Here is a 57,671-nt window from a genome sequence, read left to right as displayed (position 1 = left end):
ACGGCATCGTATTTATCGCTTTTCAAAGTCGGATGAAGATGACCATTACATCCTTGAAATATCCTCAATTTTGGAAACCTAATGACAGCATGGATGCAATAAACGAGTTCTATGAAAATGGTGTGTTTAATCATACTGATAAAGGCCGATTTACAGGAGCCTATTATTTTAACATTGATGAAATAAAACCTTTTATAGAGAGCTGTGGATTTGAAACCATTGATTTAATTGGTTCTTCCAGCATTGCATCCATGTTGACAGACGAGCAAAAGCAGCATTGGGCAGATCAGGGAGAGTACGATAACTTAATTAAATTTTTTATTGCCTTGGCTAACGATCCCTCCGTTCTGGGAATCTCCTCTCATCTGTTATATATAGGGAGAAGGACGTAATTAGTATGAACTTTGCATTTCATGAGATTCATCGGTAGTCGTTCTAAATGAGGTGCACTTGTGTACCTCATTTCGGAACAATTACGGCATTTCGGGATTATCGTCCACACTCTCCATTCCCCCTCCTCCTCCTCTAGACCGACCCACAAACCTGCTCAAGACGGTACTCTCATCGGATGGCTTTGTTATAAAATATGGATAGTCTCAAGAACGGCTGAAGTCCAAGTGAATGCTTCAGAAATATGTTTTGCATCACAAAATTTGTGCATATGCTTTCGAAGTGAGCTTTGCTTTACAAAACATTAGGAGGTTTATCCTATGCCCGTATTGGAAGTACGTCATCTGCAGAAATCGTATGGATCAGTTAGCGCTGTATCCGATATTAGCTTTTCAGTGGAAGCCGGGGAAGTGTTCACCATCATCGGACCAAATGGAGCAGGCAAGACGACTACGTTAGAAATGATCGAAGGACTTCAAACGCCGGATTCGGGTCAAATCATGTTTGGTCCTTTATCGTGGGCGAGGAATAGCGAGCAAATTAAAGTCTCGATCGGAGTACAGCCTCAATCAGGGGCTTTATTCGATTTATTGACAGTTGAGGAGAATCTCGACTTGTTCGCCACCTTCTACCCAACATCAAGATCTACTGCTGAAGTGCTGGAAATGATTAGCTTAACCGACCAACGAAATAAACATGTGAAAAAGCTGTCTGGTGGACAGCGGCAGCGGCTCGCGATTGGACTTGCGATGATTAATGACCCTACGCTGATTTTTCTCGATGAGCCGACTACGGGTCTTGACCCACAAGCTAGGCGGAACATTTGGGATATTATTTTGAAGCTGAAGGAGCTTGGCAAAACAACAATTCTGACAACGCATTACATGGAGGAAGCCGAGAAGCTCAGCGATCGCGTGTGTATTGTCGATCAAGGCAAGGTCGTTACGATAGATACACCTGCTGTTCTAATCGAACGTTTGACGAAGGAAAGAGAGGTTCGCCTTTCCTTGATTGATGGAGAAGCAGCGGCCATTGAAACGGAGAAGTTTGCAGGCCTCCACCCCGCCGTTGTCCGAACCAATCGAGAAGGCTCATCGCTTCAGCTGTGGACAACGCAGCCTGAGGATACATTATATGAGCTATTCGGATTTACGAAAGATCGCGGTTTTCGAGTCGAGCAAATCTCAATTCGTGAGATGAGCCTCGAAGATGTGTTCATTGCCTTCACCGGCAAAGAATGGAGGGACTAGATGAATAGCAGCAAGCAATTTTCGAAAATGTTCACTGCCCAAATCAAAATGATGTTTCGCGAAAAGCAGGTATGGTTTTGGAACATCTTTTTCCCTGTCATTTTGATGGTGATATTTATGGTTATTTTCGGAGGCGGCTCCAGCAGCAGCTTTAAGGCGACGATAGCCGTTGTTGATCCACACCCAAACGCTACATCTAGCATGCTGATGGAGCAGCTTCGACAAATATCGGTATTTGAATTTAAGGAAGAGCAGCCGGTTAGTAAGGAGAAGGGTACAGAGTGGGTTGAAAATCAAGATATCGATGCGCTTATCGTACTCCCAGAATCGGACAGTGCTACGAAGCTTCAGTTAATCTTGAATAAGGAAGCAGAAAAAGGGGCCTCCGCACAAGCGATTTCCGGTATTTTGGACAAATTTATTCAACAAGCTAACTTCGCTATAGTCGGCGCCTCACCCACCTTCAGCATGACGATGGACTCCGTTTCTTCCGGCGCTGACGATCTTAACTACGAGGATTTTCTTCTTACCGGAATGATTGGCTTATCGGTTGCTCAAGGCGGATTGTTCGGTATGGTTGATCTCGTAGAAATGCGGCGGCGCGGTCTGATGAAGCGGCTACGAATGACACCGGCGAAAATGGGACTATATGGATTAGCAGGTATGCTTGTCCGACTCGTGCTTGGCGTTATTCAAATCATCATTTTATCATTGATTGGCGTGTTTGGCTTTGGCGCTAACCTGCATATTAATGTATTCAGCTTAGTTATTGCCTTTATTGCGGGCGGACTGGTCTTTAATGCGATGGGGTATTTATTCTCTTCGTTCAGCAAATCGATTGAAGCTTATATGGGAATGGCCAATATTGCGAGCATGCTTATGATGTTTCTCAGTGGCGTATTTTTCCCGCTCGAATCGTTACCCGCATGGCTTCAGCCGGTTACGCAAATGCTGCCACTTACCTATTTCGTCGACGGTATGCGAGACGGTCTTATCTACGCCGCTGGCATAACCTCCAGCTCTTTCTGGATCGGAATGGGAATCATGGCATTATGGGGCATCGTATCCTTCTTAGTAGGCTCGCAAGTGTACAAGGCTAAGTCAATTGCAGCTGCAAGATAAGGACGAATGCTGCTATCCCAAGATATAAAAACGATTTGGAGAGGGAGCTACTTTCAGTCCTCTTACTTGCGCTCAACCTAGCATATAGTTAACTGTAAGCTCAAAAACTGTACTTACAGCTGTCAAACTAACCAAATATGAGGCTGTAAGCCCGGAATCGGGCCTTACAGCCTCAACTAATTAAAACAAAAGGGAATGGTATTTCGTCATGCTCCTACACAACCAGCTAATCTATTGTCTGAACTTATAACATTACACCGGTTGCATATAGCCTTGCAGCATTTGGTCCATGACCCAGCTCGTTCGAGCGGCGCTTTCCCCATGACTGGGACTTGCGGCTCCACCATTAAGCTCGTCCACGATTGTTTGGATTAAATGCTGCTGAATGTGCTGCGGTCTCTTCGCCTCAAACTCCATAAGGCCCTCTTCCGTCATAAGTACAATCGGCTCGTCACCAAAGGTCGAGAAAATAAGCTTACCTTTACTTCCCACTATCTCATTGATGTCAGCATTCTCGAACGCAGTAAAACACCATACTCCTGCCCCTTGAACGCCTGATTCGAACAAGAAGCTTGCCGAAACAATATCCTCTACGGCGTATAACCCTGCCTGATTGCCTGCGTTTCCAGTTGCCGCTTGAATAGGACCCAATAAAAAATCCATGATATCAAGCGTGTGACTAGCCAAATCAACAAATAAACCGCCGCCCGCAATGGCCTTGTCCAGACGCCACGGCAAAACCGCATCCTCTGATTGCACATAAGCTTGCTTGCTTTGCTTCATCGTAACGAATCTAACGTCGCCAATAGCGCCGTTCTCAATCAGTTCTTTTATTCGGATAAAGCGAGGCAACGCCCTTCTATAAAAAGCGACAAACAGTGGAACAGCTGCTTCCTTGCAGCATTCTATCATCTGCTGACATTCCTTGAAATCAAGTGCCATCGGCTTCTCGACATAAACAGGCTTCCCTGCTTTCGCGCATTTCAACACATATTCCTTATGCTGTGCTGGCGGCGTTGCAACATAAATAGCATCTACTTCTGAATCTTGAATGAGCTGATCAGCATCATCATACCATTTGGATACTCCATGCCGCTTAGCATAGTCTTCGGCCAGCGCACTGTTACGACGCATAACAGCAACTAGTTCACTATTGTCTGCTTTCTGAAAGCCGGGTCCACTCTTCACCTCGGTCACATTACCGCAGCCAATTATTCCCCACCGAATGGTTTTCATTGTATAATCGCTCCTTATCTACTGACTAATCCTTAACATGACATTCGATAAGGGGCTTCATATTCCTGCTTGTTTAATTCCTATGAAAACAGAAGGAAAAGCCATATTCCTAATCTATCTATCTCACATGCTTTCCTCTATGCCACGCCTCAATTTACACCTTAAGCTTTGGATGCCGCAGCTGTGGTTTCTCAATTTGTATCGTCGTATGTTCTATTTGAAATTGCGTTGCAATTTGTTCTATCGCCTCTTGCAGCACGACTTGGCAGTCCGCGGATTCTTCAACGGTAAGGTGACAGCTTAAAGAATCTAGACCCGACGTTATCGTCCAAATATGCAAATCATGTACTTCTTTGACCCCTTTTATTCGCAGCAGAGCGGCTGTTACTTGCTCGGTGTCAATGGATATCGGCGTCCCCTCCATTAAAATATGAACCGTTGATTTAATGATACCCCATGCGCTTTTCAAAATAAGTAAAGCTACTATGACACTAATAATCGGATCAGCAATATACCAGGAGAACAGTGACATTAGAATAGCTGCAATAATTGCGCCTACTGAGCCTAACGCATCGCCCATAATGTGAAGGTACGCGCTGCGAACGTTCAAATTGTCTTTCACGTCAGCCTTCCGCATCAAAAACCACGCACTTACCAAATTAGCAAAAAGTCCAATTATTGCGATAATCATCATCGTGCCGCTTGCTACGGTCGGCGGTTCACCTATCCGTTTTATCGCTTCTACTATAATAAAGGTGGCAACAACAAACAAAGTTACTCCATTTAACAATGCAGCTAATATTTCAAAACGATGAAAACCGAAGGTTCGGCTAGTTGAAGCCGGCCTGACAGCAAACCACATAGCAACCAAGCTTAATGCTAGCGCTGTAGCATCGCTAAGCATATGACCCGAATCGGACAGTAGAGCTAATGAGTTGGTAACCAGCCCCCCGACGAACTCCAGCAGCATAATGACGGAAGTAATAACAAGCGCGATTAGCAATCCCTTTTTATTATTCGGGGCATGAGAATGCCCATGATGACCGTGGCTGTGACTGTGGCTCTGGCTCTGGCTATGCCCGTGACCGTGACCGTGACTTTGGCTGTGCCTGTGGCTTTGGCTTTGGCTATGTCCGTGAACGTGGCTTTGGCTGTGCCTGTGGCTTTGGCTCTGGCTCTGGCTATTTCCGTGACCGTGACCTTGGCTGTGGCTTTGGCTCTGGCTATGCCCGTGACCTTGGCTGTGCCTGTGACTTTGGCTGTGCCTGTGGCTCTGGCTCTGGCTGTGTCCGTGACCGTGATGATCGCCATCCGCGTGCGAATGAGAATGCGTACGTGCTTGATCGTGCCCCTGCTTATCATGCCGCTCATCGCTGCAAGTTTGTCGTTCTATATCTTTATGGTCATGCTGCTTATCACCATTCGTATGCCGCCCTAAAGCAATGTGATCTTGATTTTTATCTGCCATGCGAATCTCCCCCAGTACGGTTAGTCTCTCAATTATTCGTGAACAGTTAGTGGGTTATAAAACATATGAATATATGCTCATATGTATTATAACTAGTATTTTCCTCGCATGCAACACACTAACACAATTCACATACAAAAGTGCTAACCCATGCAAACTCAGTTTTAATCTGCTCTATTTTAGCGGCTCAAAACCAGCAGTTTACAGGAAATGAGAAACTTATAATTTTCATGCATCGTATTTGACTGTATTTCATATAATCAGTGCTACATCAAAACGACGTATATTGCACACAGACTGTATTTCATACAGGCTAATCGTATGTTCCGTAGATAAAGTGTTACTATCTGCCTATTAGATTGTATATTTTCCATTCAAACGCATAAAAAATGAAAATAACAGCGGTTTGAATGGACAATATACATTCAAATCCCCATTCATTTGTGTCTATTAAAATTGCATACTGGTAACCGGATGATCACTCCGTTCGAATAGGATTCCATGTAATTTCATGTAATCAAGCACTGATAAAGGTCTTAAGACCGTTCAACAAAAAAAGAACATCGCTACCCGATAAGAATCGGATACCAATGCTCTTTATCATTACATTTACTCTAGTGGGTCGACCACTATTACGACAACGGGTTGACCGCTTCATTCATGGCCTGCTCAAGCCCCATGGTATATTGGCTCCGTTGCTCCTCGCTCCAACCTAATTTCTCTGCCATAGCTGCTATGACTGGCCCTTTCCATTTACGAACGTTCTCAATCCGGAAGAAAAGATCACCAGTACGACGGATGAAGAAGTCGATTGGCTTCACAACCATCTCAGCTTCTATCGAATAACGGAGCTCTACCGCTAAGCCAATCGGCAATTTGAAGGAGTCCGCCCATTGGCGTGTACTTTTTGCTAGCGAGAATAGAATATCCACATTTGATCCATAGCGCCTAGCAAGAAAAGCTGCCTCATCCTCGCTAAAACCAAATTTCTGACCCTCTTTTGTTTTCTTTATTACAAAGGGTTCAAAGTTGGCCGACCCGCCTAAGTCGCCGCCTGACATTGGTAAATTTTTTGTTTGACTCTTCTCGTAATGGACAGTCTGATCATCCTGCTTAAGCAGCTCAACTGCTTTATCGACAACACTCTCCGCCATTTTACGATATCCGGTAAGCTTGCCTCCTGCTATTGAGATCAATCCAGAATTCGATATGAAAATTTCATCTCGTCGAGATATTTCGGAAGGTGACTTCCCTTCTTGCTGAATGAGCGGTCTGAGACCAGCCCAGCTCGATTCCACATCCTTTGCAACAAGCTTCAATCCTGGAAACATTAGATTAACAGCCTCTAGCAAATAAGTACGATCATCCAAAGTAACCGTAGGATTGACCGTGTCTCCGGTATAATTCGTATCAGTCGTTCCGAAGTACGCCTTGCCCTCCCGAGGTATAGCGAAAACCATCCGTCCATCTGGTGTATCAAAATAAACGGCCTGCTTCAGCGGAAAACGGCTTTGATCAAACACAAGATGAACGCCTTTCGTTAAGCGCAGCGTCTTTCCTTGCTTTGAACCATCCATGTCGCGCAGCTCATCTACCCATGGTCCCGTCGCATTAACAATTTTCGAAGCCGTGATGTTATGCTCAGAGCCGCTTATTTGATCTCGAACCAACGCTCCGATAATTTTACCGCTTTTATCATAACGCAGGTTTTCCACCTTCGTATAGTTAACGGCGATCGCACCAGACTCCACCGCCTTCTTCATCACTTCTATCGTAAGCCGGGCATCGTCTGTACGGTATTCAACATAATATCCCCCGCCCTTCAAGCCATCCTGCTTCAGCAGCGGCTCTTTGAACCTAGTCTCGATTGGTCCCAACATTTTGCGTCTTTCATGCTTCCTTACCCCAGCCAAAAAATCGTATACTCGCAATCCGATCGAGGTAGAGAATTTACCGAAGGTTCCACCTTTATACAGCGGGAGCAGCATCCATTCCGGCGTCGTGACATGCGGTCCGTTCTCATATACAATCGCCCGCTCCTTGCCAACCTCAGCTACTACACCAATTTCAAGCTGCTTCAAATATCGCAACCCTCCGTGAACCAGCTTCGTAGAACGGCTTGAGGTGCCTGCTGCAAAATCCTGCATTTCCACCACTGCAACCTTCAATCCGCGTACCGCCGCATCAAGCGCAATACCTGCGCCAGTAATACCTCCGCCAATAACTAGCAGATCGATAGGTGACCGATCCAATTCAGCAAGCATACGTGCACGACTTTCCGCTCCGAACATTTGCTTTTTATTTTGTGTAGTCATTATTATATCCCCCTATATGATCCGTTCTTTAGTGTTCTGTACCATGCTCTTTCTTACTCCTATTTACCCCAATCGGTATAAAAAAAACCACGCAAACCGCTTCCTTCCCATTTAGGGAATTAGAAGCGGTCTTCGTGGTTTCTCCAAGTCTCCGACCGTTATTAACTTATTTTCAGTATAACATATATATTATGAAAAAGCCATCGCCGCTTTGACTGCACGATGCCAACCGGAATAAAGCTCCTGTCGTTTCTCATCGTCCATTGTCGGCTGAAACATATGATCTACTTTTCTAATCTTAGACAGCTCATCTCTACTTTCCCAGTAACCAACCGCGAGCCCTGCAAGGAAAGCAGCACCAAGCGCAGTCGACTCATTGATAACCGGCCTCTCGACAGGCACACCGAGCAAATCACTTTGAAATTGCATCAGAAAATTGTTAATGACCGCGCCGCCGTCTACCGACAATGAACGCAGCGGCAGCCCTGATTCCTCTATCATGACGGATAATACATCCTTCGTTTGATAAGCTAATGATTCCAATACAGCACGAACAAAATGAGCCTTGGTCGTTCCCCTCGTGAGCCCGAACACCGCACCTCGTACATCGCTGTTCCAATAGGGCGTCCCGAGTCCGACGAAAGCGGGCACAACATAGACACCCTCCGACGACTCCACTTGGGAAGCTAATGCTTCCGTTTCAGATGCGGATTCTATGAGCTCAATACCGTCACGCAACCATTGAATGGCGGCCCCTGCTACGAACACGCTGCCTTCAAGCGCGTATTCCATTTTCCCATCAACTTCCCAAGCTATAGTCGTAAGCAGTCCGCGGGTAGAATCAATCGCCTTCGTGCCCGTATTCATAAGCATGAAGCAGCCTGTACCGTACGTATTTTTGGTGCTGCCTTCCTGAAAAGCATTTTGTCCGAAGAGCGCTGCCTGCTGGTCACCCGCTGCTCCAGCAACCGGAATCGGGCATCCAAGCAACGAAGCATCGATCTGTCCGTACACCTCGGAGGATGAGCGAACCTCTGGCAGCATGGCCTTTGGTATATTCAATATACGCAGCAGCCCATCGTCCCATTGACGCTCATGGATATTAAACATAAGCGTTCTTGACGCATTAGTAACGTCAGTCACATGTACTTGGCCGGATGTCAGCTTCCATATCAGCCACGTATCAATCGTTCCGAACAGCAGCTCGCCCCGCTCCGCCCGTTCTCTTGCACCATCCACATGTTCAAGCAGCCAGTTCACCTTTGTTCCGGAAAAGTAAGCATCGATGAGCAGTCCTGTGCGAGAATGAAATAGCGGCCCATGTCCATCCGCTTTGAGCTGTTCACAAATATCAGCTGTCTGTCTAGACTGCCAGACGATAGCCGGATGAATCGGCTCTCCCGTTATTTTATCCCATACTACCGTTGTTTCCCGTTGATTGGTTATGCCTATACCAGCAATTTGCTCTGCCGTTACTCCGGCTTTCTTCAAAACCTCAGTCATAACCTGTTTGGTTGACTCCCATATAAAAAGGGCATCCGCTTCCACCCACCCTACATGCGGGTAATGCAGCGGCAGCTCCTCGATCGCCATACTAATAATCGTGCCGGCTCTGTTAAAAAGTAACGCCCGTGTACTTGTAGTTCCTTGATCTATCGATAGTATATATGTGTCCATCGCTTTCAGTTCCTCCTTAAGCGTTTACAAAATTGACTGCCATAATTCCTTCCTTGAGGTCGTTATAGCTGATGCGCCTGCATCAAGTGCTTGTCTGACATGTTCCTGAGTGCGAATAAGCCCACCCGCAATAATAGGGATACCGCTTCGTTCCTTCACTTCCCGAATAATGTCTGGCATGACGCCGGGCAGTACCTCGATATAGTCTGGTCTCATTTTCTCCAACATCGTATAGCTTCGTTCAAGAGCATCTGAATCGATAAGAAACAACCGCTGTATCGCAATTAGTCCATTTTTCTTCGTTCTGCCTATAACACTGCCGCGAGTAGAAATGATCCCAGCAGGGCGGATAGTTTGACATAAAAATTCAGTGGCATACTCATCATTTTTCAAACCATCGATCAGGTCAGCATGCAGAAGAACCTTCTTCCCATGCTGGCTCGCTAAATCGACAATGCTTTTTAATTGTCCTAAATGTCCACCTAGCAATACCATATAGGTAAACGGGGAAACAAGAACCTTCTCCACGTCCTTAAGCTTGTGCACAGCAGGCAAAACATTTTGACCATCAAGCGACAACGGCAATTTAGCCACCTCCTAGCATATTGTGACACTTATCCTGCCGAACAGCTGGACGAATGAGCTAATCATCCGATGCTGTTTCCTCAAACTCAACCAAAGTATACGTTTTTTTTATTAAAAATCAAGAAAAAACTTCTTTACAAGTTGATCTCACAACTAACATGCAAATCATTTTGAGTAGCTCAGTTGCACAAAAAAAATGACTGTCCCTGGTTATTTACCAATCGGGACAGCCTCTTATTTGTTTCTCACTCATGCTTTAAATGCTGAAGAGTGAGCATAAAAATTTGCTCTACATGGTCATCATCAAGCGAATAAAATACCGTTTTGCCGACCTTCCGGCGCTTCACTATTCGCATATTCCGCAGCAATCGCAGCTGATGGGAAACGGCCGATTGCCCCATACTAAGCACCTGTGTCAAATCGTGAACACAAAGCTCTGATAGCTGCAGCGCTTGAATTATTTTCACACGCGTCGGATCTCCAAGCGCCTTGAACAAATCTGCCAGCTGGGATGCGGTTGAATCACCGATCATCTTGCTTTTTACACTTGCTATATCAGCTTCCGTGCCTAAGCATGTATCATCACAAGCAGCTGTAACTTGATTATCCATATCCATCTCACCAACCCTATACGTCCTGAAGCACATTATATCATGTTTCAAGTGAGGTGGTGTAATAGAGCAGACTATCATCCCTTAATACGTAAAGTGGTAGCTTCCTGATCCGACGGTAAGTGTAATATTTCCGTTTACTTTTGTTGCTAGGCTAGTAAGACCTTCGATCTCACTCAATGCTACTCCGTCCTCGGTAACTTCAGAAGAAGCTGTTGCTCCTGGCAGATGGATTTCCGCTGTCGTATTTGGGGGAATTGTCACTGCTAGCGACATCGTCCCATCCTCTAACTTCATCCATTTGGAGCTGACCAATCCGTATAATGTTTCAAGCTTGCCTTCCGCCCAAGTGAGTCCTTCTCCAAGCTGCGGAGCAATCAATATATGCTTATAGCCTGGCGCCTCTTCAACCGTTTGAATACCCGCTACTGTCCGATACATCCAATCTCCGATAGCTCCATAGGCGTAATGATTAAACGAATTCATATTTACAGCCCAGAAGCTGCCATCCTCCTTAATACCGTCCCAATGCTCCCAAATCGTCGTCGCGCCTTTCGTCACTGGATACAGCCATGATGGATATGTTTGCTGCAAAAGGAGCTTATAAGCATCATCGTTAAGGCCATTTTGAGAGAGCACATGATTCAAATAAGGCGTACCGACAAAGCCGGTCGTTAAGTGGAACTGGCTTTGCTCTAGCAACTCATGTAGCTTTAGAACAGCCCGCTTCTCGGCTGTGCTGTCAAGTAAACCAAACATTAACGCCAGAACATGACTAGTCTGCGTAGGCACTGAAAGCCTGCCCGAAGCCGTTACAAATTCCTCTTGAAACGCAGAACGGACCTTTTCATAGAGCTCACCATACGCTTCCGCGTCCTCTTGCTTATTCAGTACAGCAGCTGTTTTCTCCATTATTGATACGGAATAGGCATAGAAAGCAGTAGCGATAAAATCCCGATCCGTCGCCCCGACGTAATCACCAGACTTAGCGTCCAGTCCTAACCAATCTCCGAAATGAAAGCCTGTATTCCACAGAAATTCATTGTCACCTTGACCTCTAATATACGATACCCAAGCCTTCATACTTTCATATTGCTCTTCCAAGATACGTATGTCGCCATAGCAGACGTAGAGCGTCCAAGGACAAATAACTGCGGCATCGCCCCACGCTGCAGAAGAATGATCCTTCTCACCTAATACATGTGGAACAACGAACGGAACCCCGCCGTCATCTCGTTGCTCCGACTCAACATCACGCAGCCATTTTGTGAAAAAGGGAGCCACGTTCGATAAGTACGATGCCGTCTGGATGAACATTTGTGCATCACCCGTCCAGCCTAGCCGCTCATCCCGCTGCGGACAATCCGTAGGCACATCTAGAAAATTCCCCTTCAGTCCCCATTTAATATTATGTTGCAGCTGATTAACAAGTGGATCGGAACACTCAAAAGTACCCGTGTCCGCCATGTCAGAGTGCAATACGATACCTGTAAAATCAGTCAGCGTTAACGGCTCTTGAATGCCGATGACTCGCACATAGCGAAAGCCTTGGAATGTGAATCGCGGTTCGAACGTTTCCTTTTCCCCGCCCTTTAGAACATACTTAATCGTCTGCTTCGCATTCCGAAGATTATCGATATAAAAATTACCTTCTTGGTCCAGCACCTCCGCGTGAAGAAGTGACACTTCTGTCCCTGCGTCTCCTTGTACGGAAAATCGAACCCAGCCGACCATATTTTGCCCAAAATCAATGACCGTTTCACCTTTCGGCGTTGTTAGCAGCGCAACTGGCTCTAAGTGTTCTTGCTTACGAACAGGCTCATTGATTTGAGGCTTTAAAATCTGCTTATCCTGATCGATAGTTTCAACGTGAGCCCACTCTTTGTCATCATAGGCAGATGTGCTCCAGCCCTGCTGCTCCAAACGTGCATCATACGTTTCTCCATGATAGATTTCCGACATGAGAATCGGACTTAAGGCAGCTTTCCAGGTATCATCCGATACAATTGTCTCGACCTCACCATCTTCATATTCGATCTGCATTTGTACAAGCAAAGCGAGTCGATCTCCATAAATACATTTCTGATGATTCCAAGCTAAATTGCCTTTATACCAACCATTACCGAGCAATGCGCCAACCACATTTTCACCGGCTAGCAAGGATTCCGTAATATCATAGGTTTGTGTCTGAAGTGTATGGCTATAGCTGGTCCAGCCTGGTGTAAAGTAGCAGTCACCTACTCGTTTCCCATTCAGCTCCAGCTCATACAGTCCCAAAGCTGTCGCGTATAGGCGAGCCTCTTTTACCGCACCTTTGAGAACAAACGGTTTCCGCAGCATTGGGCTAGTTTCCGATATTACAGGCACCAACTGCAATGGAGCACTAATCCATTCTCCTTTCCATTCACTTGAAGTCAGTATTCCCATTTCCCAGAAGGCCGCTTCGGACCATTCAGAGCACTCTTTACGCTGATTCCAAGCACGTACCCGGTAATAATAACGTCTGCATGATTCCGCGACGAATGAATTCAGCTCAGCATGTACTGACTGACCCGAAGTCACCTTGCCAGAATCCCATATAATATTTGCAAAAGACAGCTCATTCGCCACCTCAATTTGATAGCTTGACTGGCTGATACCCCTCTCATCCGATTGCAGCTGCCAGCTGATTCGCGGCCTGTTTACACCAATTCCTATCGGGTTATGCTGATACTCGCATCGTAATTCAACAACTTTAAACATCAATAATTCCTCCTATAAGAAGCATAATTTCCAACTGTTCGCTTTCCATGTCGTTATGTTTTCCTCTATAATTATAAGAAAGTGTATAAATAATCCTGTAGGTAAAGCGGACATCATCATTTGGTAATACAGACATTTGTACAGGAATACAAATCCCGTCAGGAGCGTGTGGGATGAATCGTCCAATTAGAACGTTGCGCGGAGAGTACTTTTTCCAAAAGGATTTGCTGCTATATGTCAATCGCGCCACAGAGAACTTTTCGAGCCCTTTTCACAATCATGATTTCTTTGAGCTCGCCTATATTGCTGAAGGCTCAGGCTTCCATCATATCGGAGACGATGTTCGCAAGGTACAAAAAGGCCAGCTGTTCTTTATTCCGATCGGCCTTTCGCATGTATTTCGACCAACTTCTACAAACAAAGCCGAGCACCCTTTGCATGTATATAATTGCGTCTTTTCTCCGCTGCTGCTGCATAAAATGACAACGTTCGCTTCTGATTTCAGCTTCATACAGTTTATGAATGAGATGGAGAGCGGCAGGCTCACTTATTTCTCTTGTCAGGATTCGAATGATCAGTTCGATAAGCTCCTTCGAGCGATGCATCTCGAATTTAATCTTCGGCAAGCTGGCTCTACCGATTATTTGTACGCCTTGCTCCTGCAGCTATTGATCGCTCTTCAACGCTTCGCGGATCAAGCAAATCCATTGTCTGCGACTAAGCAGGCTGCCTTTATCGATCTATTGCATTATATGGACAATCATTATAATCAGGAGCTTACACTTACACTGCTTGCACAGGTCAGCCGGTGGAGTGAGCGTCATCTTCAACGTTTATTTCATCAGCATACCGGTCAGAGCTTCAATCGTTACCTGCAAAATATGCGTATTCACAAAAGCCAGGAGCTGCTGCGGAGCTCGCAGTCCAAAATCAGTACCATTGCTGAAATGGTCGGCTACAAGGATATTCACTCTTTTAACTCCGTATTCAAGAGATGTACAGGTATGACGCCCAGCTTCTACCGCAAGGAGGCGGTGACAGCGCCTATCCCCAAATAGAATGGAGGCCATGATAACCCATGCTGACATTGAAAGAAAAGCTCTACTTGCTTCAACTGCTCAAGAAGCAGAACCGGAAACGGTTATTTCGTTTCGGCCAGAAAGATCCATCACATGACCGTTTGGTGGAGAAGCTTGAGCAAATGGTACGAAACGAACAGATTAATAAAGAACAGCTATAAGCAGCTGCCGTTTCATACGATAGGCTGATGGTCAGACACAGGAGGAATTATGACAGGAAAAACTCATTTAGCAATTGGAATGACAATAGGGGCATTCGCTGCCGTTTATTACACGAATGATATAGAGGATGCGGCGATTTATGTTGCCATTGCAGGGTTCTCAGCGTTAACTGCCGATCTTGACGGCAATAGTATGCTCAGCAGCAAGCTAGGCAAGCTTTCCAAGCTGATTCGTGAATTCACGCTTTGGTCAGGCGTTATACTGGCAGCGTTGATCGGCTATTATTATTTTACTGAGAAATCCCCTTCTCCCTTATACATAGGCGCTGCTGGAGCAGTCTTTTTATTAGGCCTAATCGCTAAGCAAGGTGTTATTCGCAACGCGCTCGTCAGTGCTGTCGGCGTCGCTCTCATGTACGCGGGCTACTTGCATCAGATGAATTGGCTTATAGGCTTCGGATTATTTGTCGCATTCGTTCCTTGGCTGAAGCACCGCGGCATGACACATACGATTTGGGCCATTCCAATTTGGGGCGCGATCGGTTGGGACCTTGAAAAGCAGCTTCAAATCGAGGGAATCGCAATTGTCTCGATGCTCGGATACACCTCTCATCTCATTGCCGATACGCTCACGCCAAGCGGAGTGAAATGGCTGTATCCTCTCATGAAAAAATCATTTAAAATTCGGTTATAGCGGAGATTTTAAGTTTAACTCGTCATAACTGTATTTATTGCAAAAAGGCGCCATCATTCGCCCCCCTCATATGGGTTCGGATTATGGCGCCTTCTTTATGGACAAAATTAAACAACCGCAGGGGCTGACGGGAGTATGTTTGGCGACCCGACGACGGGTGCTTAAGCCTCTAAAGGGCGCTTACAGCTCATTTTGGGGTTAGTTTTTGGGCTGTAAGCTTGATTTCCGAGCTTAAGAGTGACAGGGTGCTTGGCAATTCATGCAAAAAGGATCTGTAAGCATGGTTTGGTTGCTTATAGATCCTTTTTTGGTTAATTTTCGGGCTGTAAGCTCGATTATCGAGCTAAAGCTGGTTGGCCGCTTGGCAGATGAAGTTCATACGCTTTGGAGCGAATATCAGCGAGCAACTCATAACATAGTATGAGCTCGCTCCTAACTGCTGCTTTGCTGTTTACTTCTGTGCAGTCAATCCATTTACGAATTGCGCTGTAATCAATTGAGGCCTTGTAATAGCTGAGCCTACTACAACAAAATACGCGCCATAGTTCAACGCCTGTCGCGCTTCCTCTGGTGTGCTAATGCCGCCTTCGGCTATTATAGGGAGGCTTAAGGTCTCAGATAACCGATATACGAGTTCAAAATTTGGCAGCTTAGTTACGCTGTACGGAGTATAGCCAGACAACGTCGTAGAGATATAATCCGCTCCGAACCTAGCGGCTTCAATTCCCTCTTCATAGGTGGAGATATCCGCCATAACCGTAATACCACGCTTTTTTAGCTCCGTAATCGTTTCCTCCAATGTTTTTCCGTCAGGACGCGAGCGGCTCGTAGCGTCCAACGCAACGATAGCTGCTCCTGCCTCGTGCACAGCAACCGCATCTTCCACTGTAGGTGTTATATAAATGTCAAAGCCATCATAGTCCTTCTTCCATAGACCAATGATCGGCAAATCTATTTCATTGCAAATTGCGCGAACATCTACCGGACTATTAGACCGAATGCCTACTGCTCCGCCTTCCTTGGCTGCCCTTGCCATTGCAACCATATGCTGCGGACCGTGAAGCGGCTCATGCGATAATGCCTGACAGGATACGACCAATCCATGCTTGAGCGTATTAAGAGTCATAATTTTCCGTCCTTTCTTCGATTAAACGGAATGCGTATACGGCCAATCAAGCTCGATGCCTGACGCTATTAGCTGCCGCTGAAACGCAGCTAAATGATCACTGCTGCTGCGCACATCACGCGGCGTTATACTGTTCTCGATACAGTATGCGGCCAAATACCCAGCCGATTCGCCGATATTCCATTCAACGGGATGAAGCCGGTAGCAGCCATTCGTAATGTGAGTGGTTCCGATATTTTTGCAAGCTGCCAGCATATTGTCCATTCTAATCGGTATTAGACTGCCTAGCGGAATATGGAATGGCAACGACGATACGTCAACATAAGTTCGCAAGGCGGTGCTTGGATGCAAATCAATCCGATAGCAGCCAATTCCGACAGAGTCTTCATATCGCAGCGCCTTTCCATCCTCACGACATTCAGGACTAAGATGCTGCTCCAAAATAGTAAAGTCTGCTTTGATTCTGCGGGATTCACGGATATAAGGCATTTTGGCCAAACCATCTACTGTCCCCGTCACATCGGAACGAAGCCGCAAGCCGGGGTACCCGAGCTTGCCATCTGGACGCGGCGCCTCGGTCTGCATCCAGTACAGCAGCGATAAGCTCAGCTCGCGCGCGCTGTTCAAATGTCTAGCTCTTTCCTCTGCCGATACATCAATGATGGGTCCTAGCCAATAATCGTTCTGCGGCCAATTTACAACCGTAATATCACTATCGAAAGCTCCTGCAGCAAATTGTGTATGGTCAATCAATCTTCTATAATTCCATAGTGAGAACGACTTTCCATCTGGAAAAAAGCTATAATGCGCTGGTTCAAGCGTATGAGGAACAAGCCCCGTCCAGCTAAGCTGCTTATCCGGCCAGAAATCCGCGCGATAGCTATTCCAGAAATCATATTGTGCAGGCTTGTTAATAGTGAAGTCTTCGCCCTCAATATGATCGACCGCGAAGCACCAAGTAATCGCCTGTATATCAGTAGGATCGGGAGTGCCTGGGAGCGCGTGCGGCTCGCCAGTCTGAGCAATCGATTCTGCGCCTGTTACGTATTCTACCTTCGCCATAGGCAACAAATCGCCCTCATCAGTAGCATCCAGAAAATAAACTCCTGTTAATACGATAGAATCGCCACTGTTCACATGTCGTACTGTCGCAGAAATAACGTGATCTCCATGTGCCTCTGCGCTTTCAAGCTTATATGAATCCAACACCGTCAAGCGGCCATTATGAATATACGGAGCCAGCATATCTCGCAGCACCGCCAATGCCGCCCTAGGCTCATGGGAAATGCTGCTGACGATCGCATTTCCTGGATTAAATTGAACTTTACCGCGAGCAGACGGAAGAACAAGGAAATGCTGCTTGTAATATTCCCTGACCCGGTTACGGAACTCGCGATAGCTGGCAGTACAACCGAACTGCTCAATCCACTCATGCTCATCAGGCGGAACAGCTTGACTGGTCAATTGACCGCCGATCCAATCTGTCTCCTCTGTAAGAATAACTCGTTTTCCCGCTTTCGCAGCAGCTAAAGCAGCGGAAACCCCTCCAGTGCTGCCTCCGATAATGATAATATCCGCGTGCATATGTCCAATCACAGCACAAGCCTCCTACTACTCGATTTTCGATTGTATCTCCATTCTAGTATTTGATAAGTGTCGCTATCGTTTCTGTAGGTGTCCTATAATTGTCATAAGCTTCAGCAGCGTTATCAATTGTATATACATTAGTAATCAGCTTCTTGATAGAGATGCGTTGTTCCGCTAATAGACGAATGTATTCCCCAATATTTCTGCCTTCCGTCCAGCGTACATGCCCAATCGGGTAATCACGATTCTCTCTCTCATATTGTGCGTCATAACGACCAGGGCCGCCCGCACGCGAAATAAGCACCTGCGCTTCCTTGCCGAACATCAGGTTTCTAGAAAATTCAGTCGTTAAATCACCGACAATAACAATTTTCCCGCGATCACGTATCCAATTAAGCGAACTATTAATCAATTGCTCACCCGGCCCGCTTGCACAATGCAGCACGGCATCTGCTCCATACCTACCGACAGCTTCCGCCAAACGCTCTTCCATTTCCTCTTGATTATGATATATATGTGTGAAACCACTCTCTTGCAGCATAGCAACTCGCTCACTTTTCAGATCAAAGCCTACCGTTCTATAAGCTGCAGCATGAGCAATCTGTGTAATTACATTCCCCAAAATACCGAGGCCTACAACAACTGCTGATTCTCCGAAACGTAAATCAGCGACGCGAAGAGCATGAACAGCTATCGCGCCAAGACCGGCAAAGGCAGCTTCCTCGGGATCGACATAATCTGGCACAACAGCAACCAAATTAGCCGGTACCGCCAACCATTCCGCATGATGTACATACGGCGCGCCATAGCAGGCAACGCGCTGCCCCGCTTGAATACCGCTAACGCCTTCCCCCACTTGCTCCACAATACCAACCGCGCTATAGCCTAGTCTGAGAGTCTGATCAGACGCTCTTTTAACAAAGATCATTTCCGTACCCGGACTAATAGCCGAATATTCGGTTCTAATCATTACATGGCCATATATGAGCTCCGGTTTATCATTTTCAGTGATGATAATTTTCCCGCTTTGTGTAGTGATCGTTTTCATCCTAATTGCCCCTCCACTCTATTCATTCATGTTTTGTTTTTTAAATTCACTTGGAGAGATACCATAGTATTTTTTGAACGTCGTAGTGAACGTTGATGAATTCAAATAGCCCGTTTTTTCACCTATTTCACCGATTGATAAGTGAGAATCCTTCAACAGTTCCCTTGCGTGTGATAATCTCACTTTGTTGAGATATTCAACATAATTAACGCCAAATGTCTTTTTGAAATAGCTTGAAAAATATTTCGGCGATGTTTCTACTACCTCTGCTATATGATCCAAATATAAATTTTCCATGTAGTGCAGCTCGATATACTGTGAAATGAATCCCGGATTCAGCTTGTTTATTTGCTCCTGCTTGCTATGCTTGGCAATATGCTTCGCTACTTCTACAAGTGCATTCTCGACGTCCGCGTATTCACACGCTTTATCAAGCTTCCGTAAAAACTGTTGTTCGAGCTGATATAACGTATTGTCATCGTTAGCTGAGCTTCTTGCATGTCTAAGCATGTAAAAGAACATCGTTTTCGCGATATGCGCCATCTGATGATGATGTATATTTCGATCAGCATTTTCCATTAACGTTTCCGAAATGATATCTTTCCCTTCCTTCAGCTTCCCATTTTTTACGTAATTGGACAGCTTTTCGATTTTCTCAAAAGGGAAATATATACTCCATTCGTAATGAATTTTCTCGACATCCAGCACGCTGGATGTATCATTGACCGTTCTATACAGCATGCCATTCACAACATTGCGGTAAGCCAGCTTACAGTTCACGAACTCTGCAGCGTACACCTTACTGACACTTGCCCATAGTGAATAACCGAGCAGCTCACCTTGTTCCAAGCTTGTGAATAACAGTCGCAACCGTTTTAGCAATACTTCACGTTCAGTTGGTTGTTGAATGCCGACAAGTGAAATAAACTGCAAATTTTTATCATAGAACACGTTTACATTTTTATTATCTTTCAGCAAAGCGGCATGGATAATTGCAGTAATCTGCTCTACCGACAAAGCTGCATGCTGCTCGTTATCCTTTTTATTCAAATGAATCATCATCAACACAAAATGCTTGCTTCGCAATATATCCGCACAGTAGCTTTGCATCTGTAAGTCATGCTCATCAGAGTGCTCATACTCATCCATTGCCTGCAGAAATACGCTTCTGCGAGCTTCTGATTCGACATATTCCAGCTGCTTTTTAGAAGACTCGATTTCCATCTGCATCTTCACAATACCACTGAAAATTTTACGAAAATCATTCCCTCGGCTATTGCCGCCGCCAAGCTGACGAATAATTTTTTTGACCGGTCTGTTTAAGTAAACACTGAGCAATACAGATAGAAGGATCGCACTAATAATAGCGGAAACCATAATCATCTTATTTACTTTCGTCACGGAATCAATATTTTGAAATTGAAAAGGTGCTTTATCGATATAAACGAAACCATTAAATTCCGACTTATAAATGTTATACTTAAAATTTTCTCGCGTTAAGGACGCCTCTTGAGACGAATTGAAATAAACCTCATCCAATACGCCAGACAGATCTGTCTTGGTATCTGTACTTAGAATGACACGCCGATCTTGATCGAGCACAATTAATGAAGCGCCAGGCAGCATCAGCTTCTGGTTCACATACTTTAATAAGGCTCTCTCGTCGATTAAAACAATAATATTTTTATTCGATATGCGGACCTTATTTCCGCCAACAGCGACCATGAGCTTCTTAACGGTTTGCTGCGACGAATCCGATGACACCTTGAAATATTGTCCAGGAAATACTTGGAATGAGTTTTTCCCTTTCGAATACGACCTCCAATAGCCCTCGTTATAAACATCATGCTTATATTTTCTTTGTAATAAATGGTTCAGGCTGCTCGTCCCCGATGAAGTAATCGCAAGATCCAGATCGTCATAGAAAACAATTACTTCCTCAATAAAATCGACCGAAGTAACAAGCGCTGAAATACCTTCCTGCATCGTGTAGACCTTGCTCATATCAATGAGCCCATCTTCCTCAGATATCAGACTGTTGTAGGGCAATCCGTGTATGGAGTAAATGATGTTATTAATGGATCTAAAGCTGTTATCGAACGACTGAATCATTGATTTTACGGCAAGCGTGTTGTTCTGGGCTACTTTTTCATAGATACCTGAGATTGAGTTTTTATATACAAAATAATTGGATACAGACATAATACCGATGACTAGGAGCAACGCACAAAAAATTTGTATGAGGCCCAAATTCGTGATGTAACGCTTCAAGTTGCAGCCAGCCCCCCTCTGTTCATAGTGTGTATCCAATTAATTATACATGAAAGAACTCATATTAGCCCTTCTCCGAACCTAGCATTACACCCTTTGCAAAATATTTTTGAACAAATGGATAGATTAATAAAACAGGTATCATCGCTAAGACGATCGTTGCATTTTTCTTCGCCTGAGGCGCTAAGGCTGCTGCATCAACAAGGCCTGCATTACTGCCGTCATTGAAGATAAGCATATCTCGTAATACGACTTGTAGCGGATACAAACTCGAGTCAGTCAAATAAATCATCGGGATAAAGAAGCTGTTCCAATGCCCCATGAAATAAAACAGACCGATAGATGCAAGAGCCGGTTTAGAAAGCGGGATAACGATGTTGAACAAAATTCGAAATTCTGACGCGCCGTCAATAAGTGCCGCTTCTCGTATTTGCGAAGACATACTTTCATAGAAACTTTTTAAAATAATGAGTTCCATCGTCCAAATCGCATTGGGAATAACCAACGCCCATACTGAATCCGTAAGACCAAGCTGCTGCACGATTAGATAGTTCGGGATGATGCCAGGATTCAGGAACATGGTCAGCACGATACCAAACATAAAATATTTCCGCCAAATGAAATCTGGCTTGGATAATGGGTAAGCTGCTATTGCTGTAACTAACAAATTGATGAATGTCCCAAATGCTGTATAGTAGATCGTATTCAAATAGGCTCTCGGTATCCTTTTATCCTTCAAAACCTCCACATAAGCATCCAGGTTGATGCCCTTTGGAAACAATGATATTTTACCTTGTACGACATATGCTGTATCACTTAACGATATGGCGAATATATAAACAATAGGATAGACTGTGGCAATTGCAACACAGCCCAATATGAGCGCGTTGAGCAGCCCAAATAGGTTTAACTTTGATTCTCCTACCATAGCCCTCTACCTCCAGCCTTTCTGCTAATGTAGTTTGCCGACAACAGCATCACCATAGCGATTAGCGCTTCAAACATACCGACAGCCGCAGCATAGCTATAGTTGGTTTCGAGCAGCCCTTTTCTATATACATAAGTGGAAAAAACGTCAGCCACTTCATAAGTAGTTGGAGTGTACAGAAGCAATACTTTTTCGTATCCGATACGAATCATTGATCCAGTCTTCAATATAAACAGGATAAGAATCGTCGGCATCATGCTTGGAATCGTTATATGCCAAATACTCTTCAGTCTAGTACTTCCATCAACTCTTGCTGCTTCATATAGTGTCGGACTAATACCAGCGATTGCAGCCAGATAGATGATCGCCTCGTAACCGACTGTTGCCCAAATATCCGACACAACGTAGATGGTACGGAACCATTCCGGCATAATTAAAAAGTAAATTTTCTCAAACCCAAGAAATTCGATCAGCTTGTTAATCATGCCTCCGCTTGGTGATAGAAAATCGATGACCATACTGCTTATAATTACAACAGACAAAAATGCCGGCAAATAGGTCAATGTCTGAATTGATTTCTTAAACCATTTCACTCTGATTTCATTAAGCATAATGGCCAATATGATTGGAAACGGAAATCCGAATATTAAAGAATAAAAACCAAGAAGCAGCGTGTTTTTGAACAACAAAACGAAATCATCGCTAGAGAAAAACTTAATGAAATGCTTGAGACCGACCCAATCACTGCCCATAATTCCTTGGAATACGCTATAATCCTTAAATGCAATAATTAAACCGTACAACGGACCGTATCGGAAAATAATATAGAAGACAAGACAGGGAAGAAAAAGGAGTAATAGCTGCCTATCCCGTTTCATATGTTTTAGTGTCCGTATTAAAGTCGCGGCAATTCGTGACAAAATTGTTCCATTTGTATTATTCGATGCCATTATCTTCTCGGTGTTAGTATTTGGCACGACTCTTCCCTCCTAAATGATGATGAATGGCACTCGGGATATTTAAAGTCCCTCGTGCCATAAACCATCCTCTTTAATCTTTATTATTTAGCGTCAAAGCGTTTTTGAGCTTCGTTATACACGTCAGCAAATTTGTTTGCGCCTAGTTTCTCAGCTGATTGCAGCCATTCTTCCCACTCTTTATCACCATATTTTTTGTTGAGGATATATTTTGCATTGAATTCATTCATTGATTTCTCAATCGCTGTTTGTAATTCTGCAATGATTGCAACTTCATCATCTGATAGGTTCAATACCGGATCAAGCACTTCGAACTTATTAGCCGATACTATTTTATCTTGAGCTTCTTGCTCTTTCTCTGTGTAGTTGTAGTATACAGATCGTCTGTCAGGGTTAAGATACATCCCTGCAACCCACATACCATAACGATCTTCCAACACTTTAATATCCACAAGAGGCACATCAGTAAGCTCTGGATATACAGGCTTGCCATTAGCGTCAAGATTGTAGTTCACACCTTCAACACCAAGAGTGATAAGTTCAGCGCCAGATGGGCTTGTTAGGTAGTCAAGCAATTTTAATGCAGCTTCTTTATTCTCATTGTTAGAAACGGCAATACCCCAGCTTGCGTCAATTTTTGGCAATGTACGGACGTTGCCTGTAGGTCCAATCGGGTAACCGTAACGCAGATTGTACTCTGGATTTTGTGAGCTTACTTGGTTGTGGAATAAATCTAGGCGGCCAATCCAATCCCAAGTTACGAACGATTTGTCTGTAGTCATCTTAGCTGTCCATGAATCAGCTGTATCTGTCAGAAACTCTGGATCAAGTAAGCCTTCGTTGTACAACTTTTTCAAGAAATCAAGCATTTCTTTGAACTCTGGTTGTACACCTGCAAACTTCCATGTTTTCTCAGACTCGGAGTAGTAAGCTGGGTAGCTTGCACCGCCAAGACCCCAACCGTAGGACAGGTCTCTAAAAATGACTTCTTTTGTTTTGGAAGCAAGCGGATAGGAATTTGGGTAAATCTCTTTTAATTTTTTCAGCGCCGCATAGAATTCCTCTGTGTTCGTCCACTCTGGAATATTGTTTTTCTCGAAAATATCTTTTCTGTACATCATTCCGTGGTTAACATCTCTATTCATGTTATAGATCGGCCAAGCGAAGAGATTATTGTTCTCATCACCATATGAGTTAGCTACCCATGGATTTTCATCCACATATAGTTTTTTGAAGTTTGGAAGTATATCAACATACTCGTTGATTGCAACAACTGCTTTTTCTTTACCGATTTTCTTCAACTCAGCCGGCTTGAGACCGTGGAAGATGTCTGGAAGCTTACCGGACGCGACAACCAAACGAAGCTTATCTTGGTAAGTAGCCGTTGAGTAATTTTGAAATTCTACTTTAATGCCTGTACGCTTCTCGATTTCCTTAGCAACCAGCTTGTCGTTAACTGGGTTTTCACTAACAACCATCATAGTAATCGTTGTTGGCTTATCTACCAATGGAAGTGTTAATCCGCCTGTGTCACCATATTGGTTAGCGTTCTCTTTCACTTCTGTGTCTGTTGGAGCATTTGTTGCTTCACTAGGTTTGTTTGTGCTGTTCGTACCTTTTTCGTTCCCATCGTTCGATCCGCATGCAGCTAATAATGAAACCGCTAACATCAGAACAAGCAACAAACTAAGTAGCTTTCTTGACATTTGACTTCCCCCTCATAAATGGATGTTTATTTGCGACCGAGGCTTTCGTTCGGACAATTCAAATTGTAGGTTGGACCTCCCGTTTCGTAAATAAAGCGTTTTCATCTACTATATAATTTCGATGGCTTTTTTTCAAGATTTGCCTGAAAACCTTGTATTATCAACGATTTTCGGGTGTGGAATTTGCTAAATAGGTGGAAAATGCTATATAGATTTTTCCTTGTTTTGATTAAACCCACATTTGTGCTTTGTCTCATTAATTAAAATAAGTGGATTTTATCAATTTGCTTGCTATCATTCATCGTTACAAGCGTAAATGACTGTTGCCATCCAAGCACTTTGGAAATCATGCTCCATTCATGCCATGCTTTGAAATAGAATCATCATGGAAATGAACAGAGGCAATCCTCACTAACAATGAATACTCCCTCAGTAAATAAAATGACAACGCCAGCTGTTCTTTCATTTAATGAGGTTTTTCTCACTCGCCATGAACTCTTCTTCATGGTGAGTGAGAAAAGACTCACTAATTGGAGAAAATGACGAACTCTAATAAATATAGTGAAGTTTTCTTCAGTAATTAGTGAGTTTACTTCACTACTCAGCCAACTCATTCCTATTATTGTACAATCTGAGGCACACATAGGAATGGAAGCGAATTGGTGCCAGAATATAAAGTAACTCCGATCAAAAAAAACAGAGTCCCTATATATAAGAACTCTGTTTCAATTACTATACGGTAAGTTGCTCTTACAATTGAACAGCCATGCCTAATCTCTTGCTTTCTTCGGCTGCCTCAATAAAGCAAATGATTTCTAACGTCTCTCTCCAATCTAACGGAGACTTACTCGTATGAAATAAGACCATAATCTGTTCAAGCAAGCTTGCATAAAAAGGCTTTGCGCTAGACTGAATTTCAATGACAGAGGTTTGCTCTCGCTTTTCTCTATGAATCTCTGCACAGAAAGGACTATCCGCCAAACGACTCAGCTTGATAGTGCCTGAGCGCCCATCCTTCCACTCCGCAGAAATCAAATCATGATCCTCTTCGGTAGTTACGTTTACTTGCAAGCACCCAACGCCCATAATCGCGTATAGCAGCTCTACCGAATGAATCCCATACCAATAATAATAGGATTGTGTCGGCTCCACGGCCAATGGACCTTTTATCGCTGCGCAATTAATGACTGAAGCATTGGCGCTCTGCAGGTCTTCGGTAATTTGCTCGGCATATCGCAAAGCGGAGCTGCTCATAATAGGAAGTTTATGCTGCTTCGCTATACGAAAAATTTCAAGAGCGTCCTCCGAACGAAGTGCTAATGGCTTATCGATAAATACTGGTTTGCCGTAAGGAGCGATTCTCCTAAATTGATCGAGATGCACACGGCCATCTGCAGATGTTAGTAATATAGCATCACAGCTGGCGGCAACCTCTTCAGGGGAGTCCATTCTTTGTACGCCGAACTCCTCCTCCAGCCTTGCCATAAAGCCTTCCACTCGATCAGCGCTCAGCGGGAAATCAAAGGAACCGCCAGGAAATGCGGCTACTACACGCCCGCCCGGTACATGATCAACATCATTTGGATCGTTTAGCAGTCTCGTAAAAGCAACTGAATGGGAGGTATCGGTACCAATTATGCCAATGTTCAAATGTTGCACTTATGTTAGCCCCTTTCCAAACGCAGATTAGCTTCCAGATAATCTCTGCAAGGCAATTGCCGCAAGCAAGGAAGCGCCAAGCGGAATACATTCTTCATTCAATTCATATTTTGGATGATGAAGCCCGTATGCTTGACTAGCATTGACTGCAGGACCTGAACCCAGCCAAAAAAAGCAACCCGGCGTATGATTCAAATAAACAGAAAAGTCCTCGCCCGCCAGTGTCGGCTCAGCTACTACTCTTCGTTCTGCTCCAATCGTATCATCAATTGCTCGTTCTACATACCCCACACATTCGTCATGATTAACCAATACCGGAGTTTGCACTATATATTTGAGCTCTGCCTTGCAGCGGTAGCCCTCGGCAATTTGCTTAACGATTCGCTCTAATCTCTCGGGCATCTGTTTCTGAACCTTCGCGTCAAATGTGCGAATTGTCCCCGTCATATCCGCGTAGTGGGGAATGACATTGTTAGCCTCTCCCGCTTTTATGCTACCAATAGTAACGACTACTGGATCAAATGGAGATACCTCTCTGCTGACAATGTTCTGCAGTGCCATTACGATTGCAGAAGCGCATACGACCGGATCAATACTTTGATTCGGAATGGCTCCATGTCCGCCTTTGCCTTCCAGATGAATTTCTATGCGGTCCACCGAGCCCATTAAAGATCCATAACGAGTGGCAGCCATTCCTGCTGGCAATGTCGGAAGATTGTGCAAGCCATAAATCTCATCAACACCTTCCAAAGCTCCTTGCTCTATCATCGCCTTAGCTCCTGCGTTAATTTCTTCTGCAGACTGAAAAAGGAACCTTACGGTCCCTTTTAATTGCTGATTAATAAGCAGCTTCGCAGCGCCTAATAAAATTGCTGTATGTGCATCATGACCGCATGCATGCATAATACCAGGGCGGACTGAGGCAAATGCTAAATCCGACTCCTCTTGAATTGGGAGAGCATCCATATCAGCTCGCAGTGCAATGACTGGTCCTGGCTGTTCGCCCTTCAATTCAGCAACAATACCGAACCCGCCTACTTCTGTTCTAAGCTCCAGTCCGAGCTGTTGAAGCTGCTTAACAACTTTAGCTGCCGTTTCCGATTCTTGAAAGCTTAGCTCTGGGAAACGGTGTAAATCTCTGCGAAAGGCAACCAACTCCGATTCAAGCTGTTTACCCGATTGAACTAACGTTGACAAGATCATGCTTTTCCCCCTTTTTTTCCATACAGCTCTTTCATAATTTTTTTGCCGGTAGGAGTCTGAGCAAGACCGCCTTTAGCAGTCTCCCTATGCTTCTCCGGCATTGCGCTCCCCACCTCAAGCATAACGCCGATTACTTCATCCGATGGAATGACACTTCTAACACCAGCTAATGCCATATCTGAAGCTGCCATTGCCGTCACTGCACCAAATCCGTTTCTTACGATGCAAGGAATTTCTACCAGTCCACCAACTGGATCACAGATTAGGCCCAGCGAATTTTTCAGCGCCAGCCCTACCGCATGCACAGCCTGCTCCGGCGTACCGCCGCGCAGCTCAACCAACGCTCCTGCCGCCATACCAATCGCTGAGCCAACCTCAGCCTGACACCCTCCTTCGGCACCAGACACGAATGAGTTATTTGCAATGACATATCCGATTGCACCAGCACAGAAAAGACCATTAACCATATGCTCATCTTTCCAGTCAAATCTCTCTTGTGAGCTAACGAAAACACCCGGAATGATGCCGCAGGAGCCAGCCGTAGGAGTAGCAATAATGCGCCCCATAGAAGCATTAACCTCAGAGACGGCTAAAGCATAGGCCATCGCGGTACATGCCTCAGTCCCTAATGAGGCTGCGCCGTTTTGCATGTAGGAATGAACTCGCTTGGCGTCGCCGCCCGTTAATCCGCTCCGTGATTTAGAGTCGTCCTCTATCCCTTTGCGAACCGCTTCCTTCATCACTTCGTAATAAGCGGACATTTGCTCAAATACTTGATCCACGGTCTTTCCCGTTTCTGCTGCCTGCTCCGTAATCATCAACTGGGCGATCGTGACCGATTCATCTACACACAGCTGTATTAATTGCTCCAAGCTAGAGAACCTCATGATATCCCCTCTTCAGCAGCAAGATTGATAACGCAAACTCTATACACATTGGGCAATGCGGCGATTTGATCGATAAATTCCGAAGCTAATCCCTCATCGCTTTCAATAACAGTAAGAGCATCACCGCTTCGTGACTTTCGATCAACCTCCATGTAGCCAATGTTGGCGTCGGCATGCTTGAGAATATCCGTCATTTCAGCTATGATGCCTGACCTGTCAGCGTGAAAAATTAATAAAGTGGGGTATGCCGCCGTAAATTTAACATCGAAATCATCTATGCTTACAATTTCAATATTGCCTCCGCCTATGGAACAGCCAGTCACGGAAACCTTCTGCTCTCCTCGCATAAGAATTAAGGTTGCTGTATTAGGGTGCGCGCCAGCCTTCTGGGCTGTACGAAATTGTACTTCTAATCCGACAGCCTCGCTTCTAGCGAAAGCATCCTTAATTCGCATATCATCCGTATCATAATTAAGCAATCCTGCAATAATAGCAAGATCGGTGCCGTGACCACGATATGTTGTTGCAAAAGATCCATAGAAAATGATTTCGGCATGCTCCGGCAAGCCGCCAAGCACATGTCTGGCCGTTCTACCCAGTCGAACGGCGCCGGCAGTGTGAGAGCTAGAAGGACCCACCATGCTCGGACCGATTATAGAAAACACATCCTTAAATCGCATGTTTGAGCCCCTCTCTATTATTTATCTTCCAACCACTTCTTGAGATGTGCAGCGACGAAGTCATCATCATGCAGATGTGGATATTCACTATATACACGATCAATCTCCTCCGATTGTCCCGGAGACAGTGTTTCATTTGGATTCAAGCACCAAATGCCTTGCAGCAGCCCTTGTCGACGCAGCACCTCATGAATACCAGGAATACAGCCTTCAAAATGATGCGCTGGATCAAAAAATGCAGCATTTGAATCCGTCACTTGTACATTCCTAGTTAACCATTCCATCGATATTTGACCGTCATTTCGAACAGCCTTAATTTCCTCCAGCAGTTGAACGGCTTTTTCTGTCCAAACGGCCCAGTGACCCAGCAATCCTCCAACAATCGCCTTCTCTACCGTCTCACCAGCTACTTCAAAGCGGTAAGTCGTCAATAGATCATTTACGATATTATCATCATTGCCCGTATATAACGCGATTTCATCACGTCTGCTCGAATTACATACGGCACGCACAACATCAATCGTCTGGTAGCGATTAAATGGTGCCATTTTGATAGCGACTACATTCGGAATTTCTGCAAATTGGCACCAGAAGTCAAAGCTGAATATTTGGCCGCCTACAGACGGCTGCAAGTAAAAGCCGATAACCGGCATAATAGCTGCAACCAGCTTCGTTCTCTCCAAAATTTCTTGCTCGCTCCAGCCTTTAAGACCGCCCATACTTAGCAAGGCCGCATCGTAACCTAGCGATTGAGCGATTTTACTTTCATTGACCGCCTGTTCATTCGGTCCGCAAATTCCTGCCACCTTAATAAATGGACGCTGCAAATTCGCTTTGGCGATTTCCTCTGCCGCCATTCGCAGCACAGGCTCATAGAGATTGTACGGCTCATCGCGAATTTCAAATTGCGTAGAATGGACACCGATCGCGATGCCCCCCGCTCCAGATGCGGCATAGTAACGAGTTAAAGCGCGTTGGTGCCGTTCATCCAGCTTACGATTCTCATCCAGCGCGAGCGGATGAGCCGGGATCACAAGTCCTTCATGCAGCGCTTTAAGCAATTCAGGAGAAAGTGTTGCAGCAGCCATTAGTATTTCCCCTTTCTTTCTTGGAAATGAGTCGGTTTATTCCAAGTTGCTCCACCTGCTTGAACCCAATCTGCTAGCCAGTCAATCATTTGAAGCAATGATACAGATGGATAGCCGAAGTGTTGATGCGATTTTGAGGCGTTATTCAGAAGCGCAATCTCCGATTCCGAGCCTTCCAAAATTGCTTCCTTACCCAAACGCTTCGCAAACTCTTCAGCAGCCCAACGAATCGACATCGTTTCCGGTCCTGTAATATTCATTATGCTTGGCGGATTCGTACATTCAGTCAAGCAGCGAAGTGCCATCGAGTTGGCATCGCCCTGCCAAATCACGTTAGCGTGACCCATCGACAAATTAATGGCACGTTGCTCATTTACGGATTTCGCAATTTCCAGCAGCACGCCATAACGCATATCAATCGCGTAATTCAGGCGATAGAATAACATCGGTGTACCATTTTTGTGAGAATGATATTCAAAAATACGCTCGCGCCCTAACGTTGATTGCGCGTATTCACCAAGTGGCTCAGGCGATACCGACTCATTCGCGCCACCGCTGCCAATTGACATGAACGGATAAATATTTCCTGATGAGAACACGACAATACGGGAATCTTTGTATTTCTCAGCAACTCTGCCTGGCAAATACGTATTCATTCCCCATGTAAAATGCTCTCTGCCAGTAGTCCCAAATTTATTGCCAGCCATGTATATAATATTATCTGCATGAGGCAACTGCTTGAGTTCATCATCATTCAATAGGTCACAGGAAATCGTCTCGATTCCTGCATCCTCCAGCTCGCGACGCGCCTCTTCGTTTGAAAATCGCGATACGCCGATAACGCGTTTATTTAAACCGCCCTCACGGATTGCGTTTTTTGCCAACCGCGCTAAGCTTGGGCCCATCTTTCCGCCTACTCCAAGAATAATAATATCGCCGTCTACACGTGCTAAATCCTTGATAAGCGCCTCAGATGGCTCCGCTAGTTTCGCTTCTAATTGTTCCATGGATTTCATTGTGAGTTTCCCCTCTCTTGGTATGGATCTAACTCCATAATACTGATAGAGGTTATATAAAGACAAATCTTTTAATCGTCTTTAAATGAACAAACCAATAACTACATCGTCGTTTTATCCTTCAAGAAAGAAAACCGGTAGATTTGCCGCGGCCTTCCCTTAGGAACCTTCTCCATGCCCGCGATGTCTACTAGCCCATTATCGATCCAGAGCAGCAGCAATCGATGAGCGCTTCTCACCGTAACTTCAAGTAAGGCAGCTAGCTCATGCACCTTATATTCGTATTTGCCATATTTCGCTGTATAAGAAAGCAGCTTGCTTAAATAAGCACTTGTCATGCCTGCGTCCTCAGCTCTCTTGATAAGCCCCGCATGCGTTGGTGACAATACGGTTTGCATGGGATCTGCCATCTCGAGCGGACCGATCAACGTTTGGTCCTCACGGACGATGAAGCATGTATTACCTCCAGCTTCCTTCGATTTGCGCAGCGCTGTTCTCGCATTAGTTCCCGCTTCATTTGCTGACGTTCCGAAACCGACACCAAAACTTAAGGAAATTCCAAATGAAAGACTCGCGTCCTTTGCAAGCGGAATCGTTTTGTAGCCGCCCGTTTCCCGTTCAAAGATACCCCTTGTCGTAAAAAACAAATACTCGTCTCCGCCAAGTGAGGTCAAATAACCATCAAGAGATTCTACGTAGCCGAGAACCATTCGATGAATATCAAGCTTTAGCTTTTGCACCTCATGCTCGTTATTTCGTTTCATTACCAGCTTTCCGAAATCATCAACCTTAATCATGCCCACTACAATTTGAGATTCTTTAATGCGTCGGGATTCCGTTGATAGCAGCGCGCGCTCCAGTGTTACAACCATATCCTGATCGGAGGGGATAAGCCATTCATTAGCAGCATGAACATCAGAAAGGCGCTCGGCAACCGACTTCAAGCCGGTAATAGCGAATGAGCAAGCTTTCGTATGGATAAGATTTTGATGAAAGGCAAACAGCTTATCAGGAGAGGCATGTGCAGGACCAGCATAAACGACCACGTTGGTCTGCTCGATTCCTAGATCCTTAAGGGCGTTCATAACCATTGATTTCGTAAGCGTATCTACAGAAATCCCACCGCTCAAATTACCTGTTTGCAAAGCGTGAAATAACGTTTTGTATAAGCCCGCTCCAGTCAGGGGAACGTAATGCACAGGCACGGTTATATGTACGTTTTCTTTGACCTGGCGATGCGAATGCGCGCCAAAAAGAAGAAGCGCCTCTACTTCCAGCATTAGTGCTTCAACTACCGAGGGTGCTTCTTCTTCATCATTCACAATTCGTACTATTGGTGTGAAAGTCGGGAAGGCCTTAATAACCTTTAACAGTTTATCAACGACGTACTGCGTCCCGACTATACCGATTTTGATTTGCATCCTATTTCAACATTCCCTTGTAGACACCTGGTATCGAGCCTTCAATAATAGTTGCGTTAGCCGTTTTCGCATAAAATTCAGTCGGGCCAGCTCCACCGATAACAGCGTAACCATAACCATCTAAGCGCATTAAATACAAAGTATACAAAAATAACATTTTGCCAATACCCTTGCCCCGTTGATCCGCATCTACACCTGTAGGTCCGAAGAAGCCTTTGGTCGTAGCATCATAACAAGCGAACCCTAACATCTTATTGTTCTCTGTCGCGATAATACAAGTAATAGGAGATTTCGCGAAAGCAACCTCGCATTCACTTACCCAACCTGGACTAAAATGCTCACCCACCCATTTGGCCACAACATGCTTCTCAGGAGCGATAGCGCGTCTAATCGTAACACCCGTACGAGCTTCATATTGTCTTACTGATTCAAATTCTGGTAAATCAAATAGTTTAACTAACATATCTGGCATTTTCATAACCCCTTTACCTGTTGATCGTTTTATTATACGATCTCATTCGGCTGCCAGCAACTCTTTATCAAAGAAGCACTTGCCTGTATGAAACCTTATAATTCCCCTTCCCACTCTTGCATAAATCGTTCGACATACTCCTTCATGTATTGATGCCGCACTTCTGCGATGCGTTTAGCCGATGGTGTATTAATATCATCTTTTAACTTCAATAACTTTTCATAAAAATGATTAATGGCCGTGCTTTTTCCGTGCCGATACTCCTCGGGCGTCATTGAATTACGCGGCTTTATTTGCGGATCATAGATAGGCTGACCTTTCCAACCTGCATATAAAAATGCTCTAGCAATTGAGATGGCGCCTATAGCATCCAATCGGTCTGCATCTTGTACGACTTCCCCTTCCAATGTGCGCATTCGAGGGTTGGTACCTGCATTATAAGACATCGAAGAGATGATCTCCATAATATGCTGTTGATCCTCTTCTTGAAAAGATTGAGACTTAAACCAATCACTCACTTTGTTCAGTCCAGCTTCTTTCGAATCATTCAGCTTCTCGTCCGCGATATCATGCAACAAAGCAGCTACAACACAAATAAAATAATCGGCTCCTTCGTCATAAGCCAACTTCTCCGCCATTTTTACAACACGATGTATATGCCACCAGTCATGCCCTGTTTTATCATTTTCAAGCTCTGATCGTGCAAATCGTTCTGCGTTCTCAATCAGCTTTTCCTGATCATTCTCGTTTGTCGCAAGTCCCCGCAAATTAATACATCCATTCTACATGAAATAATAAACAATTATAACCAATGTTTCTTACCTCTTCTATTCTGTACTCCTATAAAATAAAGGTACATATTCAAGCAAGGCTGAAAGGGTGAGTAAATCTTGATACAAATACCAGCTGCACATACTATTTTTCATAAGGAAAATCTATTTCATTCAATGGCAAGTCTGTACGATATTGGCATACCAATGAACAGCCGATTTATAGAAAATGGCTTGAATGATACCTACTCTGTCGAAACGGAAAAAGGCCGCTTTATTTTACGTATTTATAAATATAAATGGCGAACAGAAGAGGATGTTCGGTTTGAGCTTGATCTATTATTACACTTAAATGATGCTGGCATTCCAGTTTCGTACCCTATCCCTCGAAAAGACGGCGAACGGTTGACAGAGCTTGCTGCTCCAGAAGGTAAACGTTACGCTGTCATGTTCACTTTTGCGAATGGAAAAGCTAAGCTCGACGTCCCTACAAGTCGAATATACGGTCATTCCATTGCACTTTTACATCATGCGTTAGACACTTATGTTCCCATACATGATAGGTTTGAGCTAAATACCTCTCTTTTGCTAGAGGATCCACTTCAACATATGCTCCCGTTTTTGCAGCATCGTCCGGAGGATTGGCAATTTGTTCAGGAAACAGCCCGTCTGTTGCAAAATCGTATCGATGCTTTGACGATGGAAGCACATGATTGGGGCGTTTGTCACGGTGATTTGCATGGATGGAACGTTTTTCATGAGGACGACGACAGCCTCACGCATTTTGACTTTGACTGCTGCGGTATGGGTTGGCGCTCTTATGATTTGTCTGTATTTCAATGGGATCAGGTTCACGGCAAGACGGAACAAGGCAGCTTCAAAAATGAATGCTGGGACGCATTTCTAGATGCCTATGTCGCAGAACGTCCCTTAAGCGGATCCGACCTCGCTATGATTCCTGTATTTGTAGCAACGAGACAGCTCTGGCTAATGGGTTTACATACGCAAAATAGCGCCATCTGGGGTGCTTGGCAAAATGACGGCTATTTTGATGGTAAACTAGCGTTTCTCAGGGCATGGCTTACTGCACATTCGATCTAAGCCTTCTGGTAGGTAGCAGTTTTTGACTTTATGTTACCTACCGGTCAAGGTTGTATTCGAGCCTAACCTGTTAACAATAAACATAATCGTTCAATGGCATCGTACTTCTTCGCTTTGTGAAAACTAGTACTCCGCGGGATTCATAACTCTTCCAAGAAACGCCATAGCCCCTGTCGAGCGATCCGCGATCGCGAAGAAGAAAGGACGGTCAGCTATAAGTTCGAACGGACTCTTAGGTGGTGCTGCACTGCCAGCCAGAAAAAGAGAACTAACAGCCGCTGCTTTTGTCCCTGATTCATTGACCTCAATGAACGATTTCTGCATCATATCACTTATGTGGATGCCTTCACTGTTCTTAGCCATTGCTGAGAAATCTGCTGTTTCCGTACTAAAGGAATGCTTAACACCAAGTGCCTTCAATCCATCCACTAAACTCTTCTGATCCTTCATAGTGAACCGAGGTAAACCAACTATAGACTTACCTTCTGTAAAACCATCTCTCCAAAAGTTCTCCTCCGTTAGAAGCTCTTCTTCCACCTTTGAGAGAGCTATACCTTCATTCGGAAGAACGACAATCATTCCCCAGTTTCCATTTCCATATGGAAGACGAACTGCCTTGTAACTGTCATTTTCCTTGTATGATAATAACTCGTTTTGTTTCATCATCTTCACATTTATTTCAGATCCATCTGCAAGATAAAACGGTGCATCATAAGTAGCTGATTTTTTGAATGCCACACTCCAGTTTCCATTGAAATAAATAGCATTCATAAGTACCATTACGCTAGACTTCAACATACTTGGGTCAACCATTTGGTCAATTAGACCATCCGTTTTCTTCTTCACCCATCTGTTAATCTGGTTTGAAGCACCTGGGTCTTCAAAATCCAGCTCACTCACCTCAGCCTCGTAAAATAACTTCATCCGTTTAGAATAATCATCTAGCAGCTGAGTTCCTTCTCTAGTCCACAGCGCATTTGCGATATTGACTTCTACATCCTTATCTCCATGCTCAAGTAAATCACGTAAAACGTTATTTCCCTCGTTAAACGCGGCAAGCGTCTGTCTCTCTGTACCTATGAGGCTTAGCAATTCATCTCTAGTCGCGCCTGCTGCTCCATTTGCCACGAGGGATAGAGCAAATGTCATACTCAGCGGGGATATAAACATGTTTTTATCATCGTTTTCGTTAAGCAGCTGCTTCGTTATGCGCATAGCAAAATCATTATAAGCACTCACCTGTGCAACGTTTATATCCGACACCTCGTAGCTAGAAGTTTCCTTTGCTTCATTACAGCCTGTCATAACCAATAGGATAACCGCAGTTATGGCAGCTATTGAAGATTTAAATATTCTATTGAACCGCATCACACAACCTCCACTCATTACCTGATATGGATAATAACGCAAATTGATGGTGCTATGTTGCAATGGTTGTCTCACACTTCAATTTGACTCAAAATCGGTTTAGCTGACTTTTATTTAGCTGGAATGCAAAGACAAAATGCTGTAAGCATCATTTGTGTGCTTACAGCACGCCTTTTCCCAAGTAAAACGTAAAACATCGAGCTGTAAGCATCATTTGTGTGCTTACAGCCATTTTCCCGGCTATTCTTTTGACTGTAAGCTTAATTTTCGGGCTTACGGTTACTTTCAAAATGGATTACTACTTACCGAGAGAAAAACCATCAAACAACCGTCCACCATGCGGCTCCAATACTTTATTAACTAGTTCAATCACTTTCATTTTGTCACCTGATTTATAAAATAGACGGAACGCTTCAACAAATTCTATTGCAAACTGTTCATCGTATTGTTTTAAGGCGCGTACAATCCACTTCGAATCACCAATCCAATGTCCGTTTGTTCGCAATACAAATTCATGAAGAACTACTGCCAAGGAGTTTGTTATAAATAGACCTTCCTCCTCGCTAGAAGAGCCTATAAAATCATCTAGCGCATCGGTAACAAAATACCGCTTCAACGTTATCGTTTCTAGCGACCATTTCTCAGGCCCTCCCTCCAATAACTCCTTAGCTTCATCCTTGATCGCTCCTACAATTCCTGTATCTTGTAAGACAATACCTTCAAGAACCATTCGTGGCAGGGATGGCCTCGCTCTTTCACAGTCACTTTTAAAATAATCCTTATATGAGGTTAGATTATGTACAAAAACCTCAATCGCCCAATCAAACTCGACAAAGGATTCTCTATAAGCGCTATTTAAATGCTCCATAAAAATGACAATATCCAAGTCAGATGTGTCAGTCGCTTCTCCCCTTACTACACTTCCAGCTAGTAATGCTCCCTGGCAATTCGGAAAATATAGCTCAACAAACTGACTTGCTGCATCTAACGGCTGCAATCTATTTTTCTTATTCATGAACCACACGCCCCTGTTTAATTTTATTAAAATCTATTTGAACACAAACGTTCACTCACAATCCGACTCAACCTAAAAATCAGTGTTCGATAGAAATTGAGATTAGCCTACTCTACCTTACTCCACTATGTTGTGCTTTGCTGTACAGAGCTGTGATGTGATGTGCTGTGGCTGTGCTGTGCTGCGATGTGCTGTGCTGCGATGTGCTGTGCCGTGGCTGTGCTGTGCTGTGCTCCGCTGTACTGCGATGTACTGCGATGTGCTGTGATGTGCTGCGATGTGCTGTGCTGTGATGTGGCTGTGCTGTGATGTGGCTGTGCTGTGATGTGGCTGTGCTGTGTTCCGCTGTACTGCGATGTGCTGTGCTGTGATGTGCTGCGATGTGCTGTGCTCCGCTGTATTGCGATGTGCTGTGATGTATTGTACTGTACTCTCTTCACTTTTGTTGTAGTATTTGAATGTATTTCATACAATCAAAGCCGCTTCAATAACGTTGTATTTATCCCAGACTGTATTTCATACAGGCAAATCGCCAGTTTCACAGATAAAGAGCTTCTAACGGCCTATTTGATTGTATCTTTTCCATTCAAACACATTGAAGCATGGAATATAAGCGGTTTGACTGTACAATATCCATTCTAATCGCCCCTCTATCCTATTACATGCGTAAAATTAGAATGATGACAAAGGATGCCCTGCACCGTTTGCATAGGGCTTCAAGTAATCAAGCTCTGATTTTGGGTTATAGCTCCTAATCCAAATCACCACTATTGCTTATCATTTAACCATTCAAAATCAACAAATTGTTACAATATTCGACATATGTAAAGGTTTTACACTTTTATTATATGGTATAATATACCTCATTGTATTTTAAGAAACGATATATATTCATAGGTTTTCGTACATTATGATGATGAGAGGGGTACAATCAACATGACAGGCATCTTAAAAAAAACGCTGTTAAACATCTCGATTTTAGTAGTAGCTATTTCCGTTTTTCTCGGAGCTATAAGCTATTACATTTCTTCGCAAGCTCTAACCTCCGAATATGAGTCAGCACTATTAAGCAAAGCTCGAGATAACGCGAAGGTTCTAGAGGAACGAATGGCCTCTAAAATGAAAGAGTTGGAAACTCTCTCTGGACATAGCGCTATTGTCAGCATGAACTGGCAGCAACAAAAAACGTTACTGGAAAAAGAAGCTGTTCGCCTTGATTACCAAGGCATCGCTGTAGTTGATCTAAAAGGACAAGCACACTATACCGATGAAACTATACTTGATTTGAGTGATCGACCGTATATACAAAAAGCCTTCCAAGGCAAAGCCGCTATGTCTGATATTATTATTAGTCGCAAGACAAATAAGCCTGCGTTGATGCTTGCTGTACCGATTCTACAGGAGCAAACACAGCTTGGCGTGCTGCTTGCCAGAATCGACGGCTTGTATTTAAGCCAAATTGTTGCTGATATTAAGTTCGGCCAAACCGGTTTCACTTATATTATGAATGCTGAAGGAACGATTTTAGGCCATCCGGATCAAAATGTGGTCATACAAGAAACCAATTATATAACGCAGGCAAAAGAGGACAAGTCTGTAGCACTGTTGGCAGATGCAACTAATCATATGTTGGAAACCAGAGAAGGGGTGGACGGTTTCACCGTGCCCGCTGGTAAAATGCTGATGGGCTACTCCTCTATTGCTGGAACTGACTGGTTGATCGTGACGGGTGCAGAAGAACGGGAAGTAACAAACAATCTGGAGGACCTTCAATTACTGCTTATTATTTGCAGCGGGGCAGCTCTAGTTCTTGGCTTCATCTATGCCTTTATTATGAGCCGTCATCTTACAAAGCCGATTGTTGCTGTGCAAAAATACGGAAATCAGCTTGCCCAAGGAGATTTCTCACTGCAAATCGATGCTCGTCTGGTTAAACGCAAGGACGAAATCGGCTCTCTAGCGCAGTCCTTTGAATCCATGCGCTCCAGCCTGCGGGAAATGATCATCAACATTGGCAGGACCGCCGAACTTGTAGTTGCCTCTTCGGAAGAGCTGCAAGTAAGCAGCGAACAGGTATCAGACGCAACCAGCCAGATTGCCGGTACGATGGGTCAGGTTGCAGACCGATCTCATGCATCTGCTGCCGCAAGCACGGAAACGAAACAAGCGATGGAAGAAACCAATATCGGGCTTCATCGTATTGCTGAATCCTCTACAACTGTGCTTGATACAGCGCTGGAATCAAGCGAGCATGCTAAGCAAGGGAACGAAACCATTCAGAATGCTATTGGACAAATGAACCAGATTAACAGCTCAGTTACCCAATCAGCCTTATATGTAAATGAATTAATTCGTCAAACCAAAACAATTGAAGACTTTGTTACTATTATTGTTCAGATCGCCAGCCAAACCAACCTCCTCGCGCTTAACGCTTCTATTGAGGCATCACGTGCAGGCGAGCACGGCCGAGGGTTTGCCGTTATCGCAGAAAATGTGCATAAGCTCGCTGATGAATCACAGCGTTCCGCGACAGAAGTAGTTGATCGGGTGCATATGATTAATGCTGAAACCAAAAAGGTGCTGACAGCCATGAACAAGGGCCAGGTTGAGGTTGAATCAGGCGTTCAAATTATTATGCAGGCAGAGAAGGCCTTCCATGAAATCATGTCTGGCATGGAAAAAGTGACCGAACAAATTTCAGAGGTTTCCGCTGCATCTGAACAACTATCAGCCTCCTCAGATGAAGTAACCGCACAAATGGAGAAAATGTCTACATTGTCTCAGCTTACAGTGACAGCTACCAATGAAGTCTCTTCTGCAACTGAGGAACAAATGGCTTCCATTCAGGATGTGGCACAGTCATCCAAAAATCTGACTGATTTGGCGCAAGAGCTGCAAGTTATGATATCACGATTCAAGTGTTAACCAGTCAGCGTTACAGGCTTGCAGCAGGCATTTTAATTTTGCAGCTGTTTTACTTATCTGTCCTAAGACGTATACTTAAGCTATAACGTATTTAGGGGGCATATATCCAATGAGCTACGAATCCTATTTTCAGAATATGAGAGAACAACATTTGGATGAGCTGAAACAATTTTTAACGATACCGAGCATATCAGCTTTGTCCGATCATAAAAAAGATATGAATGAGGCTGCGCAATGGGTTGCTTCTAAATTAGAGAAGGCCGGGCTTGAGAATGTCGAGATCCATCCTACCGCAAAACATCCGATCGTATATGCGGAACATATTCATGCTCCAGGCAAACCGACGGTACTTATCTACGGTCATTATGATGTGCAGCCCGTTGATCCGCTTAATCTGTGGGAGACTCCTCCCTTCGAGCCAACCATTCGTGATGGCAAGTTATATGCTCGAGGTGCAACTGATGATAAAGGGCAGCTATTCCTGCATGTGAAGGCGGTTGAGGCGCTTCTAAGCCAAGAAAATGCCCTTCCAGTAAACGTGAAATTTTGTATTGAAGGGGAGGAAGAAATTTCAAGCCCTAATCTGCCTGCCTTTATGGAAGCCAATGTGGACAAGCTTAGGACAGACGTTGTTGTCATATCAGATACATCGCTTCTCGCCAAAGGGAAGCCTGCTATTTCCACTGGACTGCGCGGACTCTGTTCCCTTGAAGTAACGATAGTTACAGCCAATACTGATCTGCATTCGGGTACATACGGCGGCGGCGTTCCAAACGCGCTTCACGCGCTGATTTCCCTATTGGATTCACTGCATGATGACAAAGGACGTGTTGCGGTGGATGGCTTCTATGAAGGAGTACCTGAGCTTTCCGCAGCTATGCGTGAAGAATTCATCAAGCAAAACCATAATGAAGAAGAATTAAGAGCTAACCTTGATCTAGAAGCTTTATACGGAGAAGAAGGATATTCATTTGTAGAACGAACTGGCGCAAGACCCACTCTTGAGTTGAACGGCGTGTATGGCGGGTTTCAAGGAGAGGGTACGAAAACGGTCATTCCAAAGGAAGCTCATGCCAAAATCACTTGCCGTCTTGTTGGCGATCAGGATCCATCCCAAGTATTAGATCGCATTGTCACTCATCTGGAGTCACATGTACAATCTGGTGCAAAGCTAATTATAAACCGCGGTGAAAAAGCTCGCGCGTTCGACATGGATCCATCAAATCCTATGCTTCAAAAGGCAGCTGATGCTTATGAAAAAGTGTACGGTACTCGCGCTCTATTTACGAAGGATGGCGGTTCGATTCCAATTGTTGAAACATTCTCCCGCGTATTAGGCGCTCCAGTCGTCATGATGGGCTTCGGGCTCCCAGACGAAAATCTACATGCTCCTAATGAGCATTTCAACCTTGAGAACTTCGACAAGGGACTGTTAACGATTGTTGAATTTTTGAAGCAGCTATAAGCTAATAAAGGCAGCTGAGCCCTCATTTTTTGAGATGCTCAGCTGCCTTTTTTCATGATTCTCCATTCTAAAACTGGCCTATATCCGTAGAACTTTAAAAAGATGGTTCCCTTAATGGTGTATCGGCTTTAGCTCTAAATCATTATTTCGCAAACCCATCGTTGCACAGAATCCAATATCATCCCAAACGTACCACTGCCACGGCTGTTTGAAGTGAAACCGAAGTTGCTCTTATCACAATGTCTCCTTGTTCCTTATTAGCCTGAACAATCGCTAAACAATGTCCGTTGAACGCACGTCTACGATTGGCTTTATCAGGTTCATGGCTGCTAGGATCACCGTTTCCAACGCCGAGAATTTTACCGGGACCTTCGATTGTAAAAATGATCTCATTATCGGCAGTAGGAACAACTTCACCAGAAGAATCCACAATGGATACTTTAATCATCGCTATATCGGTACAATTAGCTTTCATTTCAGTTTTATCCGACTCCAGACGAATACTAACGGGAGCGCCTGTGGTGGTTAAAACCTTTCGCACGATTTCCTTACCGGCTATTTTCCCTATCGCCGTCAGTTGACCGGGAACGTAGCCGACCTTCCACTCATTTCGAGAATTTCGATCAACGCTTTTCTCGCCCAGACTATGACCGTTAATTACCAGCTCCATGGTCTCGCAATTGCTATACGCCCATACATCGATCTCTTCACCAATTTTGTCTGGCCAGTTCCAGTGAGGCAGAATGTGTACCATCGGCTCTTCCGTCCAAGCTGCTTTATAGTAATAATAAGCATCCTTCGGGAATCCGCAGCTATCCATGATCCCGAAGTGAGATCCGATGCAGGGCCATTGATAAGGCGTCGGCTCTCCTCTGTAATCAAAACCAGTCCAGACGAATATGCCCGTCAAATGAGGATGATTCACCACATCCTGCCACGATTTCTCGTGCGAGCATGACCACTCCGGAATCTGATCTCCATAAGATGAACAGTAACCTTTAACATCATCATTCTCATAGATTCCGCGTGTAGTCGTACAGCTCGTACTCTCACTTCCAAGCATGATCCGATCTGGAAATTGTTCATGATCAACAATATATTGATCTTCTCGTTGGCCATAGTTATATCCGGTTATATCTACGGATAGACTATATCCTCCGTCATTCCACCCGTGATTCATACAGGAAATCGTAGGGCGAGTAGGATCGATGGCATGCGTAATTCGCGACAGCGTATCAAGCATTCTCGCTCCCATAATCGTTCCTTCTAATATTTCCTCGTTCTCCATGCTCCACAAAATGATTGATGGGTGATTCCGATCTCGATAAAGTATCTCTTTCAGGTCTGCGATCCCGTCTGGGGATACATCGAGCTTCCTGTTTTCGTCTACAACGAGCATACCCATTCGATCGCACAGATCTAAAAGCTCAGGTGAAGGAGCATGATGAGCGCATCTGTATGCATTGCATCCCATACTTTTGAGAAGCTTGATTTTATGTTCAGTGACTTGATCAGGCAGTGCGACTCCTACACCAGCGAAATCCTGATGATTGCAAGTTCCTTTGATCAAATACCGTTCACCATTTAGATAAAATCCATCCGTGGTAAACTCTATTGTTCGTACACCTAACGGAGTTCTGTAAACATCCCTTGCAATTTGCTCATCGGCGGCATCATAAATTTCCGTAATCACTTCATAAAGATAAGGATGCTCAGGCGACCACAACTTCGGCTCTGTCAATTTCATTACTGTTTCAATATCTGCTTGACTATCTGCTTGAATGGTAATACTTTCCGAGCTGGAAGCGACCACTTTCCCTGAAGCATTCTCAATTATCGTTTTGATCAAACAGTTCACTGCATGAGGCTGTTCGTTATGTACGTTTGTCGATACATTAACTTTAGCCTCATTTTTGTCCACCATTGGCGTGGTTACATACGTTCCGTGTCTTCCTACGTGAAGTCTTTCCGTCTTATTTAGCCATACATGACGATAAATACCGCACCCTTCATACCACCAGCCTTCATAATCACTGGCATCTACCTTGACGAAAATGACATTTTTCCCCTCAGCACCATAACGCGCAATATCGGTAATATCATAGCAAAAGCCCGTATATCCGCTTGGATGAGTTCCAAGCAAGTGCCCGTTAACCCATACGGTAGAGTTTCGCATAACTCCATCGAACTCGATTGATAATTTCTTTCCAAGATCCTCCGCAGGAATCTCGAAAACTTTACGATAGCACCCAATGCCAACTGGGAGATAACCATGGTTTTTATGATGTTTAACTTTATTCCCATCGTTTACATAGTTCCCTTCCACACACCAGTCATGGGGAAGATCAACAGCCTTCCAATCCCGCTCTTTCATGACAGCCTGTTCTCTTTCGTCGAAAAAAGCGATCTTCAGCCATTCTCCTTCTTCAATCTGCTCACAGTCGGTTAACCCTCCTGTCATTCCTGCTTTTACAGCATGCATTATAGGTAGATCACCTAAATGGAACATCCAATCGGAGTCGAAGTTTTGTACCGTTCTTGGAATTGTATTCATCGTTGTCCCTCGCTTCTCATTCTTCAATTCATTGGTTTACAATCAATTAACCCTTAGTGCAGGCAAGCATGAATAACAATGCTTGCCTGCTAACTATGGGTTAAAAAGCATACGTTATACTCTTATTTCTTCAACAGCTGATAGATCGTCTGAGCCATCTGCGCCCGGTTCGTTTTGTCCGCCGGAGAGAGTTCTGTACCGCTGCCCTGCGTAATACCCGCATTTACAAACAGCGTCATTGCCTCTTTCGCCCATGGTGCGATCTGATCTGCATCGGTGAATGCTGATAAGTCCTTTTCATCCGAACCTGCTGGCAGCTGACCCAATACGTTTAGCATACTCGACTTATTTCAAGCTGTCCAAGAGTGTTTTTACTTGAGGGTTAAGGTTCAATGCGTTCAGAACGATCGTAAGCGCCTCTGCGCGTGTGGAGTTGCCCTTCGGATTAAATAAGCCATTGCCCTTGCCGCTGATGATGCCCGCTTTTGCCGCATCCTTGATTTGATTTGTTGCATAAGTGCTTGCGCTTGCTATATCCGCAAAGTTGCCTTTGGAAGCATCTTTGTCCACTTTACTTAAGTCCACAATACGGGATAAAATAATGACCATTTGTTCACGATTTATCGTTTTGTCCGGCTTGAACGTCCCGTCATCATATCCGGTAATCACTCCTGCGCTAGCGAGTTTCTCAATGCCGTCTTTAGCCCAGTGGCTGTTAATATCGTTCAGAACTACCGGCTGATTGCCGCCTCCGTTGATATCGAATACGCGAGAAATGATCGCAGCAAATTCGGCGCGTGTAATGTTGCCGTTAGGATGGAACGTTCCATCCCCATATCCATCAATAACGTGCAATTTTATGAACGTACTGATGGTCTTTTCGCCCCAATGTCCTTTAATGTCAGCCATTTCAACCTTTATATCAGAATTATTAGCTTCCGCTACTTTGGACGAGATCGTATCAACCATTTTTGTTACATTAACAATGTCACTCTTGAATACATCGTCCACGGGTTTCGGAGGCTTTGGTGTTGGCGTTGGCTTTGGTATTACTTGACCCGACGCCTTTATATTCGCCGATACTTTGCTTTTGCTTGAAGCTTCAGTAGACACGATCTGCGAATTCACCATCTTCACGCTGTCCAGTACAATATCTGCCTTTCCCTGACTAGCCGCATGAAATGTCAGCGTAGCCAATGTTACATCCCCGTTCTGGCCTGCAGCATTGCCTATTTGTGTATGCGCGATTTGAATCTTATTTCCGTTCACAATAGGATTCACGGCAAAGCCGCTACCTTTGTTAACGCTTTTTACAAATACCAAACGGCTGGTATCATAGGTTAAATTGACTTCATATGCGTACAAGTCACTTAATTTCTTTCCGCTCACCGTCACTTGGAAGTCATCGCCTGCGGATATGCTCGTATCCGAGATGGACAGTGAAAAGCTAGGGCCTGAGCTTGCCTGAGTATCGACTTGAGGAAGTACGAGTACTGTCAAAAGCAACGCCAGACTAAATGCGAGTAGTTTTTTTATCATTGGACAATTCACCCTTTCTGAGCTTAATTGATGAGAGGGAAGCAAATCGATGAAGGGAGAGCATAGATCTCCCCCTCCCCCGATTCATTACCATTGTTTGAAATTGCTTTATTGCAAAATCGCTTTGGCTACGATAGCAAGATCTTCAATACTAATCTCGCCGTCTTTATTGACATCCGCATTCACATTCCAGCCCTCTTGACCTTGTTGTTTGCCGTAAGCCGCTGCAACAAGAGCCAAGTCTCCAATCGTGACGCCGCCTTGTCCATTGACATCTGCGGTTATCCTCTTGGTGTCAAATGCTCGAACTGCCGCTTCCAATGCGGTTTTCGCACTATCCACCTGCTGCTGAGAAGCATTCGAATCGTTTGCAATCGCGCTGGCCGCATCAATAGCCGACTGCAATTGCGCTTTGGATCCATTCACATACAGGCCGTGCCCATTGCCTTCCACTGCTGCATCGTACTTGGCCTGAGCGCTTGCGATTAGAGCATTCAAGAGCGACTTATCAACGGATTTACTTATTTCTATTTCGTGGGAGGCTCCATTGATCTGCAACTCATTCCCCTCACTGTTTGCAATCACAACATTGTCGACAGAAATTGTCGTCATATTGGTTGCCTGAGTCACAGATTTGGCCGTAAATTGGAATGATAGCAGATCGCCTTCGGCAAGTATTCCTTGGTTCGCGCCCACGCTAGCACCCAGAATCCGGACTTGTCCCGGCACTGTTTCCTCTTGATCGATGACTTGAAATCCGTCTTTCAATGATGTAACCGAGTCGAGTTGCAAATTTACAGGATCATAGTGAATCGTCAGATCTCGAGCATACACTTGCTGGTATGTGCTTTGCGTAACGCCGGTCAAGCCCATCGTAAGATTAAAGGCTTGGCCAGGGCTCACTTTCTGTAAACCTGTCAATGTAGACTGAGGCTTTGTTGACGCAGACAGCACAGTCACGCTGATGCTTGTAGTCAAGGCTACGTCATTTGTATTTGCCACCCCTGCAGGCAACGTTACTGTTCCAGCTACAGTGAAGGTCTGTGCTGTCTTTTGGGCTGGATCATAGCTTGAAGCATCTACATCCCATGTCACACTAGCATTCACATTGCCGGCATCGGTAACCAGTTCTACTGTAGCAGGAAAACCAAGAGCTTCTGCCGTCTTAGCTGTTCCATTGGCCACTCCTGTAATTGCTGCTGGTGTTGTTATGCTTACAAGCGTCTTATCCTGAGCCGCTGGATCTAAGACAACAACATGCTGCAATATTGTAGCATTACGTCCAATAACATGAGCTACAGCTATAAATGTTCCTGCTTTTGAATATAAAGAAGGATCAAGATCAACAAAAGTAATCGGTAATGCCGTACTTTCGGGCTGACCATCTACTATCGTTTGCGCCGAAACTGATGTTGGTAATACAGGCGCTTCATTAATCAATGTTGATATAGGCGATAATGAGTCTATTGATGTTACACCGTTAATATGGACTAGGCTGCTCACTTTGCCGTACATGCCCACCAACGAGCCATTAACAGTGTATGTTCCCGGAGTATTCAGAACTTCATTGTTCATCATATCCCACTTAACAGGAATTTCCTGAGTAGTAACGCCATCAAATGTCACGGAAACCGTTGCCGGAAGTGTTGGTGATGTGCCGACCGTTGTTGATACCGGTGAAACCGTTTCTATTGTTGCATTTGTATAGGACTTATAAATACCAACAGTATAGTTAGTCGTTGCGCCCACTTTCGATGTCTGAGCGATTGTGAGCGTATTTGGACCGAATATTAACGGTAAAGGTTGCGCCGTCATATCCGTGAATTGGTCCGTAATATCTGTGCCGTTCAGCAAAATGGAGAATGTTGCGCCATGTTCTGAAGTTGGCATAATAAGTGTGACGTCCTCAGTTGGATCTGTAATTGACGCCTGATATGATGTATGACTAGGGTTGAATTCTCCATTCAATGTTGCATTACCCAGCTTGAGATTCGCATCATACACCATATTCGGTGCGTTTGCGATTGTCTTTACACTAATATCGTCTACGCCCAAGTTAAACTTAGCTTGGCCGAAGTCCCAAGGAGCAAAAGCAATAAAGCCGCTTGTATAGGTTGAGTCTTGCCCCGCAATTGTCATAGTTCCGTCAAGCGTTGCGGATATAGTACCTCCAGCTACAGTGATGGATAATGTATGCCACTTGCCAGTGCCAGTGACTGCTTTAAATAGGTCAGCAGGCAGATCAGCACTTGTCGATCCCTCTATTTTGGTGTTCGTATGGGTAGCATCACTATTTTGATCTGCACGGTATAGCTCCATTTTATTGTTGCTTTTATTAAAAGCAACATTGTATCCAGCCGGTTGGTATGTCATTTTCCCAGCGTGAGTACCGGATTTGACGATCGGCTGCGTATTAACAAAGAAACGTAATGGATGAGCAGTGTCTGTATAATCGCTAGCAAGCGCAAATTTCAAATCAAGCGTGTAATTACTCCAATTATGCGCAGGCGCATCTTCATAATACAGGGATGGTTCATTATTGACGATCATAATATTATTGCTGTCATTTGGTGTATCTTTCTTCGGGTTCGCTATAACTTTCAAATTCGGATTAGCTCCCCAGAAAGTTGTAAAACCATTTTTATTAAATTCTGCAGACTGTCCGGTATTGGTAATTGCTTTCTCGGTTGTCGGCATACCGTTCTCAAAATCCCAGTTGATTAATGTAGCAGGTACTACTTCTACCGGTGGCGTATAAGGTGGTACTGAACCCACACTCGGTTGAAGCGGCACTACTGGATCAGCGTCTACACCACCGTAAACATCGATTAGATCGTAGTAGGACATACCAGTATTTTTGCCTGGAGCGCCAGTGTTATCGTAATTTCCCATTCCAATATATTTGAATGACGCTCTATCGAGTGTTGTTACCTCTTGGTCATTAATATAAAGTGTAACTTTGCCTTCAGTAGAGTAGTCAAACTTAAACTGATGCCACCCAAAACTACGCGGTATAGTCGTTAACTTTTCAGTCGTACCATCAAGATACGTGAAATAGTCTCTGCTAGCATGACCGTTAATTCCAAGCCCAACATGGTTGGCAGAAGTATTGTCATCAACTCTCATGTAGGATTGACCTCTAACATCCGAATCGTTTAATCCTTCATTGTAGTCATTACCGGCATAATCACGACGTTTATCGAAGAACCAACCAGTTACGGTTTTGTTTAAGTTGTCGTCGAATGTTCTACTGACTGCAACCCCGTCTGAATTCCCTTTCGCACCGCCGTTAATGAACAGAGAATAATGACCGTTGAACGGACCTTCAGCTGTATACGCGGTGGAAATAACAGGATTACCTTTTTCAATTGACCATTTTGTTGTGTCAATCTCTCCGCCTTCAAAATCATCCGAAAAATAGCTATCCGATTGTAATTTCGGCGAGTTAGGATTATACAATTCGGAAGTAAATGGAAACTCTTGACGGTTAATACCGATACGGTCATATTCCATCTTTGAATTGTCAAACGAATAATAAAGACGCGGACTATACGCTGACGTTGGATAATCGCTGTTTACGTTATCAACATAAAATACATCACCATTTTGCGTCGGTTCAACACGTAAATTAGCACTTTGATTGTTAATACCTTCAATATTAGAAAGATATGTACCTGTAGCACCCATAGCCAAGTCCATACCATGAACCGTATTAGGATCGCGTACGTCGGCTGCACTACCAATCTCCGAAGTTACAATTTGATTAAAGACATTACCCGCCTTGGATTCACCATATGGCTGACCTGTTGCTGGATTGATAGCCTTTGACGGGTCCTTTGTACCGTATTTTCTCTGTACATCATTGCCTTTGAAGAGAGCTCCAATGAATATAGCACTATCCTCAGCAGTATCTTGCTCCGCATCATGCACATAAATATATTCGAAACGGTTGCCGTAGTTATACACGTCTCTCACCGGGTCAAAGTTTGGACTTGCTCCAGGCATAGTTTGTGCTTGACCAACAAACGAAATTGCACGTCGTGGAGCATAGTAAATTTCGAGGTTCTTAAAAGTGCTAAAACCTGTATTCATTACTTGCAATCCTGCACCAAAAGCATTGACTTGTCCAACATTGTGAATGGACAAATTATAGAAGGTATGGTTGTTGTTGTATTTTCCAACTCCTGGATAACCGCCATCCGTATTGATACCGCCCATACCAGTGTTATCGATAACAAGGTTTTGGAACGTATTGTGCGAATTATCGCGCCAAACAACGATTCCAAATAGCCCCATATTAGTAATTCGGCTGTTTTGAATAGTAATATTATTAGTATTAATCAATGTGAACCCGCCATGCATATATGCAGGACGAACAGCATAGTCAGAATAATAGGGCTGTGTACTGCCCGCTGCCTCTGGTGGTGGGTATGGAATTGCTGTACCGCCAGCATACCAAGTTTCACCATAGCTCCAGCCATCTACAATATAATTATCTGATTCTGTAGCTTCGAGAGTGAATCCGTCGAAAGTGATATGGCTAACTTGTTTTGCAAGATCCGGTGCTTTTCCCCAATCCGCAATGTTCGGTTTATCAGAACCTTGCAAACGAATAATTTCCTTCGTCGTCGGAACTACGACATTCAAGTTGTTCATATCCTCAACGCTTGCAACACCGTCAGCTGCTGTCGGATAGTAGTAAAGCCAGCCCGAATGTTTATCATAGTGATACTCGCCAGGCGATTCCAAGAAAGAAATATTTCCTTGCAAGAAATAACGAGCATTGGCATTGATGTTGTATTTTGTAATATACATTTCAGGATGCGCAGGATCGAACGGTGAATACATCATATTATTCGTTGTATCGATTCTGTTAATAGGAAGAGTGTTAGACTCAAAAGCATATCCTCCACAGTCAAAAACAAAAAGTTGAGCAATTTCTGCAACATTTGCGACTTGAGCTTTTACTAGAGCATCTATTTGTGCCGGAGTCAGGTCGCTCGCTTTGTAACCCATATCTTTGTTTGAACCTTTGGTTGACAAGAAATAAGGGCCATTCCACGATGGGAACTCAGGATCCTCTACCTTATTAGGCGTACGGGCCATGATCGCTTTTTCGAAGCCAATATTATCTTTTTGAGAGCCAATATAAAGTTGGTTGAAGTTATATTGTTCAGGATCAAGTTTAACTTTATATACTTTACCCTCCGCAGATTGTGGCAATTGACTTAAATAATCTGTACCAACTACATCTGCAGCACTCGTCTGCTCCCAACCACCTGTAATAGGTTCGCCGCCAATTAAATGCGCGCTTCCGGGAGCTCCTAGGCTTTTATAATGAACCTGGTGTCCATTAAAACCTGAATCCCGTTCGTCGAATTTCAACGGGTCATGAATGTAATAATTGCCCGGTGCAACAAATACATTAATGTCGCCAGTCATCGTTTGATTGATTTGACGAACAGCTTGTTGGGCTTTTGCAATGGTCAGAAACGGATGCTCATAAGTCCCATCATTATCGTCGCTGCCTGTAGGAGATACAAAAAACTGTGCGTAAACATTGGTTCCTGCCGCATTAGCACTTACATTTTGAATAGAGCCAAGAATAGGGCTGAAAATCAATGCAACATATAAAAATACATGTAGTATTTTTATAGTAATAGATTTACTCATTCCATCGTCCCCTCACATTCTAAAGTATCTTTTCGAAAACTCGCAGGGCCTTCTTGTTTGCCCTCAACGCCCCATACAAGTGTGTTGTAAATTTCCTTGTTATGGAACAGCCCCGGTCAAATGCCGAGACTGTTCACATCGTCCCGGTGTTCCTTAATTTATAAATTGTACATACTGCAAGAATCTCTTCAGCATTACGGCCACTTCCGCTCGGCTTGCATCAGAAGAAGGGTCCAGCTTTTGGCCAGATTTACCGGAAATAATTCCGACGTTGACACATTGAGCGATTGCCGGCCTTGCCCAAGCGTGGATAGATGCTTAGGCCGCAAATTTAGACAATCCCCCCTCGTCTGAATCGCTTTCAGCTATGGATTTGCCCGCAGCTTTAATGGCTCTGGAAATCATAAACGCCATCTGCTCACGTGTAATCCGGGCTGTCGGCCGGAAGGATCCATCTTCAAACCCTTCAATAAGCTTGGCTTCTACTGCGGCGCCGATTGATCCCGCATACCAATCCGAATTCGACACGTCGGAGAAGGAAGCATTCGCTGGCGCTGGGGTTAGGGCTAATGACCGAACGAGCATAGAAGTAAATTCCGCCCGGGTAATCCGGCTGTCTGGCGCAAAGCTTGTGTCACTTACCCCGCGTACGATCAGCTTCGAAGCAAGAAGTTCGATCTCTTGTTTCGCCCAATGTCTGTTCACATCGGCAAAAGTTTTCTTGGAAGAAACGATCGCGTACACGCTGTTTCCGTTTCGCTTCAAAGTTGCCACTATCTTCCCATCATTTGGACAATTCGTCCTTCTGAACTCGTCGTAGGTGAGGAGGGGGAGAAAATAAATCTCCCCTCTCATTTCATTGTTTATTGCAAGATTGATTTAGCTGTAATTGCAAGGTCTAGAATATCCACCTTGCCGTCTTTATTTACATCAGATTTCTCATTCCAGCCCGCCTGACCTTGTTGTTTGTCGTAAGCCGCTGCAACAATAGCCAAGTCTCCAATAGAAATTTTCCCATCCCTATTGACATCCGCATTCATTTTCTTGGTGTCAAATGCTTGAACTGCCGCTTCCAATGCGGTTTTCGCACTATCCACCTGCTGCTGAGAAGCATTCGAATTGTTTGCTGTCGCATTGGCCGCATCAATAGCCAATTGCAATTGCGCTTTAGATCCATTCACATACAGGCCGTGCCCATCGCCTTCCACTGCTGCATCGTACTTGGCCTGAGCGCTTGCGATCAGAGCATTCAAGAGCGACTTATCAACGGATTTACTAATTTCTATTTCGTGGGAGGCTCCATTGATCTGCAACTCATTCCCCTCACTGTTTGCAATCACAACATTGTCGACAGAAATTGTCGTCATATTGGTTGCCTGAGTCACAGATTTGGCCGTAAATTGGAATGATAGCAGATCGCCTTCGGCAAGTATTCCTTGGTTCGCGCCCACGCTAGCACCCAGAATCCGGACTTGTCCCGGCACTGTTTCCTCTTGATCGATAACTTGAAATCCGTCTTTCAATGATGTAACCGAGTCGAGTTGCAAATTTACAGGATCATAGTGAAGCGTCAGATCTCTAGCATACACTTGCTGGTATGTGCTTTGCGTAACGCCGGTCAAGCCCATCGTAAGATTAAAGGCTTGGCCAGGGCTCACTTTCTGTAAACCTGTCAATATAGACTGAGGCTTTGTTGACGCAGACAGCACAGTCACGCTGATGCTTGTAGTCAAGGCTACGTCGTTTGTATTTGCCACCCCTGCAGGCAACGTTACTGTTCCAGCTACAGTGAAGGTCTGTGCTGTCTTTTGGGCTGGATCATAGCTTGAAGCATCTACATCCCATGTCACACTAGCATTCACATTGCCGGCATCGGTAACCAGTTCTACTGTAGCAGGCAATCCAAGAGCTTCTGCCGTCTTGGCTGTTCCATTGGCCACTCCTGTAATTGGTGCTGGTGTTGTTATGCTCACAAGCGTTTTATCCTGAGCCGCTGGATCTGACTTTACAACTAGCTCGAACGTTTTCTTTTCTGTTACTCTTCCTTTGGTAAGCGCAGCAGTCAGCTTTACAACCGCATCCGCTTGACCATATGCAGGACGTGTCACCTTACCATCAACAGTAATAACACTTGACTTGCTAGACGTCCACGTAATTTCAGAACCATGCGAGCCTGCTAATGACAGATTGATATCCTGTGTTACAGAAGCTTCACTATCTTCGACTGCAAAGCCAATTTCCAATTCTTCTTTATCTGCATTAACATCTGGTGCATTCGGGTCCTCTTTAAAGACATTAATTTCTGCGGCCGTCACCCAGTTGTTATATGCTTCTTCACCTTTTAGCATAATGTATTTTGCCTCTACTGCCTTAAATTCTGCTGTTTTTTCAGCAGCATCTGAACCCCAAGTACCAGAGACTGCCTCAACAAAATCAGTGCCATTAGAGCTTACATAGATAACATATTTCGTAATTCTGCCGCTTGGCGAATCTTGCCTTGGCAAATATTTTAATTTGTTAATTTTGTAGGTAGCACCAAGGTCCAATGTAATCGATTCTGGAACATGCTTTGGCGTCCACTTGGTATGCCAGAATGTGTTTGGATCTCCATCAATTGCACGGTATGCTCTATTATCTTCCCCTACTGCTTCCTCGCTCGTCGCCGTAGCTGTCATTCCAGATTGAGGGATCAAATTAGGGTCTGGAGGCTCTGGAAGTTCCGACATTCTCTGCTTGCGCAAACCGATATCATCACCGTAAACGACACCTGAGCCTGCAGAAGTTTTCGTCAAATAAATCGTTGCGCTTTTTTGATTCTCATCTGTTGTGAATCGAATAAAAACATGCTTCCAACCATTTTTCGTATCTGTAACGTTCTCTTTCAAGTCTTCGTTACCTACTCGAATACCCATCACAGCTTCTTCACCTGCTGAAACCTTTGTCCAGCCTGATAGCTCATATGTTGTATTCGGGTTTAAACCTGTCACCAATTGTTCAATACCATTCATACCCGGTCCGAACAATACGGAGCCATCTGCAGTTCTAGTCGTTGCGTACTGATCGCCCAGATTGAGCATAGGTGAAAAATGATATTTAACATCCTTGTTGCCTATTAATTCCCAACCATCCAAATCTGCTTCAAATCCATAGTTTCTAGCAAGATTGCTAAACTCATGTCTTGTTGGCGCAAATAAAGGATACGGTGGATTTTCAAAATTATGGCCTGCTCGACCAAATTGGTTTTGATCGTATCCTTCTGCCACATTTCCTTCTACATAAGCATGAATCCCAGGCTTAGCATCCCAGTGGAATTCTACGCCTTCCTCAACGATATTGTTAGAAACCTCGTTGTTATACTTGTAGTCAGTGGAAAGCACTATAATTCTTGGTTTGGACTGATTATTGTAAATAAAGTTATGATCTGTACGACCACCGATGTAATAGCTCGTTCTAGCATTCCATGCAGTGTTATGATGGATGAGGAAGCCATGTGTATTCGAATCAACATAAACGCCTAGTTCACAGCTCTTACAATCCTGGCTATCCATATCATGAATCCAGTTATATCTAATTTCGGTATTTCCGCCATCAACTCGCGCAAAGTATATCCCGCCTAGGTCGTAGCTTAACTTACCTGTGTTGGAAATATCGTTATATTCAATAATGGATTCAGTAAATTTCTCTCCGCCAATTACGGATCTTCCCGTGTTGTAAAGCGTGTTGTAGGATACTAGATGACGCTTACCGCCTGCCAATGCAACAGTAGCATTATAAGTGCCCATATAATCTGTTTCATGAATTAGATTATTGATAACGTTATTATTTGTTCCTCTAAGAACGACACCGTTTCCAGAGCTGTACTTGATTTCACTATCTCGAATGGTATTATAATTACCATCCAAATCAATACCGGTATCATCATATGAATACGCTTTCTGAAGCCCGATCGTATGTGATAAATATTGGGCGTCGATTCCTTTAATCATATTGTAGCTTCCGTCTTTAGTCGTAATAGAACCGCCGATCGTGTTAATGCCTTCAATATGAATATAAGAGCGTCCTGTCAAGTCCACGACATACTTTCTCTTTTTTGCCTCGACAGTTAGATTATCGGGATCGACACCATCCGGTGCCCATAAGTATAAGGTAGAAGTACTGTCGTCATAATACCATTCCTTCTGCCTGTCAAGCTCTCCCTTTACACCGGCTATCATATACTTTCCGCCAGCAGCAGGATTCGTGTATTGGTCCGACCATGGAAGCTTGTCAAAATAAATAGTCGACCCTTTGGAACTCGTTATTTTCACTGATTGCGTAGACCACCAGCCTTTAACGATAACGGTAGCTCCCGCCCAGTAATTATCGGGCTTATTTAGGGCAGCATGGGTAATAGAAGTTGCTGTTCCACTATCCATCTTTGCCCAGCCCATGTCGAATAAATTTTCATCATTGGTCCAATTCGGAAACTGTGCCAAACGCATCATTTCATTATTCGCAAAAACCTGGTTGCCGTCTTTCAGATCCAGATCGATTTCTGCTTTGTATACGTTTCCAGAATCTAGTGTCCAATTAGTGACAGGGTCACTTCCGCTAATAGTTACAGTTTCGTTTGGAAACGCTTTATATTTTATGGGATCAAGAGAAGTACCGTCAGTTGTCGGTGCGATCGTTTCATTATAAGTACCGCCGCGCAAGTATACGGTATCCCCTGCCGTTAGAACACTTGAAGCTTTTTGAATCGTCTTAAAAGGCTTGTCTATCGTACCAGAATTAGAATCGTCTCCTGTTACGGATACATAATACGTATTGCTGGCTGCTTTAACTGACGGCGTCATAGTCGCAACACCGTTAATACTCAGAACAAATGCTAGAACAATTGCTAACTTTTTAAACATGCTGTTACCTCCCAAATATACTTTAGTAAGTAATTATCTCAATAAGAAGAACCGTCTTACTCCGGATTGAGATTGGGATTGGGACGGTTCCAGTTTTAAAGAGTTAACAATTATTTGCCATTTGCTGATTTCCATGCATCGATTTGCTTCTGAGCATCTTCAATCAGCTTGTCTAAGCCCGCTTTCTTCAAACGCTCCACGTATTTAGGGACCATAACCTCAGGGTCTACTGTACCAGTCATCATGGCAGGAACCATTTCCCCCATGATCGCATTCACTTGAGCATATTCTTGCTTCAAGGAATCCGGATTGTACAGGAAGCCTAGCAATGGAGATGTGGCGGAAGTTTCGTTTAGTGTTCTCATCTCATCCATTGAAACTGGTGATTGATTATTTTGATAATCATTAAAAATATTTCCGTATTCCCAGTTAGTTCCCGGAACATATCCGCTATTCGGTATAAGCTCCATTGTGTCGTTGTCTACTTTTTTATAGTGCTTTCCTTCAATTCCATTAGAAATTAAACGGAACAGTTCTTTATCCGAATACAGCAAGTCAAGCAGCATCATCGCTCTTTCCGGATTTTTGCTCGTTCTGGAAATCGCCGTCATCGTTGCAATAACTCCGCCAGTATTGACATAGGCTGGAGCGGCGTCGATTACGACTGTAGGATTGCCTTGTTCAGTAGTAGCTGACTCACTGGCACCTGGACCCCCTCCACGACTCCACACCGCATATTTTCCGGATTTAGCCTCGGCCTTATAATCTTTGCGTGATATTGCATCTTTCTTGATGTACCCCTTCTGATACCAATCTCTATACACTTTCATCAAGTCCATGAATTCCGGGCTTTCCACACCGTTGTATACTTTCATATCCTTGTCATCTACGTTGATGACTAACGGGAACATACTGTTGCCTTGAATAGCATCGATTGTAAAGCCAGACTCCATATTGAATAATTCTG

Annotated in this window: 43 protein-coding genes and 1 pseudogene (2 of these 44 cut by a window edge); 10 read left to right on the top strand and 34 right to left on the bottom strand. The window is 44.3% G+C overall.

Translation table 11 applies throughout. The features are described 5' to 3' along the window. From AC0YN7_RS19815 to AC0YN7_RS19805, 3 genes are all read left to right on the top strand, one after another. Positions 1 to 392: the final stretch of a class I SAM-dependent methyltransferase gene (locus AC0YN7_RS19815; protein ID WP_475811757.1), read on the top strand. Its footprint begins 415 nt before the window's first position; 392 of the gene's 807 nt are visible here — the last part of the coding sequence; its start codon lies beyond the left edge, outside the window; it ends in the stop codon at positions 390 to 392. A gap of 318 nt (positions 393 to 710) precedes the next feature. Then, the gene (locus AC0YN7_RS19810; RefSeq protein ID WP_475811756.1) at positions 711 to 1,640 is read left to right on the top strand and encodes an ABC transporter ATP-binding protein; all 930 of its coding nucleotides are present in this window, start codon (positions 711 to 713) and stop codon (positions 1,638 to 1,640) included. After that, positions 1,641 to 2,762 (top strand): ABC transporter permease, encoded by a 1,122-nt coding sequence (locus AC0YN7_RS19805; protein WP_475811755.1) that lies wholly within the window; start codon positions 1,641 to 1,643, stop codon positions 2,760 to 2,762. Positions 2,763 to 3,014: 252 nt separating this feature from the next. On the opposite strand, the gene AC0YN7_RS19800 is transcribed toward AC0YN7_RS19805, so the two are convergent. The 7 genes and pseudogenes from AC0YN7_RS19800 to AC0YN7_RS19770 form a co-directional block, all read right to left on the bottom strand. After that, the gene (locus AC0YN7_RS19800; RefSeq protein WP_475811754.1) at positions 3,015 to 3,998 is read right to left on the bottom strand and encodes a Gfo/Idh/MocA family protein; all 984 of its coding nucleotides are present in this window, start codon (positions 3,996 to 3,998) and stop codon (positions 3,015 to 3,017) included. A gap of 154 nt (positions 3,999 to 4,152) precedes the next feature. Beyond that, a pseudogene (locus tag AC0YN7_RS19795) lies at positions 4,153 to 5,112 on the bottom strand (cation diffusion facilitator family transporter); the annotation flags it as partial. A gap of 986 nt (positions 5,113 to 6,098) precedes the next feature. Then, on the bottom strand, positions 6,099 to 7,757 hold the full coding sequence (locus tag AC0YN7_RS19790; protein ID WP_475811860.1) for a glycerol-3-phosphate dehydrogenase/oxidase: 1,659 nt from the start codon (positions 7,755 to 7,757) through the stop codon (positions 6,099 to 6,101). Positions 7,758 to 7,970: 213 nt separating this feature from the next. Further along, on the bottom strand, positions 7,971 to 9,458 hold the full coding sequence (gene glpK, locus AC0YN7_RS19785) for a glycerol kinase GlpK (protein ID WP_475811753.1): 1,488 nt from the start codon (positions 9,456 to 9,458) through the stop codon (positions 7,971 to 7,973). Positions 9,459 to 9,482: 24 nt separating this feature from the next. After that, positions 9,483 to 10,037 (bottom strand): glycerol-3-phosphate responsive antiterminator, encoded by a 555-nt coding sequence (locus AC0YN7_RS19780; protein ID WP_475811859.1) that lies wholly within the window; start codon positions 10,035 to 10,037, stop codon positions 9,483 to 9,485. Between the two features lie 251 nt (positions 10,038 to 10,288). Continuing rightward, complete coding sequence (locus AC0YN7_RS19775; protein WP_475811752.1) at positions 10,289 to 10,654, bottom strand: ArsR/SmtB family transcription factor; 366 nt, start codon at positions 10,652 to 10,654, stop codon at positions 10,289 to 10,291. Positions 10,655 to 10,738: 84 nt separating this feature from the next. Further along, positions 10,739 to 13,396: a family 78 glycoside hydrolase catalytic domain gene (locus AC0YN7_RS19770; protein ID WP_475811751.1), complete on the bottom strand. Its 2,658-nt coding sequence runs from the start codon at positions 13,394 to 13,396 to the stop codon at positions 10,739 to 10,741. 173 nt (positions 13,397 to 13,569) lie between these two features. Between AC0YN7_RS19770 and AC0YN7_RS19765 the strand changes: the two genes are divergently transcribed. The 4 genes from AC0YN7_RS19765 (at position 13,570) to AC0YN7_RS19750 (ending at position 15,754) form a co-directional block, all read left to right on the top strand. Next, positions 13,570 to 14,454, top strand: a complete 885-nt coding sequence (locus AC0YN7_RS19765; RefSeq protein ID WP_475811750.1) for a helix-turn-helix domain-containing protein — start codon at positions 13,570 to 13,572, stop codon at positions 14,452 to 14,454. Positions 14,455 to 14,474: 20 nt separating this feature from the next. Then, entirely contained in the window at positions 14,475 to 14,636 is a 162-nt protein-coding gene (locus AC0YN7_RS19760; RefSeq protein WP_475811749.1) for a hypothetical protein, read from the top strand. A 49-nt stretch (positions 14,637 to 14,685) separates the two neighbouring features. After that, positions 14,686 to 15,330, top strand: coding sequence for a metal-dependent hydrolase (locus AC0YN7_RS19755; protein ID WP_475811748.1), 645 nt, complete (start codon positions 14,686 to 14,688; stop codon positions 15,328 to 15,330). A 259-nt stretch (positions 15,331 to 15,589) separates the two neighbouring features. After that, positions 15,590 to 15,754, top strand: a complete 165-nt coding sequence (locus AC0YN7_RS19750) for a hypothetical protein (protein ID WP_475811747.1) — start codon at positions 15,590 to 15,592, stop codon at positions 15,752 to 15,754. 27 nt (positions 15,755 to 15,781) lie between these two features. Here AC0YN7_RS19750 and AC0YN7_RS19745 read toward each other — a convergent pair whose 3' ends face one another. From AC0YN7_RS19745 to AC0YN7_RS19670, 16 genes are all read right to left on the bottom strand, one after another. Beyond that, a complete protein-coding gene (locus AC0YN7_RS19745; RefSeq protein ID WP_475811746.1) occupies positions 15,782 to 16,456 on the bottom strand; it encodes an N-acetylmannosamine-6-phosphate 2-epimerase in 675 nt (224 codons plus the stop codon). A 21-nt stretch (positions 16,457 to 16,477) separates the two neighbouring features. After that, the gene (locus tag AC0YN7_RS19740; protein ID WP_475811745.1) at positions 16,478 to 18,052 is read right to left on the bottom strand and encodes an FAD-dependent oxidoreductase; all 1,575 of its coding nucleotides are present in this window, start codon (positions 18,050 to 18,052) and stop codon (positions 16,478 to 16,480) included. A 43-nt stretch (positions 18,053 to 18,095) separates the two neighbouring features. Further along, entirely contained in the window at positions 18,096 to 19,091 is a 996-nt protein-coding gene (locus AC0YN7_RS19735; protein ID WP_475811744.1) for a zinc-dependent alcohol dehydrogenase, read from the bottom strand. A gap of 18 nt (positions 19,092 to 19,109) precedes the next feature. Beyond that, positions 19,110 to 21,362, bottom strand: a complete 2,253-nt coding sequence (locus AC0YN7_RS19730; RefSeq protein WP_475811743.1) for a helix-turn-helix transcriptional regulator — start codon at positions 21,360 to 21,362, stop codon at positions 19,110 to 19,112. Between the two features lie 64 nt (positions 21,363 to 21,426). Continuing rightward, entirely contained in the window at positions 21,427 to 22,290 is an 864-nt protein-coding gene (locus AC0YN7_RS19725) for a carbohydrate ABC transporter permease (RefSeq protein WP_475811742.1), read from the bottom strand. After that, entirely contained in the window at positions 22,284 to 23,240 is a 957-nt protein-coding gene (locus AC0YN7_RS19720) for an ABC transporter permease (protein WP_475811858.1), read from the bottom strand. The genes AC0YN7_RS19725 and AC0YN7_RS19720 overlap by 7 nt, the downstream gene beginning before the upstream one ends. Positions 23,241 to 23,350: 110 nt before the next feature. Then, positions 23,351 to 24,973, bottom strand: a complete 1,623-nt coding sequence (locus AC0YN7_RS19715) for an extracellular solute-binding protein (RefSeq protein ID WP_475811741.1) — start codon at positions 24,971 to 24,973, stop codon at positions 23,351 to 23,353. 750 nt (positions 24,974 to 25,723) lie between these two features. After that, positions 25,724 to 26,632, bottom strand: a complete 909-nt coding sequence (locus AC0YN7_RS19710; RefSeq protein WP_475811740.1) for a Gfo/Idh/MocA family protein — start codon at positions 26,630 to 26,632, stop codon at positions 25,724 to 25,726. Between the two features lie 27 nt (positions 26,633 to 26,659). Continuing rightward, entirely contained in the window at positions 26,660 to 27,835 is a 1,176-nt protein-coding gene (locus AC0YN7_RS19705; RefSeq protein ID WP_475811739.1) for a M20 metallopeptidase family protein, read from the bottom strand. Further along, complete coding sequence (sdaAA, locus tag AC0YN7_RS19700) at positions 27,832 to 28,722, bottom strand: L-serine ammonia-lyase, iron-sulfur-dependent, subunit alpha (protein WP_475811738.1); 891 nt, start codon at positions 28,720 to 28,722, stop codon at positions 27,832 to 27,834. Before sdaAA ends, AC0YN7_RS19705 begins: the two co-directional genes overlap by 4 nt. Then, entirely contained in the window at positions 28,719 to 29,402 is a 684-nt protein-coding gene (sdaAB, locus tag AC0YN7_RS19695; protein ID WP_475811737.1) for an L-serine ammonia-lyase, iron-sulfur-dependent subunit beta, read from the bottom strand. Before sdaAB ends, sdaAA begins: the two co-directional genes overlap by 4 nt. 17 nt (positions 29,403 to 29,419) lie before the next feature. After that, on the bottom strand, positions 29,420 to 30,490 hold the full coding sequence (locus tag AC0YN7_RS19690) for a dihydrodipicolinate synthase family protein (RefSeq protein WP_475811736.1): 1,071 nt from the start codon (positions 30,488 to 30,490) through the stop codon (positions 29,420 to 29,422). Further along, positions 30,490 to 31,506, bottom strand: a complete 1,017-nt coding sequence (locus AC0YN7_RS19685) for an NAD-dependent epimerase/dehydratase family protein (protein WP_475811735.1) — start codon at positions 31,504 to 31,506, stop codon at positions 30,490 to 30,492. The genes AC0YN7_RS19690 and AC0YN7_RS19685 overlap by 1 nt, the downstream gene beginning before the upstream one ends. 101 nt (positions 31,507 to 31,607) lie before the next feature. Beyond that, complete coding sequence (locus AC0YN7_RS19680; protein WP_475811734.1) at positions 31,608 to 32,927, bottom strand: hypothetical protein; 1,320 nt, start codon at positions 32,925 to 32,927, stop codon at positions 31,608 to 31,610. A gap of 1 nt (position 32,928) precedes the next feature. Beyond that, the gene (locus AC0YN7_RS19675; RefSeq protein ID WP_475811733.1) at positions 32,929 to 33,399 is read right to left on the bottom strand and encodes a GNAT family N-acetyltransferase; all 471 of its coding nucleotides are present in this window, start codon (positions 33,397 to 33,399) and stop codon (positions 32,929 to 32,931) included. Between the two features lie 95 nt (positions 33,400 to 33,494). After that, positions 33,495 to 34,166: an HD domain-containing protein gene (locus AC0YN7_RS19670; protein WP_475811732.1), complete on the bottom strand. Its 672-nt coding sequence runs from the start codon at positions 34,164 to 34,166 to the stop codon at positions 33,495 to 33,497. Between the two features lie 123 nt (positions 34,167 to 34,289). On the opposite strand from AC0YN7_RS19670, the gene AC0YN7_RS19665 reads away from it, so the two are divergent. Beyond that, positions 34,290 to 35,270, top strand: coding sequence for a phosphotransferase (locus AC0YN7_RS19665; protein WP_475811731.1), 981 nt, complete (start codon positions 34,290 to 34,292; stop codon positions 35,268 to 35,270). A 123-nt stretch (positions 35,271 to 35,393) separates the two neighbouring features. On the opposite strand, the gene AC0YN7_RS19660 is transcribed toward AC0YN7_RS19665, so the two are convergent. From AC0YN7_RS19660 to AC0YN7_RS19650, 3 genes are all read right to left on the bottom strand, one after another. Beyond that, positions 35,394 to 36,638 (bottom strand): serpin family protein, encoded by a 1,245-nt coding sequence (locus tag AC0YN7_RS19660; RefSeq protein ID WP_475811730.1) that lies wholly within the window; start codon positions 36,636 to 36,638, stop codon positions 35,394 to 35,396. A 298-nt stretch (positions 36,639 to 36,936) separates the two neighbouring features. Next, on the bottom strand, positions 36,937 to 37,653 hold the full coding sequence (locus AC0YN7_RS19655) for a nucleotidyltransferase domain-containing protein (RefSeq protein WP_475811729.1): 717 nt from the start codon (positions 37,651 to 37,653) through the stop codon (positions 36,937 to 36,939). Between the two features lie 125 nt (positions 37,654 to 37,778). Then, a complete protein-coding gene (locus AC0YN7_RS19650; protein ID WP_475811728.1) occupies positions 37,779 to 38,126 on the bottom strand; it encodes a hypothetical protein in 348 nt (115 codons plus the stop codon). A gap of 463 nt (positions 38,127 to 38,589) precedes the next feature. Here AC0YN7_RS19650 and AC0YN7_RS19645 point away from each other — a divergent pair, with 463 nt between their 5' ends. Both AC0YN7_RS19645 and AC0YN7_RS19640 read left to right on the top strand, forming a co-directional pair. Then, entirely contained in the window at positions 38,590 to 40,578 is a 1,989-nt protein-coding gene (locus tag AC0YN7_RS19645) for a methyl-accepting chemotaxis protein (protein WP_475811727.1), read from the top strand. A 109-nt stretch (positions 40,579 to 40,687) separates the two neighbouring features. Next, positions 40,688 to 42,043: a dipeptidase gene (locus AC0YN7_RS19640; protein WP_475811726.1), complete on the top strand. Its 1,356-nt coding sequence runs from the start codon at positions 40,688 to 40,690 to the stop codon at positions 42,041 to 42,043. Between the two features lie 178 nt (positions 42,044 to 42,221). Here the strand turns inward: AC0YN7_RS19640 and galA are convergent, their stop codons facing one another. The 8 genes from galA to AC0YN7_RS19600 form a co-directional block, all read right to left on the bottom strand. Further along, the gene (galA, locus tag AC0YN7_RS19635; RefSeq protein WP_475811725.1) at positions 42,222 to 44,597 is read right to left on the bottom strand and encodes a beta-galactosidase GalA; all 2,376 of its coding nucleotides are present in this window, start codon (positions 44,595 to 44,597) and stop codon (positions 42,222 to 42,224) included. Between the two features lie 122 nt (positions 44,598 to 44,719). Beyond that, positions 44,720 to 44,935, bottom strand: a complete 216-nt coding sequence (locus tag AC0YN7_RS19630) for an S-layer homology domain-containing protein (RefSeq protein WP_475811724.1) — start codon at positions 44,933 to 44,935, stop codon at positions 44,720 to 44,722. Between the two features lie 7 nt (positions 44,936 to 44,942). Next, positions 44,943 to 46,136, bottom strand: a complete 1,194-nt coding sequence (locus AC0YN7_RS19625) for an S-layer homology domain-containing protein (RefSeq protein ID WP_475811723.1) — start codon at positions 46,134 to 46,136, stop codon at positions 44,943 to 44,945. A gap of 108 nt (positions 46,137 to 46,244) precedes the next feature. Continuing rightward, on the bottom strand, positions 46,245 to 51,809 hold the full coding sequence (locus AC0YN7_RS19620) for an Ig-like domain-containing protein (protein ID WP_475811722.1): 5,565 nt from the start codon (positions 51,807 to 51,809) through the stop codon (positions 46,245 to 46,247). A 153-nt stretch (positions 51,810 to 51,962) separates the two neighbouring features. After that, positions 51,963 to 52,070, bottom strand: a complete 108-nt coding sequence (locus AC0YN7_RS19615) for a hypothetical protein (RefSeq protein ID WP_475811857.1) — start codon at positions 52,068 to 52,070, stop codon at positions 51,963 to 51,965. 57 nt (positions 52,071 to 52,127) lie between these two features. Next, the gene (locus tag AC0YN7_RS19610) at positions 52,128 to 52,583 is read right to left on the bottom strand and encodes an S-layer homology domain-containing protein (RefSeq protein WP_475811721.1); all 456 of its coding nucleotides are present in this window, start codon (positions 52,581 to 52,583) and stop codon (positions 52,128 to 52,130) included. Between the two features lie 89 nt (positions 52,584 to 52,672). Beyond that, a complete protein-coding gene (locus AC0YN7_RS19605) occupies positions 52,673 to 56,704 on the bottom strand; it encodes an immunoglobulin-like domain-containing protein (protein WP_475811720.1) in 4,032 nt (1,343 codons plus the stop codon). A 110-nt stretch (positions 56,705 to 56,814) separates the two neighbouring features. After that, a protein-coding gene (locus AC0YN7_RS19600; RefSeq protein WP_475811719.1) for an ABC transporter substrate-binding protein crosses the window boundary here: on the bottom strand, positions 56,815 to 57,671 show its 3' portion. 685 nt of this gene lie beyond the right edge of the window; 857 of the gene's 1,542 nt are visible here — the last part of the coding sequence; the start codon falls outside the window, past its right edge — the gene reads right to left on this strand; the stop codon is at positions 56,815 to 56,817.

Source organism: Paenibacillus sp. J31R122, assembly GCF_056269185.1.
Note: the sequence above shows the minus strand (reverse complement) of the source record. Positions and strands in the feature narration are given on the sequence as shown.

Bases quoted from the DNA above. Each gene is read 5' to 3' on its own strand.
- AC0YN7_RS19810 (WP_475811756.1), top strand. From the start codon at position 711: ATGCCCGTATTGGAAGTACGTCATCTGCAGAAATCGTATGGATCAGTT.
- AC0YN7_RS19805 (WP_475811755.1), top strand. From the start codon at position 1,641: ATGAATAGCAGCAAGCAATTTTCGAAAATGTTCACTGCCCAAATCAAA.
- AC0YN7_RS19800 (WP_475811754.1), bottom strand. From the start codon at position 3,998: ATGAAAACCATTCGGTGGGGAATAATTGGCTGCGGTAATGTGACCGAG.
- AC0YN7_RS19790 (WP_475811860.1), bottom strand. From the start codon at position 7,757: ATGTTCGGAGCGGAAAGTCGTGCACGTATGCTTGCTGAATTGGATCGG.
- glpK (WP_475811753.1), bottom strand. From the start codon at position 9,458: ATGGACACATATATACTATCGATAGATCAAGGAACTACAAGTACACGG.
- AC0YN7_RS19775 (WP_475811752.1), bottom strand. From the start codon at position 10,654: ATGGATAATCAAGTTACAGCTGCTTGTGATGATACATGCTTAGGCACG.
- AC0YN7_RS19770 (WP_475811751.1), bottom strand. From the start codon at position 13,396: ATGTTTAAAGTTGTTGAATTACGATGCGAGTATCAGCATAACCCGATA.
- AC0YN7_RS19765 (WP_475811750.1), top strand. From the start codon at position 13,570: ATGAATCGTCCAATTAGAACGTTGCGCGGAGAGTACTTTTTCCAAAAG.
- AC0YN7_RS19760 (WP_475811749.1), top strand. From the start codon at position 14,475: ATGCTGACATTGAAAGAAAAGCTCTACTTGCTTCAACTGCTCAAGAAG.
- AC0YN7_RS19755 (WP_475811748.1), top strand. From the start codon at position 14,686: ATGACAGGAAAAACTCATTTAGCAATTGGAATGACAATAGGGGCATTC.
- AC0YN7_RS19750 (WP_475811747.1), top strand. From the start codon at position 15,590: ATGCAAAAAGGATCTGTAAGCATGGTTTGGTTGCTTATAGATCCTTTT.
- AC0YN7_RS19745 (WP_475811746.1), bottom strand. From the start codon at position 16,456: ATGACTCTTAATACGCTCAAGCATGGATTGGTCGTATCCTGTCAGGCA.
- AC0YN7_RS19735 (WP_475811744.1), bottom strand. From the start codon at position 19,091: ATGAAAACGATCACTACACAAAGCGGGAAAATTATCATCACTGAAAAT.
- AC0YN7_RS19725 (WP_475811742.1), bottom strand. From the start codon at position 22,290: ATGGTAGGAGAATCAAAGTTAAACCTATTTGGGCTGCTCAACGCGCTC.
- AC0YN7_RS19720 (WP_475811858.1), bottom strand. From the start codon at position 23,240: ATGGCATCGAATAATACAAATGGAACAATTTTGTCACGAATTGCCGCG.
- AC0YN7_RS19715 (WP_475811741.1), bottom strand. From the start codon at position 24,973: ATGTCAAGAAAGCTACTTAGTTTGTTGCTTGTTCTGATGTTAGCGGTT.
- AC0YN7_RS19705 (WP_475811739.1), bottom strand. From the start codon at position 27,835: ATGATCTTGTCAACGTTAGTTCAATCGGGTAAACAGCTTGAATCGGAG.
- sdaAA (WP_475811738.1), bottom strand. From the start codon at position 28,722: ATGAGGTTCTCTAGCTTGGAGCAATTAATACAGCTGTGTGTAGATGAA.
- sdaAB (WP_475811737.1), bottom strand. From the start codon at position 29,402: ATGCGATTTAAGGATGTGTTTTCTATAATCGGTCCGAGCATGGTGGGT.
- AC0YN7_RS19690 (WP_475811736.1), bottom strand. From the start codon at position 30,490: ATGGCTGCTGCAACACTTTCTCCTGAATTGCTTAAAGCGCTGCATGAA.
- AC0YN7_RS19685 (WP_475811735.1), bottom strand. From the start codon at position 31,506: ATGAAATCCATGGAACAATTAGAAGCGAAACTAGCGGAGCCATCTGAG.
- AC0YN7_RS19680 (WP_475811734.1), bottom strand. From the start codon at position 32,927: ATGCAAATCAAAATCGGTATAGTCGGGACGCAGTACGTCGTTGATAAA.
- AC0YN7_RS19675 (WP_475811733.1), bottom strand. From the start codon at position 33,399: ATGCCAGATATGTTAGTTAAACTATTTGATTTACCAGAATTTGAATCA.
- AC0YN7_RS19660 (WP_475811730.1), bottom strand. From the start codon at position 36,638: ATGCGGTTCAATAGAATATTTAAATCTTCAATAGCTGCCATAACTGCG.
- AC0YN7_RS19655 (WP_475811729.1), bottom strand. From the start codon at position 37,653: ATGAATAAGAAAAATAGATTGCAGCCGTTAGATGCAGCAAGTCAGTTT.
- AC0YN7_RS19645 (WP_475811727.1), top strand. From the start codon at position 38,590: ATGACAGGCATCTTAAAAAAAACGCTGTTAAACATCTCGATTTTAGTA.
- AC0YN7_RS19640 (WP_475811726.1), top strand. From the start codon at position 40,688: ATGAGCTACGAATCCTATTTTCAGAATATGAGAGAACAACATTTGGAT.
- galA (WP_475811725.1), bottom strand. From the start codon at position 44,597: ATGAATACAATTCCAAGAACGGTACAAAACTTCGACTCCGATTGGATG.
- AC0YN7_RS19630 (WP_475811724.1), bottom strand. From the start codon at position 44,935: ATGCTAAACGTATTGGGTCAGCTGCCAGCAGGTTCGGATGAAAAGGAC.
- AC0YN7_RS19625 (WP_475811723.1), bottom strand. From the start codon at position 46,136: ATGATAAAAAAACTACTCGCATTTAGTCTGGCGTTGCTTTTGACAGTA.
- AC0YN7_RS19620 (WP_475811722.1), bottom strand. From the start codon at position 51,809: ATGAGTAAATCTATTACTATAAAAATACTACATGTATTTTTATATGTT.
- AC0YN7_RS19605 (WP_475811720.1), bottom strand. From the start codon at position 56,704: ATGTTTAAAAAGTTAGCAATTGTTCTAGCATTTGTTCTGAGTATTAAC.